Origin of the sequence: Pseudonocardia charpentierae (genome assembly GCF_031845345.1) — a bacterium.
GTDB classification, from domain to species: Bacteria; Actinomycetota; Actinomycetes; order Mycobacteriales; family Pseudonocardiaceae; genus Pseudonocardia; species Pseudonocardia charpentierae.
The window spans coordinates 398,586-455,064 of sequence record NZ_JAVREJ010000003.1 but is presented as its reverse complement, the minus strand read 5'-3'; the positions used below and the strand labels follow the sequence as shown (position 1 = coordinate 455,064).

56 protein-coding genes (2 of these 56 only partly in view) are annotated in these 56,479 nt (G+C 74.9%); 31 read left to right on the top strand and 25 right to left on the bottom strand.

From position 1 onward, the window contains the following. Both RM445_RS07570 and RM445_RS07565 read right to left on the bottom strand, forming a co-directional pair. A protein-coding gene (locus tag RM445_RS07570; RefSeq protein WP_311555406.1) for a methylmalonyl-CoA mutase family protein crosses the window boundary here: on the bottom strand, positions 1-1,650 show its 5' portion. It extends 294 nt beyond the left edge of the window; the window shows 1,650 of its 1,944 coding nt (coding positions 1-1,650); the start codon lies at positions 1,648-1,650; its stop codon lies beyond the left edge, outside the window. Between the two features lie 226 nt (positions 1,651-1,876). Next, positions 1,877-2,392, bottom strand: coding sequence for a Rieske (2Fe-2S) protein (locus tag RM445_RS07565; RefSeq protein WP_311555404.1), 516 nt, complete (start codon positions 2,390-2,392; stop codon positions 1,877-1,879). Between the two features lie 148 nt (positions 2,393-2,540). Here RM445_RS07565 and RM445_RS07560 point away from each other — a divergent pair, with 148 nt between their 5' ends. The 4 genes from RM445_RS07560 to cydC are packed head-to-tail and all read left to right on the top strand — an operon-like array spanning position 2,541 to position 7,464. Beyond that, positions 2,541-3,104, top strand: a complete 564-nt coding sequence (locus RM445_RS07560; protein ID WP_311555403.1) for a sigma-70 family RNA polymerase sigma factor — start codon at positions 2,541-2,543, stop codon at positions 3,102-3,104. Next, on the top strand, positions 3,101-3,835 hold the full coding sequence (locus RM445_RS07555; RefSeq protein ID WP_311555401.1) for an anti-sigma factor: 735 nt from the start codon (positions 3,101-3,103) through the stop codon (positions 3,833-3,835). The genes RM445_RS07560 and RM445_RS07555 overlap by 4 nt, the downstream gene beginning before the upstream one ends. Positions 3,836-3,889: 54 nt before the next feature. Beyond that, the gene (gene cydD / locus RM445_RS07550; protein WP_311555400.1) at positions 3,890-5,599 is read left to right on the top strand and encodes a thiol reductant ABC exporter subunit CydD; all 1,710 of its coding nucleotides are present in this window, start codon (positions 3,890-3,892) and stop codon (positions 5,597-5,599) included. Continuing rightward, a complete protein-coding gene (gene cydC / locus RM445_RS07545) occupies positions 5,596-7,464 on the top strand; it encodes a thiol reductant ABC exporter subunit CydC (RefSeq protein ID WP_311555399.1) in 1,869 nt (622 codons plus the stop codon). The genes cydD and cydC overlap by 4 nt, the downstream gene beginning before the upstream one ends. Here cydC and RM445_RS07540 read toward each other — a convergent pair whose 3' ends face one another. Next, entirely contained in the window at positions 7,465-8,121 is a 657-nt protein-coding gene (locus RM445_RS07540; RefSeq protein ID WP_311555397.1) for a UdgX family uracil-DNA binding protein, read from the bottom strand. It abuts the gene before it with no gap. A gap of 9 nt (positions 8,122-8,130) precedes the next feature. Further along, positions 8,131-8,946 (bottom strand): MBL fold metallo-hydrolase, encoded by an 816-nt coding sequence (locus RM445_RS07535; protein ID WP_311555395.1) that lies wholly within the window; start codon positions 8,944-8,946, stop codon positions 8,131-8,133. A 162-nt stretch (positions 8,947-9,108) separates the two neighbouring features. On the opposite strand from RM445_RS07535, the gene RM445_RS07530 reads away from it, so the two are divergent. Further along, positions 9,109-10,059: a glycosyltransferase family 9 protein gene (locus RM445_RS07530; protein ID WP_311555394.1), complete on the top strand. Its 951-nt coding sequence runs from the start codon at positions 9,109-9,111 to the stop codon at positions 10,057-10,059. On the opposite strand, the gene RM445_RS07525 is transcribed toward RM445_RS07530, so the two are convergent. The 8 genes from RM445_RS07525 to RM445_RS07490 form a co-directional block, all read right to left on the bottom strand. Then, positions 10,060-11,469, bottom strand: a complete 1,410-nt coding sequence (locus RM445_RS07525) for a PfkB family carbohydrate kinase (RefSeq protein ID WP_311555393.1) — start codon at positions 11,467-11,469, stop codon at positions 10,060-10,062. It abuts the gene before it with no gap. Next, positions 11,466-12,383 (bottom strand): glycosyltransferase family 2 protein, encoded by a 918-nt coding sequence (locus RM445_RS07520; RefSeq protein WP_311555391.1) that lies wholly within the window; start codon positions 12,381-12,383, stop codon positions 11,466-11,468. Before RM445_RS07520 ends, RM445_RS07525 begins: the two co-directional genes overlap by 4 nt. Beyond that, positions 12,383-13,933 (bottom strand): D-glycero-beta-D-manno-heptose 1-phosphate adenylyltransferase, encoded by a 1,551-nt coding sequence (rfaE2, locus tag RM445_RS07515; protein WP_311555390.1) that lies wholly within the window; start codon positions 13,931-13,933, stop codon positions 12,383-12,385. Before rfaE2 ends, RM445_RS07520 begins: the two co-directional genes overlap by 1 nt. Continuing rightward, positions 13,900-15,321 (bottom strand): glycosyltransferase family 9 protein, encoded by a 1,422-nt coding sequence (locus tag RM445_RS07510; RefSeq protein ID WP_311555389.1) that lies wholly within the window; start codon positions 15,319-15,321, stop codon positions 13,900-13,902. The genes rfaE2 and RM445_RS07510 overlap by 34 nt, the downstream gene beginning before the upstream one ends. Further along, positions 15,312-16,049 (bottom strand): SDR family oxidoreductase, encoded by a 738-nt coding sequence (locus tag RM445_RS07505; RefSeq protein ID WP_311555437.1) that lies wholly within the window; start codon positions 16,047-16,049, stop codon positions 15,312-15,314. The genes RM445_RS07510 and RM445_RS07505 overlap by 10 nt, the downstream gene beginning before the upstream one ends. A 47-nt stretch (positions 16,050-16,096) precedes the next feature. Beyond that, the gene (locus RM445_RS07500) at positions 16,097-17,212 is read right to left on the bottom strand and encodes a glycosyltransferase family 9 protein (protein WP_311555387.1); all 1,116 of its coding nucleotides are present in this window, start codon (positions 17,210-17,212) and stop codon (positions 16,097-16,099) included. A 7-nt stretch (positions 17,213-17,219) separates the two neighbouring features. Then, positions 17,220-17,756 carry a D-glycero-alpha-D-manno-heptose-1,7-bisphosphate 7-phosphatase gene (locus tag RM445_RS07495; RefSeq protein WP_311555385.1) on the bottom strand — a complete coding sequence of 179 codons (537 nt, stop codon included), beginning with the start codon at positions 17,754-17,756 and terminating at the stop codon, positions 17,220-17,222. Positions 17,757-17,913: 157 nt separating this feature from the next. After that, entirely contained in the window at positions 17,914-19,080 is a 1,167-nt protein-coding gene (locus RM445_RS07490) for a uroporphyrinogen decarboxylase/cobalamine-independent methonine synthase family protein (RefSeq protein WP_311555383.1), read from the bottom strand. Positions 19,081-19,180: 100 nt separating this feature from the next. Here RM445_RS07490 and RM445_RS07485 point away from each other — a divergent pair, with 100 nt between their 5' ends. The 4 genes from RM445_RS07485 (at position 19,181) to surE (ending at position 21,200) form a co-directional block, all read left to right on the top strand. Next, positions 19,181-19,369 (top strand): hypothetical protein, encoded by a 189-nt coding sequence (locus RM445_RS07485; protein ID WP_311555382.1) that lies wholly within the window; start codon positions 19,181-19,183, stop codon positions 19,367-19,369. 158 nt (positions 19,370-19,527) lie between these two features. Beyond that, positions 19,528-19,764: a hypothetical protein gene (locus tag RM445_RS07480; protein ID WP_311555380.1), complete on the top strand. Its 237-nt coding sequence runs from the start codon at positions 19,528-19,530 to the stop codon at positions 19,762-19,764. A gap of 23 nt (positions 19,765-19,787) precedes the next feature. Then, on the top strand, positions 19,788-20,357 hold the full coding sequence (locus RM445_RS07475; RefSeq protein ID WP_311555379.1) for a PfkB family carbohydrate kinase: 570 nt from the start codon (positions 19,788-19,790) through the stop codon (positions 20,355-20,357). A 66-nt stretch (positions 20,358-20,423) separates the two neighbouring features. Beyond that, a complete protein-coding gene (gene surE / locus RM445_RS07470; protein ID WP_311555378.1) occupies positions 20,424-21,200 on the top strand; it encodes a 5'/3'-nucleotidase SurE in 777 nt (258 codons plus the stop codon). Positions 21,201-21,286: 86 nt separating this feature from the next. On the opposite strand, the gene RM445_RS07465 is transcribed toward surE, so the two are convergent. The 3 genes from RM445_RS07465 to RM445_RS07455 all read right to left on the bottom strand — a co-directional run bounded on the left by RM445_RS07465 (position 21,287) and on the right by RM445_RS07455 (position 24,291). Next, positions 21,287-21,895 (bottom strand): D-sedoheptulose-7-phosphate isomerase, encoded by a 609-nt coding sequence (locus tag RM445_RS07465; RefSeq protein ID WP_397469253.1) that lies wholly within the window; start codon positions 21,893-21,895, stop codon positions 21,287-21,289. Between the two features lie 74 nt (positions 21,896-21,969). After that, positions 21,970-23,265: a glycosyltransferase gene (locus RM445_RS07460; protein ID WP_311555377.1), complete on the bottom strand. Its 1,296-nt coding sequence runs from the start codon at positions 23,263-23,265 to the stop codon at positions 21,970-21,972. A 12-nt stretch (positions 23,266-23,277) separates the two neighbouring features. Beyond that, on the bottom strand, positions 23,278-24,291 hold the full coding sequence (locus RM445_RS07455) for a glycosyltransferase (protein WP_311555376.1): 1,014 nt from the start codon (positions 24,289-24,291) through the stop codon (positions 23,278-23,280). Positions 24,292-24,481: 190 nt separating this feature from the next. Here RM445_RS07455 and RM445_RS07450 point away from each other — a divergent pair, with 190 nt between their 5' ends. The 4 genes from RM445_RS07450 to RM445_RS07435 all read left to right on the top strand — a co-directional run bounded on the left by RM445_RS07450 (position 24,482) and on the right by RM445_RS07435 (position 28,617). Next, the gene (locus tag RM445_RS07450; RefSeq protein ID WP_311555375.1) at positions 24,482-24,832 is read left to right on the top strand and encodes a DUF3140 domain-containing protein; all 351 of its coding nucleotides are present in this window, start codon (positions 24,482-24,484) and stop codon (positions 24,830-24,832) included. 41 nt (positions 24,833-24,873) lie between these two features. Next, positions 24,874-26,526, top strand: coding sequence for a RecQ family ATP-dependent DNA helicase (locus RM445_RS07445; protein ID WP_311555374.1), 1,653 nt, complete (start codon positions 24,874-24,876; stop codon positions 26,524-26,526). 5 nt (positions 26,527-26,531) lie between these two features. Further along, positions 26,532-27,254, top strand: coding sequence for an SDR family NAD(P)-dependent oxidoreductase (locus tag RM445_RS07440; RefSeq protein ID WP_311555373.1), 723 nt, complete (start codon positions 26,532-26,534; stop codon positions 27,252-27,254). A 148-nt stretch (positions 27,255-27,402) separates the two neighbouring features. After that, the gene (locus tag RM445_RS07435; RefSeq protein WP_311555372.1) at positions 27,403-28,617 is read left to right on the top strand and encodes a YihY/virulence factor BrkB family protein; all 1,215 of its coding nucleotides are present in this window, start codon (positions 27,403-27,405) and stop codon (positions 28,615-28,617) included. A gap of 15 nt (positions 28,618-28,632) precedes the next feature. Here RM445_RS07435 and RM445_RS07430 read toward each other — a convergent pair whose 3' ends face one another. Further along, positions 28,633-29,538 carry a YihY/virulence factor BrkB family protein gene (locus tag RM445_RS07430; RefSeq protein ID WP_311555371.1) on the bottom strand — a complete coding sequence of 302 codons (906 nt, stop codon included), beginning with the start codon at positions 29,536-29,538 and terminating at the stop codon, positions 28,633-28,635. Positions 29,539-29,654: 116 nt separating this feature from the next. Here RM445_RS07430 and RM445_RS07425 point away from each other — a divergent pair, with 116 nt between their 5' ends. Then, positions 29,655-30,380, top strand: coding sequence for a CDP-alcohol phosphatidyltransferase family protein (locus tag RM445_RS07425; protein ID WP_311555370.1), 726 nt, complete (start codon positions 29,655-29,657; stop codon positions 30,378-30,380). An 8-nt stretch (positions 30,381-30,388) separates the two neighbouring features. Here RM445_RS07425 and RM445_RS07420 read toward each other — a convergent pair whose 3' ends face one another. Further along, positions 30,389-31,879: a phytoene desaturase family protein gene (locus RM445_RS07420; RefSeq protein WP_311555369.1), complete on the bottom strand. Its 1,491-nt coding sequence runs from the start codon at positions 31,877-31,879 to the stop codon at positions 30,389-30,391. A gap of 1 nt (position 31,880) precedes the next feature. Next, positions 31,881-33,008, bottom strand: a complete 1,128-nt coding sequence (locus RM445_RS07415) for a glycosyltransferase (protein ID WP_311555367.1) — start codon at positions 33,006-33,008, stop codon at positions 31,881-31,883. 158 nt (positions 33,009-33,166) lie between these two features. On the opposite strand from RM445_RS07415, the gene RM445_RS07410 reads away from it, so the two are divergent. Further along, positions 33,167-34,027 carry a carotenoid biosynthesis protein gene (locus tag RM445_RS07410; protein WP_311555365.1) on the top strand — a complete coding sequence of 287 codons (861 nt, stop codon included), beginning with the start codon at positions 33,167-33,169 and terminating at the stop codon, positions 34,025-34,027. Here the strand turns inward: RM445_RS07410 and RM445_RS07405 are convergent. Both RM445_RS07405 and RM445_RS07400 read right to left on the bottom strand, forming a co-directional pair. After that, a complete protein-coding gene (locus RM445_RS07405) occupies positions 34,015-34,392 on the bottom strand; it encodes a hypothetical protein (RefSeq protein ID WP_311555364.1) in 378 nt (125 codons plus the stop codon). The genes RM445_RS07410 and RM445_RS07405 overlap by 13 nt on opposite strands. Before the next feature lie 34 nt (positions 34,393-34,426). Beyond that, positions 34,427-34,600 (bottom strand): hypothetical protein, encoded by a 174-nt coding sequence (locus RM445_RS07400; protein WP_311555363.1) that lies wholly within the window; start codon positions 34,598-34,600, stop codon positions 34,427-34,429. 176 nt (positions 34,601-34,776) lie between these two features. Here RM445_RS07400 and RM445_RS07395 point away from each other — a divergent pair, with 176 nt between their 5' ends. From RM445_RS07395 to RM445_RS07385, 3 genes are read left to right on the top strand one after another with little or no spacing between them, the layout of a single operon-like run. Beyond that, positions 34,777-35,586, top strand: coding sequence for a hypothetical protein (locus tag RM445_RS07395; protein WP_311555362.1), 810 nt, complete (start codon positions 34,777-34,779; stop codon positions 35,584-35,586). Then, the gene (locus RM445_RS07390; protein WP_311555361.1) at positions 35,583-36,167 is read left to right on the top strand and encodes a phage holin family protein; all 585 of its coding nucleotides are present in this window, start codon (positions 35,583-35,585) and stop codon (positions 36,165-36,167) included. The genes RM445_RS07395 and RM445_RS07390 overlap by 4 nt, the downstream gene beginning before the upstream one ends. Then, positions 36,164-36,883, top strand: a complete 720-nt coding sequence (locus tag RM445_RS07385) for a DUF3618 domain-containing protein (RefSeq protein ID WP_311555359.1) — start codon at positions 36,164-36,166, stop codon at positions 36,881-36,883. The genes RM445_RS07390 and RM445_RS07385 overlap by 4 nt, the downstream gene beginning before the upstream one ends. Before the next feature lie 52 nt (positions 36,884-36,935). Here the strand turns inward: RM445_RS07385 and RM445_RS07380 are convergent, their stop codons facing one another. Next, positions 36,936-38,081, bottom strand: a complete 1,146-nt coding sequence (locus RM445_RS07380) for a baeRF2 domain-containing protein (RefSeq protein ID WP_311555358.1) — start codon at positions 38,079-38,081, stop codon at positions 36,936-36,938. Positions 38,082-38,244: 163 nt separating this feature from the next. On the opposite strand from RM445_RS07380, the gene RM445_RS07375 reads away from it, so the two are divergent. From RM445_RS07375 to RM445_RS07350, 6 genes are all read left to right on the top strand, one after another. Continuing rightward, entirely contained in the window at positions 38,245-38,616 is a 372-nt protein-coding gene (locus RM445_RS07375; protein ID WP_311555356.1) for a VOC family protein, read from the top strand. Positions 38,617-38,769: 153 nt separating this feature from the next. Further along, a complete protein-coding gene (locus RM445_RS07370) occupies positions 38,770-39,447 on the top strand; it encodes a response regulator transcription factor (RefSeq protein WP_311555354.1) in 678 nt (225 codons plus the stop codon). After that, positions 39,440-40,894, top strand: coding sequence for a sensor histidine kinase (locus RM445_RS07365; RefSeq protein WP_311555353.1), 1,455 nt, complete (start codon positions 39,440-39,442; stop codon positions 40,892-40,894). The genes RM445_RS07370 and RM445_RS07365 overlap by 8 nt, the downstream gene beginning before the upstream one ends. A gap of 51 nt (positions 40,895-40,945) precedes the next feature. Next, positions 40,946-41,446, top strand: a complete 501-nt coding sequence (locus RM445_RS07360; RefSeq protein ID WP_311555351.1) for a hypothetical protein — start codon at positions 40,946-40,948, stop codon at positions 41,444-41,446. Then, positions 41,443-41,988, top strand: a complete 546-nt coding sequence (lepB, locus tag RM445_RS07355; RefSeq protein ID WP_311555350.1) for a signal peptidase I — start codon at positions 41,443-41,445, stop codon at positions 41,986-41,988. The genes RM445_RS07360 and lepB overlap by 4 nt, the downstream gene beginning before the upstream one ends. Positions 41,989-42,077: 89 nt before the next feature. Then, entirely contained in the window at positions 42,078-42,251 is a 174-nt protein-coding gene (locus RM445_RS07350; protein ID WP_311555348.1) for a CsbD family protein, read from the top strand. Between the two features lie 63 nt (positions 42,252-42,314). On the opposite strand, the gene RM445_RS07345 is transcribed toward RM445_RS07350, so the two are convergent. Then, complete coding sequence (locus RM445_RS07345) at positions 42,315-43,469, bottom strand: glycosyltransferase (protein ID WP_311555346.1); 1,155 nt, start codon at positions 43,467-43,469, stop codon at positions 42,315-42,317. Between the two features lie 49 nt (positions 43,470-43,518). On the opposite strand from RM445_RS07345, the gene RM445_RS07340 reads away from it, so the two are divergent. Next, positions 43,519-44,502, top strand: coding sequence for a Gfo/Idh/MocA family protein (locus RM445_RS07340; RefSeq protein ID WP_311555345.1), 984 nt, complete (start codon positions 43,519-43,521; stop codon positions 44,500-44,502). Further along, a complete protein-coding gene (locus tag RM445_RS07335) occupies positions 44,499-45,593 on the top strand; it encodes a zinc-binding dehydrogenase (RefSeq protein ID WP_311555344.1) in 1,095 nt (364 codons plus the stop codon). Before RM445_RS07340 ends, RM445_RS07335 begins: the two co-directional genes overlap by 4 nt. Here RM445_RS07335 and RM445_RS07330 read toward each other — a convergent pair. After that, the gene (locus tag RM445_RS07330; RefSeq protein WP_311555342.1) at positions 45,562-46,842 is read right to left on the bottom strand and encodes an FAD-dependent monooxygenase; all 1,281 of its coding nucleotides are present in this window, start codon (positions 46,840-46,842) and stop codon (positions 45,562-45,564) included. The genes RM445_RS07335 and RM445_RS07330 overlap by 32 nt on opposite strands. A 69-nt stretch (positions 46,843-46,911) precedes the next feature. On the opposite strand from RM445_RS07330, the gene RM445_RS07325 reads away from it, so the two are divergent. Both RM445_RS07325 and RM445_RS07320 read left to right on the top strand, forming a co-directional pair. Then, positions 46,912-47,472 (top strand): DUF3558 domain-containing protein, encoded by a 561-nt coding sequence (locus RM445_RS07325; protein WP_311555340.1) that lies wholly within the window; start codon positions 46,912-46,914, stop codon positions 47,470-47,472. Between the two features lie 93 nt (positions 47,473-47,565). After that, positions 47,566-47,898, top strand: coding sequence for a hypothetical protein (locus tag RM445_RS07320; protein ID WP_311555339.1), 333 nt, complete (start codon positions 47,566-47,568; stop codon positions 47,896-47,898). A gap of 307 nt (positions 47,899-48,205) precedes the next feature. Here the strand turns inward: RM445_RS07320 and RM445_RS07315 are convergent, their stop codons facing one another. Together RM445_RS07315 and RM445_RS07310 are read right to left on the bottom strand one after the other, a co-directional pair. Continuing rightward, positions 48,206-48,760: a response regulator gene (locus RM445_RS07315; protein ID WP_311555338.1), complete on the bottom strand. Its 555-nt coding sequence runs from the start codon at positions 48,758-48,760 to the stop codon at positions 48,206-48,208. Further along, positions 48,757-52,959 carry a HAMP domain-containing protein gene (locus RM445_RS07310; protein WP_311555336.1) on the bottom strand — a complete coding sequence of 1,401 codons (4,203 nt, stop codon included), beginning with the start codon at positions 52,957-52,959 and terminating at the stop codon, positions 48,757-48,759. Before RM445_RS07310 ends, RM445_RS07315 begins: the two co-directional genes overlap by 4 nt. Positions 52,960-53,065: 106 nt before the next feature. Here RM445_RS07310 and RM445_RS07305 point away from each other — a divergent pair, with 106 nt between their 5' ends. From RM445_RS07305 to RM445_RS07295, 3 genes are all read left to right on the top strand, one after another. After that, positions 53,066-55,120, top strand: a complete 2,055-nt coding sequence (locus RM445_RS07305) for a SpoIIE family protein phosphatase (RefSeq protein WP_311555334.1) — start codon at positions 53,066-53,068, stop codon at positions 55,118-55,120. Continuing rightward, positions 55,117-56,181 (top strand): AbrB family transcriptional regulator, encoded by a 1,065-nt coding sequence (locus RM445_RS07300; RefSeq protein WP_311555333.1) that lies wholly within the window; start codon positions 55,117-55,119, stop codon positions 56,179-56,181. Before RM445_RS07305 ends, RM445_RS07300 begins: the two co-directional genes overlap by 4 nt. A 202-nt stretch (positions 56,182-56,383) precedes the next feature. Then, positions 56,384-56,479, top strand: partial view of a DUF2252 domain-containing protein gene (locus tag RM445_RS07295; protein WP_311555332.1) — the beginning only. It continues 1,326 nt past the right edge of the window; only the first 96 of its 1,422 coding nucleotides appear in the window; its start codon is at positions 56,384-56,386; the stop codon falls past the right edge of the window.

The following is a 56,479-nucleotide window of genomic DNA, read 5'->3' as shown; positions in this document are numbered from 1 at the left end:
GTGCAGCAGGTTGCGGGCGAACCCGGCGCGGGCGGCGTACGCGGCGAGCGGACCGAGGGTGGCGAGGAAGGCCGTCGGGCGCGTCCCCGTGGCGGCCAGGACGGCGTCGGAGCGGTCGCGGAGAGCCTCGAACGCCGCGGCCGGCCGGTGGACGGGCAGGCCGCCGGCCCGCACGCCCAGCCCCGCGAGCAGGTCCGTGCCGCTGCGCAGGACGGGCTTCTCGTGCAGGTCGGGGAACTCGCTCACGCCGGTCAGCGGCGTCCGGCGGGTCGCGACGTCGGCCTCGCCCGCCGCACGGACGGCCGCGACCCGCTCCGCCACGAGCCCGGAGTCGAGCGCGGCCACGGCTCCGCCCGCCGCCTCGAGCTCCTGGAAGAAGGCCCATGCGCCGCGGGCGAGCCCGTCGGTCAGCGTCTCGGCGTACCAGGAACCGCCCGCAGGGTCGATCACCCGCGCCAGGTGCGCCTCCATGATCAGCAGCGACTGGGTGTTGCGGGCGATCCGGCGGGAGAACGGCGTCGACGCCCCCAGCGCGGCGTCGAACGGCGCCACCGTCACCGCGTCCGCACCCCCGACCCCGGCGGCGAACCCGGCGACCGTGCCGCGCAGGAGGTTCACGTACGGATCCCGGCGCGTGTACATCGTCGGGGAGGCGACGGCGTGCACGGTCGGCGCCGTGCCGGGCGCCGCACCGCTCGCCTCCAGCACTCGTGACCAGAGGCGGCGTGCTGCGCGGATCTTCGCGATGGTCGGGAACTGGTCGGCGGTGGCGGCGACCCGCAGCTCCACGAGGCGGGCCGCGGCGTCGACGTCGAGACCGGCGCCGGTGAGCGCACGGAGGTAGGCGACACCGGCGGCGAGCAGGTAGCCGAGCTCCTGGCCGGCCGAGCCGCCCGCGACGTGCACCGGCAGCCCGTCCGCGACGACGGCGTGCACGTGCGGGAACTCCCGGGACGCCCGGAGCGCGAGCGGGACGACGGACCCGACGTCCGGCCCCGATCCGGTCCGCGCCCGGACCCCGACGGGGTCGAGACCCAGCGTCCCGCGCAGGAGGCTCGGATCGACGCGCGCGGCCCCGAGCTCCAGGTACGCCTCGGCGGCGGCCGCCGCGTCGTCGGGCCCGGAGCCGGACGCGTCGAGCACGACCGGGGCGAGGTCGAGGAGCACGCCGTCGAGGACGGCCGGCAGGTCGGCCACCGCGGTGCCGGCTGTGCCTCCTGGGCCGACCGCGAGCCAGATGGACGCGGCGCCGTTCGCGAGGTCGGTCAGGATCGCCTCGCGGGCCGCCGTCGGATTCGGGTCGGCGTGCCACTGGCGGACGTCCCAGCCGTCGGGCACCGCGCCGCCCGGCCGGTCGCCCCGGACGAAGGGGCGCAGGCCGGGCACCCCGACGTCCGGGAGATCGACGACGTCGGCGGCCGTGTAGAGCGGCTGCACCGTGATGCCGTCGGGCGTGGACCAGGTCAGCGCCTCGACGCCCGCGCCGGGCGCCGCCGCCTCGTCGAGCCGCCGGGCCCGGCGCAGCACCTGGTCGACCGCCGCCACCCACGCGTCCCGGTCGGGGGCCGGCCCGTCGACGAGCGACAGTTCCTCCGGCTCGTCGGGTGCGTTGCGGTCGAGTGCCGTGCTGTCGACCTGCGTGGTGTTCATGCGCCTCCACCCTGCCGCCCGGCCGGCCTGCCGGAACCGGACCCGCCGGTGGTCGGCGGCCACGGCTTGCGGAGGCGCGGTGGGCGGAGTCTATGCAGGGGGCAGGGGCGTCGCTGCCGGTCGAGATGCGTGCCACACCCGACCGAGCGACCGCTCACACCGAGGAAGCCGGGCCGGTACAGAGGCCGTGACCTGGGTGTGAGCCCGGCTTCCTGTGTGCCGCGCGTCAGGCGAGGACGATCGAGTCGCCCTCCACGCTCACCGACTTCTCCGGCAGCGGCGACTTCGCGGGGCCTGCGGTCACCGCGCCGTCCGCGATCGCGAACTTGCTGCCGTGACACGGGCAGACGATCACGCCGTCGGCCACCGATTTGACCTTGCAGCCCTGGTGGGTGCACGTCGCGGAGAAGGCCTTGAAGTCGCCCGCGGTGGGCTGGGTGACCACGACGTCCTTGTCGGCGAACACGGTGCCGCCGCCGACCGGAATGCTGGAGGTCGTGGCCAGCGCGTCCGCGCCGGCGGAGGCGCCGGCCGACGAGGCGGCCGTGGGCTCGGCGGGGGCCGGGGCGACCGTCGCGGGCGGCGCGGGTGCCGTCGCGGTCGACCCGCCGCCACAGGCGGTCAGCAGCCCGACGGCGGCGACCCCGCCGACGCCGGTGACGACCGCGCGCCTGCTCAGGCCGGGCGCGACCGGCTGCGGGTCGGGTTCGGTCGCGGACGGGTGGTGGGACGTCTGCGTCATGGAGTTCCTCGCGTGGTGGGAGCGATTCACCGTGGGACACGGCTCACTCGCCGGCATGGTTCACCGGCGAGCTTGGGTGAATCTTGTGGTCCGCTACTGTGCGCACGCACCTCGGGGTTACGTGGGGGGGTCCACGGATGGGGTTTGCATGGCGAGAACCGGACGCACCGAACGGAAGCGCGACGGCGACGAAGCGCTGATCCAGGCGGTGTACCGCGAGCACGGCCGGGCGATGCTGGCGTACGCGACGCGCCTCCTGGGCGACCGCGCAGCAGCGGAGGACGTCGTCCAGGAGGCCCTGATCCGGGCCTGGCGGCACCCGGAGGTGTTGACGAACGGCAAGGGGTCGATCCGCGGCTGGCTGCTCACGGTGATCCGCAACCTGGTCACCGACCGCCACCGGGCCCGCGCGGCCCGGCCGGCCGAGGTGGCGGAGACCGACGCCAATCCGGCCGTCGAACGCGACCACGCCGACCGCGTCGTCGCCTCCGTCACGGTGCTCGAGGCGCTGGAAGGCCTGTCTGAAGATCATCGCGGCGTGCTCGACCAGCTGTACTTCCAGGGGCGCAGCCTGGGCGAGACGGCGTCGGTGCTCGGCATCCCCACCGGCACGGTGAAGTCGCGGACGTACTACGCGCTGAAGGCGTTGCGCCGGTCGTTGAACCGGGACGGGGTGCTGAACGTGGTGAATGAGGGAGGTGCGACGGCATGAACGGCCCGACGTTTCCTCCTGAGGGCAATCCGCTCGACCCTCGCTCCCCGAATCACGGACAGCACGACCCCGGAGAGCTCGGCGCACTCGCGCTCGGGCTCCTCGACCCGGCGCGTACCCGCGCGGTCGAGGAGTACCTGGCGACGTGCCCGGCCTGCCGGCGCGACCTGGAGGACCTGACCGCCGTGACCCATCTGCTCGGCGACGTGCCGCCGGAGGCCCTGCTCGAGGGGCCGCCGGACAGTGACATGGTGCTGGCCCGCACCCTGCGGCAGATCCGGGCCGAGGCCGCCGCCGAGCGCAGGCGCCGGCTCGTCCCCCGCCTCGCCGCGTCCGTGGCCGCCGTCGCGGTCCTGCTCGGCGGCGGGATCGCCGTGGGCCGGGCCACGGCACCGGACCCGGTGGTCGTCGCGACCGCCGCGCCCGCCACCGGGGTGACGATGCGCGGCGACGGCGTGCCCGGCGTGACCCTGGCGGCCGTCGTCTCCCCCGCCGCCGGCTGGGTGCGGGTGTCGGCGAACGTCAAGGGCATCCCGGCGGGCCAGCGGTGCCGGGTGGTCATCCTGACCCGCGAGGGCCGCCGCGAGGTGGCCGCGAGCTGGCTCACCTCGGCCCGGGGCGAGAGCGACGGCACGCAGGTCGACGGGGCCGCGATCGTCGCGCCGGACGACGTCGCGGGCATGGCCGTGGAGAACGAGGCGGGCGAGGAGTTCGTCGTCCTGCGAACCTGACACGGTGGCGCAGCCCGGATTCCTCCGCGCGGGATTTCTACGTACGGTAGAAGCGTGAAGCCGCTCGACCCTCGCCTGGTCCGCACGACGCGGGCCGTGCGGGTGCACCTCGCCGTCACCGTCGCCTGCGGGACGGTGCTGACCGGGCTGATCCTGCTGCAGGCCGCGCTGGTCGCGCACGCGATCGCGAACGCGCCCCTGCTCGACGGCGGGGGCACCTGGGCCGACGTCGGCGGCGTCGTGGCGCTGGTCGGTGTGGTCGCGCTCGCCCGCGCCGCGCTGGCCTACGGCGCGGAGACCGCGGCACTGCGCAGCGCCGCCGCCGTCAAGTCGCAGCTGCGCCGCCGGCTGGTCGCCCACGTCACCGGGGCAGGGGCCGATCCGGCGACGCTGAACCCCGGCGAGCTGGCCACGTTGACCACGCGCGGCCTCGACGCCCTCGACGACTACGTCGCGCGGTACCTGCCGCAGCTGGTGCTGTCCGTGCTCGTGCCGGTCGCCGTGCTGGTCGTCGTCCTCGACGCCGACTGGCTCACGGCGCTGATCATCGCGCTGACCCTGCCGCTGATCCCGGTCTTCATGGCGCTGGTCGGCTGGCAGGCGCAGGACTACACCCGCAAGCAGTGGCACCTGCTGAACCGGCTCGGCGGCCACTTCCTCGACGCCGTCGAGGGCCTGCCGACGCTGGCGATCTTCCGGCGCGCCAAGGCCGAGGTCGCGCTGATCCGGCGGACGTCCGAGGCGCACCGCGAGGCGACCGTCCGCTCGCTCCGGATCGCCTTCCTCTCCGCGCTGGTGCTCGAGCTCATCGCCACGCTGTCGGTGGCGCTGGTCGCCGTCCAGATCGGGGTCCGGCTGCTCTACGGGCAGCTCGACCTGGAGACCGCACTGCTCGTGCTGATCCTCGCGCCGGAGGCGTACCTGCCGCTGCGCGAGGTCGGGGCCCGGTTCCACGCGAGCATGGAGGGGGTCGCGGCCGCCGAGCAGGTCTTCACCGTGCTGGAGCGGCCCGGGCGCGTCCCGCAGGACCGGCCGGATCCCGCCGCCGTTCCCGAGGGGCCGATCGAGCTGCGGTTCGACGACGTGCGCCTCACCCACCCCGAGCGGACCGTCGCGGCACTGGACGGCGTCGACCTGGTGGTGCCCGCGGGCCGGACACTGCTCCTCACCGGCACCAGCGGCGCCGGCAAGACCACGCTGCTGTCGGTGCTGCTGCGGTTCGCCGACGCCGACGCCGGGCGGATCACGGTGAACGGGACGGACCTGCGCGACCTGCCGGTCGAGCAGTGGCGCCGTCGGATCGCGTGGCTGCCGCAGCGGCCGTACCTGTTCGACGCCAGCGTGGCCGACAACGTCCGCCTCGGTGTGCCGGACGCCGACGACGAGGCGGTCGCCCGGGCGGTCGCGCTCGCGGAGGCCACGGACGTCGTCGCCGCCCTGCCCGAGGGGTACGCCACCCTGCTCGGCGAGCGCGGCACCCGGCTGTCGGCGGGCCAGCGTCAGCGCATCGCCCTGGCGCGCGCATTCCTGCGGCGGATGGACGGCGCCTCGCTGGTGCTGCTCGACGAGCCCACCGCGCACCTGGACCCGGACAACGCGGCGGCCGTCCGCGCGGGCGTCGCCCGGCTGCTGGAGGGGGCGACGGGGATCGTCGTGGCCCACGACGCCGGGTGGGCGGATCTCGCGGACGAGGTGGTCCGCCTGGAGGCGGGGCGGCCGGTCGCGTCGCCGGTGCCGCCGGTGCCGACGGGGGCGGCCCGGTGAGCGCCGCCGCGGCCGTACAGGGCCCGGACGAGCGGCCCGGTCGTCCGACAGGTTCCGACGAGCGGGCCGGTCGTCCGGGAAAGAACCGGCGGGATCCGCTGCTGCGGATGCTCGGGCTCGGGCGCCCCCGCGCCGGCCGCTTCGCCCTCGGCGTGCTCGCCGGTGCGACCGCCACCGCGTCGGGCGTCGGCCTGCTGTCCGTGTCGGCGTGGCTGATCGCCATGGCCGCGACGCAGCCGCCGCTCACCCTGCTCAGTGTCGCGATCGTCGCCACCCGCGCACTCGGCATCCTGCGCGGCGTCGCCCGCTACCTGGAGCGGCTCGTCACCCACGACGCGGCGCTGCGCACGCTGTCCGACGCCCGCGCCCGCGTGTACGCCCGCCTCGCCCGCACCGAACCGGTGCGGCGGTTCCGGTCGGGCGACCTCGTCACCCGGCTCGTCAGCGACACCGACGCCACCCAGGACCTCCTGGTGCGCGGCCTCGCCCCGCCCGCGGCGGCGGTGGTGACCGGGGTGGGCGTGGTCGCGCTGAGCACCGCACTGCTCGCGCCGGGGGGCGCGCTGCTCGCCGCGGGGTTGCTGCTGGCCGGCGTCGGCGTCCCGTTCGCGGCCGCGCTCGCGGGCCGCGGGCCGGGCCGGCGGGCAACGGCAGCGCGCGCCGAGCTCTCGACCGCGATGGTCGACACCGTGCACGGCGCCCCGGACCTCCTCGCCTACGGAGCGGTCGACCGGGCCGTGGCCCGGGTCGCCGCCACGGACGCCGAGCTCACCCGCGTCGCCCGACGCGACGCCGCGCTGCTCGGGACGGCTGCAGGGGCCTCGGCGCTGATCGCCGGACTGACGCTGTGGGGCACGCTGCTGCTCGGTGTCGCCGCCGTTCACGACGGCGCGCTCGGCGGCATCCCGCTGGCGGTGCTGGTGCTCACGGCGCTGGCGGCGTTCGAGATCGTCGCGCCGCTGCCGGCGGCCGCGGCCCGGCTCGGGGCGGTGCGGGCCGCGGGCGAGCGGCTGTTCGGGGTGCTGGACGTGCCGCCGGCGGTCCGGGCCCGCCGCGACGAGCCCGGCCCCGATGTAGCGAAAGCGGCGTTGGCTGCACTGAACGCACCGAAAGCCGCTTTCGCTACATCCGGCAGCGCCGCGGGCGGCGTGCGGATCCGCGACCTGCGGGTCCGGTACGGCCCGGACGAGCCGTGGGCGCTCGACGGCCTCGACCTCGACCTCGCCCCCGGGCGGCGCGTCGCCGTCGTCGGGCCCAGCGGGGCGGGCAAGAGCACGCTGGCCGAGGTGCTGTTCCGGTTCCGCGACCCGGACGGCGGAACCGTCCATCTCGACGGGGTCGACGTGGCCACCCGCGACCCCGACGACACCCGCCGCGTCCTGTCCGGGATGCCGCAGGACCCGCACGTCTTCGCCACGAGCCTGCGCGGCAACCTCCTGCTGGCCCGGCCGGCGGCCACCGACGACGAGCTGCGCGACGTGCTGCGCCGCGTCCGCCTCGCCGAAGACGTCGCGGCGCTGCCCGAGGGGCTCGACACCGAGGTCGGCCCCCAGGGCGCCCGGCTCAGCGGGGGGATGCGCGGCCGGCTCGCGCTGGCCCGCGCCCTGCTCGCCGATCCCGAGGTGCTCGTGCTCGACGAGCCGACCACGCACCTCGACCCCGACACCCGCGACGCCGTGCTCGACGACATCCTCGCCGCCACGCGTGGGCGGACCGTTCTGCTGGTCACCCACGACCTGTCGCACCTCGACCGCTTCGACGAGGTGGCAGTGGTGGTCGGCGGCCGGGTCGTCCAACGCGGGACGCACACCGAGCTGCTGGCGACGGACGGCTGGTACCGCAGGGCGCACGCGCGGACGCCGTAATCAGTGCTGGGCGGCCACGACCTTCAGGTCGGCCACCAGCGCGTCGAAGCCGGCGTCGCGCTCCGCCGGGTCCAGGCGCAGGATCGCTGAGGGATGGATCGTCGGCACCAGGGCGAACCCCTCCCACTCCAGCACCGTGCCGCGGCTCTCGGTGATCCTGAACTTCGGGCCGAGCAGCGCCTTGGCCGCCGTCGCACCCAGGGTCGCGACGACCGTCGGCCGGACCACCCGCAGCTCCGCGTCCAGCCACGGGCGGCACGCCCGCACGTGCCCGACCGCAGGCGTCTTGTGGATGCGCCTGCTGCCGCGCCGTTCGAACCGGAAGTGCTTGACCGCGTTGGTCACATACGTCTCGTCGCGGGTGATCCCGGCCTGCTCCAGCGCCCGGTCGAGCAGCTTGCCCGCGGGGCCGACGAACGGCTCGCCGGCGAGGTCCTCGCGGTCACCGGGCTGCTCCCCCACGAACATCAGCCAGGCCGACGACGGCCCGGCGCCGAACACCGTCTGGGTGGCCGGCTCCCAGAGCTCGCAGCCCGTGCAGTCGTGCGCGGCGGCGCGCAACGCCTCGAGGTCGTCCAGCTGCGGCGCGGCGGTCGCCGGGTCGACCGGATCGCCGACCGGCTCGGGTGCGGTGCGGGTGTCGCGACCGGTGGTCATGCCGGGCGGCTACCCAGGGTGCGATGTCGGAAACAGGTCGACGGTCTGACCGCGGCCGACGGTCTTGAGCAGCGCCGCATGGCCACGCCGCCCCATCTCCGCGACGAAGTTGGAGAGCGGGCTCGCGAAGACGCCGTAGTCGTCGTGGTGGACCGGGACGACGGTGCCCGGCCGGACGCGCTCGACCAGGTCCGTGCCCTGCCGGTCGTCCATCGTGACGAGCACGCCGAGAACCTTCGTGCCGCCGAGGTGGGCCACCATGACGTCGACGTCCGGAAACCGTTCGGTGACCTCGCTCAACCGCGGCACGTTGAGCGTGTCGCCGGTGACGTAGACGCGCAGGTCGCGGCGCCATCCGTCGCCCGACCGGGTCTCCAGATCCAGCACGGTGCCGATGACCGGCGGCAGCAGCCGGTGCACGACCGCCGGTCCGTGCTGCCCGGGTACGGCCGTGATCGTCAGGCGCTCGTCCTCCCGGACGGATTGCCACTCGGCCCAGTGGTCGAGCCCGGTGGCCCCGCCGAATCCCCACTTCCTCAGGGTCTCCGCCGCCTTCGCGGTGGTGACCACCGGCGGCTGCCGGGGCAGCTCGCGGCGCGCGACGCGGTCGAAGTGGTCGCCGTGGAGGTGCGACAGCACCAGTGCGTCGTAGGCCGGGAGCTCGGCGGGCGTCAGCGCAGGATCCGTGCGGCGCTTCGACGTGAGCCCGTAGCCCAGGTGCACGCGCTGGCCACGGCGGATGAAGTTCGGGTCGGTGAGGAGGGTGAACCCGCCGAGCCGCAGCACGGTGGTCGCGGTGCCGACGAAGGTGAGGCTGGCGGTCACCAGAGGTGCATACCCTCGGTCGCAGACCCCATGCCGGCTCGCGGCGAGTGATCGCCGGATCGTCGACGGAAGGGGACGCCAGGGTCGCGGATGTCGCCCGTCCGGCGATCACGAGCGGACAGGCTGCGGGTGCGGGGCGTGCGGCACGGGTACGGGTGCCCCGTGACCGACGACGATCCGCGGCCCGCCGTGCTCGCCCTGCGGGCGCTGAACATCGGTGACCTGCTCGTCGCCGTCCCGGCCCTACGCACGCTGCGCCGCGCCTACCCCGGTCACCGCCTCGTCCTCGCGACGACGGCCGCGCTGGCCCCGCTCGTCGACCGCATCGAGGTCGTCGACCAGCTGCTGCCGACCCCCGACCCGACCGCGGTGCCCTGGACCGGCCCCGCGCCGGACGTCGTCGTCAACCTGCACGGCACCGGCCCGCAGAGCCACCGCGCGCTCGAGGCTCTGGATCCGCGGCGCCGGATCGGGTTCCGCTGTCCCGAGGCCGGACCAGGCTGGGAGGGCCCCGACTGGGACGCGGTCGCCGGCGCGCACCCGCACGAAAGGGCCCGCTGGTGCGCACTGCTGCAGGCGGTCGACATCCCGGCGGACCCGGCCGACCTGCGCCTTCCCCTGCCGTCGGAGCGCACGGGGAGAGTCCTCGTCCACCCCGGCGCGGCCTTCGGCGCGAAGCGCTGGCCGGTGGACCGGTTCGCTGCCGTCGCGGCGGCGCTGGACGGTCCCGACTCCCCCGTCCTGGTCACCGGCTCCCCCGGCGAGCGCAGCCTCGCCGAGGCCGTCGCCCAGGAGGCCGGGCTCCCGGCGGACCGGGTTCTCGCCGGCCGGACCGACCTCGGCGAGCTGTGCGACCTCGTCGCCGGCGCCGGACTGGTAGTGAGCGGCGACACGGGTATCGCGCACCTGGCGTCGGCCTACGGCACGCCGTCGGTGGTGCTGTTCGGTCCGGTCGACCCGGCCCAGTGGGGGCCGCCCGCCGACGGGCCGCACGTCGCGCTCGCCCACCCGACCACCCGGCGCGGGGAACGCTTCGCCGACGAGCCCGACCCGGCGCTGCTGGCGATCGGCGTCGAGGAGGTCCTGGCCGCGGCGGACGCGGTCCGGCGGTGATCACCCCCGCGGCAGCACCGCCGGGACCGGCGTGCCCGCGGTCGCCCGGTACGGCACCGCGACCACCTCTCCGCCCCACGAGCGCACCAGCGGGGTCTCGGGGAGGTCCGCCGGGTCGTGGTCGCCGCCCTTGACCCACAGGTCGGGACGCAGCGCGTCGAGGACCGCACGCGGGTCGTCGGCGTCGAACGGGACCACCCCGTCGACGCCGTCCAGCGCGGCCAGCGCGGCGACCCGCTCCGCGAGCGGCGCCGCGGCGGCCCCGCCGCGCCGCCGGACGGATGCATCGGAGTTCACCAGCACGAGCAGGCAGTCGCCCAGGGCGCGGGCGGCGGTGAGGCTGTCGGTCTGGCCGCGGCGCAGGGGGTCGAACACCCCGCCGGTCGCGACCACCGTCCCGCCCGCGGACCGGACCCGCGCGACCAGGGCCCGGGCGCCGTCGAGGTCGGTGACCGGAACGGTCCGGCCGGAAACGGCGTCCGGCTGGCACCAGGCGTCGCCCACCCGGCGCACCGCGGCTCCCCCGCCCCGGGCCACGAACCCCGCGGCGCCGGCGACCGCGTCGGCCACGGCCTCGTCGACGGTCGCGCCGGCCGCGAGCCGGGCGGCGACCCCGCCGGCGAAGTGGTCGCCCGCGCCGCACGGGTCGGTCTCGGCAACGGCAGGTGCCGGGGCGGCCGCGCAGGCACCGTGCCGGTGCCGCACCACGGCACCGCGGCCGCCGAGGGTGACCGCGACCGACCGGACGTCCCACCGCGCGACGAGATCCGCGCCGAGGGCCAGCGCCGCCCCCACACCCGAGCCAGCGGCGTCGGTACCGGCGGCGCCGCGGGCCTCGGCGAGGTTGGGGGTGACGACCGCGACGCCCGGCACCGGCTTGGCTCCGCGCGGATGCGGGTCCCAGACCACCGGCACGCGGCGGGCCACGGCCCGGGCGAGCGCGGCGCGCACCGCGAGATCCGCCGCGACCCCGCGCCCGTAGTCGGACACCAGGACGGCGCCGGCATCGGCGAGGGCGGCGTCCAGGGCGTCAGCGATCGCCACGCCGAAGTCGCCGGCCGGGCGGCCCGCGCCGCGGTCGGTCCGCAGCAGGGAGCGCCCGCCCGTCCGCCAGCGGCACTTGACGACCGTGCCCCCGGTCGCGGGCCCGGTGACCAGCGTCAGCGCGCCGTCGAGCAACCCCCGCAGCCGGTCTCCCGCATCGTCGGACTCCAGCGCGGTGAACAGGCGCACCGGGACGCCGCGCCCGGCCACCAGTGCGGCGGCGAGCCCGGCCCCGCCCGGGCGGGCGTGTTCCTCGGTGACGGCGAGCACCGGAGCGGGGGCGTCGGGGGTCAGCCGGTCCACGGTGCCCTCGACGTCGACGTCCAGCAGCGCGTCGCCGATCACGACGACGTGGCGGGCGGTCACGCCGGTGCCCCGACCGGGGTGCCGGCGGGCTCAGCATGGTGGCTTTGCTGCGGTCGGAGTGCAGCAAAGCCACCATGCTGCAATCCCGGCGCCCCGGCCTCGGGCGCCTCGTCGACCAGCAGGTTGCTCGCGTTGTGCTCGCGGTCCGGCACCGTCGTCGCCGACTCCAGGTGGTACGCCCCCGACGGGAGGATCCCCGCCCCGCCGAACCGCGCCATCACCCGGCGCTCGGCCACCACGTCCTCGCCGCAGTGCTCCGGCGGCAGGTCGCGCCAGAAGTCGAAGCCGCCGACGGCGTCGAGCTTCGCCCGGTCGTAGAGCACGCAGCCGGCCACCCATGCGATCTTGTAGGGCACCCACCGCTCCCACGGCCGCACGTGGTCCTCGGCCAGGTGCAGCGGGTTGGCGGCGTTGTGCAGCATCCAGCGGTCCCAGGCCGGGGTGTCGGGCGCGATCCGCTCGGGCTCGGGGCGTCCCTCCCAGCGCTCGAACGGGGCGAGCTGGGCCGGGCGCCGGTCGTCGAGGTACGACACCCCCTGCATCGCCGCCCCGACGAGCCCGCAGCCGAGCGCGGCGATCGCCTCGTGCAGGCGCGCGATCGTGCCGGGCTCGAGCCAGATGTCGTCGTCGAGGAAGAGCGCGTAGCGGGCCGTCGACTGGCTCAGCAGGGCCGCTCGGTGTTCGGCGACGCCGTGCCGCGGCGTGTGCACCACCGTCCGGACGCGGTGTCCCGCCGCGCGCAGGACCCGCAGCATCGTCTGCGCCGGAGCTGTGTCGAAGGACGGCGCCCCGTCGGACTGGTCGCTGATCACCAGGTCGAACGGGTGCTCCTGCGCGGCGAGCCCGGCGAGCGTCGTCGCCAGCTCGACCGGGCGATTGCGGGTCGGGACGAGGACCTCGACCTCGGCGGGCATCACCGGGCGCCCTCCGTGGCCGGCGTGGCCCGGATCCGGCTGACGATCGCCGTGGTCGAGTGGTCCGACAGGTAGTCCAGCACGCGCACCTGCCCGCCCAGCCGCTCGACGATCGGCGTCTCCGGCAGCATCTCCGGGGTGTAGTCGCCGCCCTTGGCGTAGACCTCCGGGCGCACCATCTCGATCAGGGAGGCGGGGGTGTCGTCGCTGAAGGCCGTGACGAGGTCGACGCACTCGATGGCGCCGACGACCCCGGCCCGGTCCGGCAGCGGGTTCACCGGCCGCTCGGGGCCCTTGAGGCGGGAGACGCTGTCGTCGCTGTTGAGCGCCACCACCAGCAGGTCGCCCAACGCCCGCGCCTGCCGCAGGTAGGTGACGTGGCCGCGATGCAGCACGTCGAAGCAGCCGTTGGTGAACACGAGGCGGTGGCCCCGGCGGCGGTGCTCCTCGACGACGGCGAGCAGGTCGCGGTGGCTCAGGAGCCCGCCGCGGTCCGCGGCCGCGAGCTGCGCGGTCAGGGCGCCGGTGGTGCAGACGGCCGTCTCCTCGTGCCCGACCACGACGTCCGCGGCGGCCTGCGCCACCGCGAGCGCGGCCTCCGGGGTCAGGTCGGCGCACAGCGCGAGGGTGTACGCGGCGGTGAAGGTGTCCCCGGCACCGCACGCGCGCGACTGCGCCGTCGGGTGTGCCGCGGTGCGGAGCACCGGCTCGGCCGGGTCGGCCGGCAGCCGGACCACCCCGTCGACGTCGAGCGTCAGCAGCACGTCGGCACCGCCGCAGGCCGCGACCATCGCGCCGCGCTGTGCGGCGGCCCAGGCCGGGCGGCCGTGCAGCGGTTCGGCGATGCCGAGCATGGCCGCCGCCTCCCCGGCGTTCGGGGTGACGACGTCGGGACGCGCCTCGCACCAACCCAGCGGGTCGCGCCCGTCGACGACCAGGAGCGGGATCTCGTCGCGCAGCGCCACCAGCCGCTCGCGGACCTCGGCCGTCAACACCCCGAGGCCGTAGTCCGCGACCAGCACGGCGTCCGGGCGCGTCGGCCCGGCGAGCACCTCGCTGAGCGCGTCGGCCAGCGCGGAACGGGTGGAGCGGCGGGGCGGCGCCTCGGGGGCGACGTCGTAGCGCGCCACCTGCTGCCCCGCGGCGACCAGCCGGCGCTTCACCGGGGTGGTGCGGCCCAGCTCGATGACGCACGTGTCCGTGCCGACCCCGGCGTCGGCGAGGAGCGCGCGCAGCGTGCGGGACTCCCCGTCGTCGCCGAAGACGGCCAGCAGGTCGACCGTCGCGCCGAGGGCGGCGAGGTTCGCCGCCGTGTTCGCGGCGCCGCCGCACGTGCTGTGGCTGTGGACCAGCTCGACGACGGGGACCGGACCGTCGCGGCCGAGCCGCCGGACCGGCCCGGACAGCCAGCCGTCGAGCAGCGCGTCGCCGACCACGAGGACGCGCGGTGCGCGGTCCGCGATGCGGCTCGCCAACCCGGCCGGGACGGGAGGGACGACGGGCGGGGTCGGGGTGCTCACGCGATCCACGGGGTCGGGATGTGCAGCCATCGGTCCTCCTCGGGGATGCCGGACACCGGGATGTCCGACGGGGGGTCGTCGGGCGCGGGGACGCCGGACGGGGAGAGTGCGGGGCCGGCTGTCCCGGGCGCCGCCAGCCGGAGCGCCGCGTCGGCCAGCCGCTGCGGGGCGACGTCGAGGCACTCCAGGTGGAACGGGCAGCTCAGTTGCCGGCAGGGCGAGCACGGGACGGGCACCTGCAGGAGCGCGCACGGCACCGCGCGCGGGGCGACGTCGCCGAGCCGCTCGGTCCCGGCGTAGGTGACGACGACCGGGGTGCCGGTCGCCTCGGCGAGGTGCAGGCCGCCCGAGTTGTTGGTGAGCGCGACCGCCGCCCGGGCGATCAGCGCGGTGAACACCGGGAGGCCGACGGCGGGCAGTGCCCGGACGTCCGGCGACCCGGCGCTGCGCACGACCTCGTCGACGAGGCCGGCCTCGGCCGCGGTGCCGGCCACCAGGACCGGCAGACCCGAGGCCGCGATCGCGGCGGCCGCCGCACCGAACCGCGTGGCCGGGTACCGCCGCGACGGGCACGACGCACCCGGCACGAGGAGGGCGAACCGCCGCGTGGGGCGGGCGGGGGCGCTGCCCGGCGTCGACCGGTGCAGGCGCGTCGTGGCGGTGGTGGCACCGGCCATCGCGCGCATGCGCACCGTGTCGCCGGCGGTCCGGTGGTCCGCAGGGCGGCCGGCCAGGGCGTCGGCGAGCAGGTCGTCGGCGTCGGCGTACGCGGACGCCGGGATCCGCAGGGACGGGGTCCGCCCCTGCAGCGGGACGCCGATGGCCTCGATCAGGTGCAGCGACCGGTCGACGTGGTGTGTGGCGTCCGGCGGCGGGGTCACCCAGTGCGTGGCGACGGCACCGGCGAACTCCCGCGAGTGCACGACGCGCGTCCCGATCCCGGCGAGCAGCCCGAGGTGCGCGACCGGCCACGGCGACTGGGAGAACGAGGTGAACACCAGCATCACGTCGTAGCGGCCCGCGGTGATCCGGTCGAGGACCTCGCGCTCGGCCCGCACGGCGGCCTCGGCGCCGGCTGCGTCGGCCGGCGCCGTGAGCTGCTGCCAGTTCGGCGACACCGTCAGCACGCCGTCCAGCTCGGGGATCATTGCGGCGACTGCCGTGCCGGCGGGCGACGCCAGCAGCTCGATCCGTGCGTGCGGAGCGGCCGCCCGCAGGGCACGCAGGGCCGGGGTGAGCAGGACGACGTCGCCGATGTTGTCCGGGCGGACGACGAGGATGCGCCGGGCGGCGGCCAGGTCCACCCGGCCGCCGCGGTCCGCACCGGGATGCCGGAACGCGCTCATGATCCGGTGCGGGGCGGCCGCCCCGCACGGAGTGCGGGGCGGACGCGTCGTGGCCGGATCGGTCACGGCCACGACGGCTCGGTGGACTGGCAGACCACCATCTCCCGCACCTCGCAACCGTTGGCCCGGGTCAGCGCGAACAGCACGGCGTCGGCGACGTCCGCGGGGTCGTTGAGCTGCGCGTCGGGACCCGGCTTGTACTGGTCGGGCCGGCCGTCGAAGAAGGCCGTGGCCATCCCGCCCGGGACGAGCAGGGTCACGCCCACCTGGCCGGCGAGCTCGGTGGCCAGCGCCCGCGTCATCCCGACGACCCCGAACTTCGACGCGCAGTACGCGGTGGCGTCGGGCAGGGCCTTCAGCCCCAGCGTCGACGCGATGGTGACGATCTTGCCCTTGCTCTCCTTGAGCGCGGGCAGCGCGGCCCGGATGACCGCGGCGGTGCCGAACAGGTTGACCGCGACGACGCGCTCCCACTCGGCGGCCGGCACGTCACCCAGGGCGCCGCAGCGGTCGGTGCCCGCAGCGGTCACCACCGCGTCCACGCCGCCCGCCTGGTCGATCAGGGCGCGGATGGCGTCTTCGGCGGCCGCGGTGTCGGACAGGTCGGCGACGGTGGCGAGCGCGCCCTCGGGGCCGTCTTCGACCGCGACGCGGTCGACGAGGAGCGCGCGGCCACCCGCGGCGGTCACCGCGGCGGCGACGGCCCGGCCGAGGCCGGACGCGGCACCGGTGACGAGCACGGTGCCGACGCCCGGGGTCGCGCGGGCGACCTGAGCCGCGGCGGGGTCGACGGGGCCGATGCCGTCGGGGTTGGTGATCTCTGAACCGGCCGTCTCGGAGGTGAGGGTCACGGGTGTCCTTCCGTCGGGGTGAGCGAGACCGGGCGCGCCGCGCGGGGCCGGCCACGGGCCGGGGGTGCGGCGCGCAGCCGTCGCACGGCGTCGAGCACGTCGTCGGGCTCGACCTGGGTGAGGCAGGGGTGTCCGGGCACCGGACAGTCGCGGGCGCGGGTGTCGCGGCACGGGGCGTCCTGGTCGCCGAGCAGCACCTGCCGGACGCGGTAGGGCCGCCAGCGCACGGCCCGGACGACCGGGGCGAACAGCGACACCACCGGCGTGCCGACCGCGGCGGCCAGGTGCGCCGCGCCCGTGTTGCCGACGACGACGGCGTCCGCGCCGGCCAGCACCGCGGAGAGCCCGGGAAGCCCGGTGCGCCCCCCGAGGTCGAGCCCGCCCGGTGCCCCGGCGGCGACCCCCGCGGTGAGCGCGCGCTCGTCGGGACCGCCGGTGACGACGACGTCGAGGCCGTCGCGGGCGATCAGCCCGGCCACGCGGCGATAGTGCTCCGCGGGCCAGCGCCGCGCGGTGACGGCGGCGCCGGGGTGCAGCACGACGTAGGGACGGCCGTCCAGCGGGGCGAGCAGGTCACCGAGCGGCGGCGGAGGCAGCACCGCGAGGCCGCCGGGGTCGCCTGCGGGCAGCCGGTGGCCCGCCGCGGCGGCGATGGCCAGGGCCCGCTCAGGCTCGGGCAGGTCTTCGGGCAGGTCGTCGCCGGGCCCGTCGCCCGGGCGGAGCCGCACGTCCAGGAGGGTGCCCGGGTAGTCGATCGACGCGCCGGTGATCCGCCCGACCCCGGCCAGACGCAGCAGCAGTGCGGTAGGCAGGGGCGACTGGTGGAACGACGTGAGGATCACGGCCTCGTCGAACGCCCGGGCCGCGAGGGTGTCGACGAACCGGTCGAGCGCGGCACGGTCGATCGGCGGAGCGGGGTTCACGACCCACGGGCTCGCCCACACCAGCACGTCGGCGACCCCCGGCAGCAGCCGCCCGGCAGCGGCCCCGGCAGGCCCGCACAGCAGCGTCACCTCGGTGTCGCGTCCCGCGGCGACGGCCCGCACGGCCGGACCGGCGAGCAGCACGTCGCCGGCCCCGTCGAGCCGGGTGACGAGCACGCGGTGGGTCACAGCGGTGTCACCGGGCCTCCGCGTCGAGCAGGTGACGGACGGCCGAGAGCAGGTCGGGGCACACCACCGGCGCCGCGTCGACCTCCTCCGGCAACGTCACGGGCGTGGGCACCAGCACCGACCGGGCGCCCGCCGCACGGGCCGCGCTGACGTCCGCGCCGATGTCGCCGACCACGGCGACGTCCTCGGGTGCCACCCCGAGTGCGTCGGCCGCGGCGAGCACCATGCCCGGTTGCGGCTTGCGGCAGGCGCAGCCGTCGTCCGGGCCGTGCGGGCAGACCTGCCAGACGTCGAACGGACCCAGCAGGTCGTCGACCCGCCGGTTGACCGCGTCGACCTGTTCCCGGTCGAGCAGCCCGCGGGCGATGCCCGACTGGTTGGAGACGACGCCGACCGGGATCCCCGCCGCGCGCAGGAGGGCGAGGGCGGCGGGAGCCGTGGACACCGGGGTGACCAGTGCCGGGTCGGCGCAGTACGGCACGTCCACGACCAGCGTGCCGTCGCGGTCGAACAGCACGGCGCGCGGTGGACGGGAAGGGGACACGCCTGGATGTGTCCGGGGTGCAGGGAGGGCAAACGCGCTTCACCCAACTGCTACTCACCGTCACCAGAACTACATCGAGTAACAATCTGCAGGTGACAGGGGTCACAACTGCTCGGCCGGGCGACCACTTCGGACTGCCGCCCGGCCGATCACCGGGTTAGAGGCCGAGCTTCTCCGCGGCCAGCCGCGTGCCCTCCACCCGGTTGCGGATCTTCTGGAACGCCACCTCGCGGGCGTAGTCGGGCGAGCCGTGGTTCGGCTTCTCGTCGATCGAGAACGGCGAGAAGCCGCAGTCGTCGGTCGACCCGAGTTGCTCCTTCGGGATGTGGTTCGCCGCCCGGATCAGCGACTCCGCGACCTCCTGCGGGCTCTCCACCCGCGGGTTCTGCGGGTTGATCACGCCGATGTAGGCCGTCTGCGGGATGCCGTCGGCGTCGTCGCGCAGGTTCTGGCCGATGACGGCGAGCACGGGGTCCTTCTCCCGCTCGCTGGCCATCTGGATGAGGAAGTAGCCGGCATTGATCGTGAACATCTGCGGCAGCAGGTTGGCGTAGGGCACGTCCGCGGAGTGCACCGAGTCGCGGTCGCCGCCCGGGCACGTGTGGACGCCGATCGAGCGGCGCTCGTCCGCGGTGAAGCGGGCCATCACGCGGTTGATCAGCTCGATGAAGTGCGGCAGCAACCCCGCGCCCGTCCACGGGTTCCGCGGGTCCTCCCGGGTCGCGAGGCGACCCTCGGTGAAGTCGACCGACACGCGCGCGGCACCCGCGGCGAAGGCCTGCCGGATGTCCTTCTCGCACTCGTCGATCAGCGCGGCCTCGAAGTCGTCGCGCGAGTAGCCCTCCACCGGGTCGCGCAGCGGGTAGAGCAGCGCCAGCATCGACGGGGAGATCACGGCCTGCTTCATCGGCCGGTGCGCATAGGGCAGCGACTTCGTCAGCGAGTCGGCCGCGTAGTTGATGTAGGTGAACGGGCCGCGCTCCAGCTTTGGAAGCTGGCGGCCGTGGCCGTCGGCGAAGATCGCGAAGAACTGCCCGCCCGGGCCGAGCGTCGGCGCCAGCCCGGTGCCCGCGAGGGTGTCCGTGATCGGGTACGTCGCGAAGCTGGACCAGCGCTGCTCGCCGTCGGAGATGATCGGCGAACCGGTCGCCTCGTACTTCTCGATCGAGTCGCGGATCGCCGCCTCCTGCTGCTCCGCGAGCTCATCCTTGCCGATCTCACCGGCGTCGTAGCGGGCGTAGGCCTCCTGCAGCACCGCGGGACGCGGCAGCGACCCCACGGGTTCGGTCGGGATTCCGGTGCTGGTCCGCGGGTCGTAGGTCACGACTCCAGAAACGTACGCAGGGATGGTGAGGGCGTCAATGACGCTGCGTCGCCGCCCTCTCGCACAACGTGATCAACACCTGGAACGGGTACCCCGTGACATGGCAGACACGGAGAGCCCGGACCTCGGTGCGGCGGAGGAGTCGGACCTGCAGCGGGCCGAGTCGGACCTGCACCCCGCCGATCCGCCCGACGCCCTGCGCACCGCCGAGTACGGCCGCGAGTCGGCGGCGGCGCGGGCGGACACCTCGGACGACACCCCGACGCCGAGGGAGACACCGGCCGACTGAGGGCGACCCCAGACGGGTACAAACCGGACCTGCCGGACGCACCCGACACCGTCGTCATCTTCGCCCCGCTGCCCATCCTGACCGTCACCATCGAGGACCGCGCCGGCGAGCCGGACATCCACGTCCACGCCGGCGGGCAGGGCGTGTGGCAGTCGCGCATGGTCTCCTCGCTCGGCGTTCCCGTGGTGCTGTGCGCGGCACTGGGCGGGGAGACCGGCGATGTGCTCGGGCACCTGCTGCCCGCCGACGGCGTCACGGTGCGGTCGATGCGGGTCGGGTCGCGCAACGGGGCCTACGTCCACGACCGCCGCGACGGGGAGCGCGAGCAGGTCGCCGACGCGGCCGGGAGCCGCTGGATCGGCACGAGCGCGACTCGCTCTACGAGCTCACCCTGACTGAGGGGCTCACCCACGGCCGGGTGCTGCTGTCGGGGCCGCAGGACGACCGGGTCCTGCCGGCCGACCTGTACCGCAGGCTCGCGGGCGACCTGGGCGCCAACGGCTGCCGCGTCGCGGCCGACCTCGCGGGCGACCGGCTCGTCGCCGTGCTCGAGGGCAACCCCGACCTGATCATGGTGAGCCACGAGGAGCTGCTCGCCGACAAGCGGGCGGCGTCGGAGGACGCCACCGACCTCGTCACGGCGATGCACACCCTGCGCGACGACGGCGCGGGCACGGTGATCGTCTCCCGCTCCGGTGCCGCGCCCGCCCTCGCCCTGCTCGACGAGCCGTCGTCGGGCGAGCGCGGCGGCGACGTCGTCGAGATCGTCATGCCCGCGCTGGAGCCGGCCGACCCGCGGGGTGCGGGCGACTCCATGACCGGCGGGGTCGTCGCCGCCCTCGCGGGCGGGCGGCCGATCCGTGAGGCGCTGCAGGTGGGGGCGGCGTGCGGTGCGCTCAACGTCGTCCGCCACGGGTTGGGCACCGGCGGTGCCCGTGCGGTGGAGACCCTCGCCGAGCGCGTCGAGATCCGGTCCTGGACGGGCTGAGGTGACGCGCCGCGAACGCGGGGTACCTCCCGCGAGCAACCGCTCCTGACCGGAAGGACACGACGCGTGCCACGCGCCCTGGTGACCAACGACGACGGCATCGACTCCCCCGGCCTGCACGCCCTGGCCGCGGCGGCGGTGCAGGCGGGACTCGAGGTGGTCGTCGCCGCCCCCGCCGAGCAGTCCAGCGGCGCGAGCGCCGCGCTGACGGCGGTGCGCCGCGAGGGCCGCACCGTCCTGACCCGCCGGGAGATCCCCGGGCTGGACGGCGTCGAGGCGTGGGCGGTGGACGCCCAACCGGGCCACATCGTGGTCGCCGCACTGAACGGTTGGCTCGATCCGGTTCCGGAGATCGTGCTGTCGGGCATCAACCACGGCGCCAACGTCGGGCGGGCCGTGCTGCACTCGGGCACGGTCGGCGCCGCGCTGACCGCCGGGATCAGCGACAGCCGCGGGCTGGCCGTCTCGCTCGACGTCGCGCTGCACCCGACCGGCGAGCGGTACTGGGAGAGCGCGACGCGCGTGCTGCCCCCGGTGCTGGACCTGCTGCTCGACTCGCCCGTGGGCACCGTGCTCTCGCTCAACGTCCCCGACCGCCCGGCAGGCGATCTCGGCCCCATCCGGCACGCGCGCCTGGCCCGCGGGGGATCGGTGCAGGCCCGGGTCGACGAGATCCGCGACGGCGACCTGCACCTCGGCGAGATCGACGTGTCCGACGAGCCGGAGGAGGGCACCGACACGGCCCTGCTGCTCGCCGGCCACCCGACGTTGACGGCGCTGCGGTCGGTGGCGGAGACGGACGACGAGCTCGTCGAGAAGTGGCTGGCCGATCGCGACGACTGAGCGCCGCGGCGTCCACGGGAGTGCAGCAAAGCCACTTTGCCGCGGTCGGACTGCAGGAAAGTGGCTTTGCTGCACTCACCGGACCGTCAGGAGACGACCCGCGGTCGGTCCACCGGCATCCGCTCGCCCGGGTCCGGCGGGGCGTCCGCCACCACCCGCTCCACCGCCCGGCACAGCATGTGCAGCACGGCGAGGTGCATCTCCTGCACGGTGGCGGTGTCGCCCGGCAGGCACACCGCGTCCGTGCAGGCCTCCGCCAGCGGGTTGGGCCCGGGGCCCGTGACCGCCCAGCTCGTCATGCCCATCTCCGTCGCGGCGACGGCGGCCTCGACCAGGTTCTCGCTGCGCCCGCTCGTGGAGAACGTGATCAGGATGTCGCCGGGCCGCCCGTGGGCGCGGACCTGCCGCGCGTAGACCTGCGCGAACCCGTAGTCGTTGCCGATGGCGCTCAGGCTCGACGTGTCGGCGTGCAGCGCGATCGCCGACAGCGGGCGCCGGTCGCCGTCGAACCGGCCGACCAGCTCCGCGGTGAGGTGCTGCGCCTCCGCGGCGCTGCCCCCGTTGCCCGCCGCGAGCAGCCGGTTGCCGGCCACCAGCCGGCGGCCGAGATCCTCGCCCCACCGGGCGAAGGTCGGCGACGCGGCGCGCAGCGCCGGGAGCGCCCGGTCGAGCCGGTCGACGTGCGCCGAGAGCACCTCGGTGATCTCGTCGACCCGTCCGGCCGGGTGCGGTCCGCCGGACCTGCGCCGGCCCGGGCGTGCCACGGGGGTCACCGGGCCACCCCGACCACTGCGGAGTCGTCGTCCAGGAAGTCGTCGCGGTCGTCCGACGCCTCGTCCAGCTTGCCCGGCACCGGCAGGCCCGCCCGTTCGGCGACGACCTCCTCGTACACCGCGAGCGTGCAGTCGGCGACGCGGTCCCAGCCGTAGCGGGCCAGCACCCGGTCGCGGCCGGCGATGCCGTACGCCAGCGCGCGGGTGGGCGTGGCGAGCATTGTCCGCAGCGCCGCGGCCAGCGCGTCGGGCCGGCGTGGCGGCACGAGCAGGCCGGTGACCTGGTCGACGACGGTGTCCTGGATGCCGCCGACCGCGCTGGCTACCACGGGGCGCCCACAGGCCATGGCCTCGAGCGGCACGATCCCGAACGGCTCGTACCAGGGGACGCACACCACGGCGTCGGCGGAGCGCAGCAGGGCCGGGACGTCCTGTCGGCCGACGGCCCCGAGGAGCCGGACCCGGTCGGCGACCCCGGCCGCGGCCGCGGCCTGCCGCAGCCGCCGCGCGTCCGGGTCGGCCTCGAGCGCCGCACTGTGCTCGGTGGCGCCGGCGGGACCGCCCGCGACGAGCAGCTCGACGCCCGGCAACCGGCGCAGGGCCGTGATCACCTCGTCGACGCCCTTGCGGCGCACGAGGCGGCCCAGCACGACCAGCCGCGGCGTCTCGGTGCGCGGCGCGACCGGACCCTCGGGCGAGAACGCCGCCGTGTCCACCCCGCAGGGCACCACGGTCGCGCGCCGCCGGGGTGCACCGAGCCGGGCGAGTTCGAAGACCTCGTCGGTGCAGGTCGCGATGACGCGGTCGACGCGGGTGGCCACGGCGCGCTCCGCCGCGACCCGTCCGGGCGGGCTCGTGTCGTCGGTGCCCTGGTGGCGGCGCTTGACGCTGCCCAGGGCGTGGAAGGTCTGCACCACCGGGACGTCCAGCGGGGCGGCGGCGGACACCGCGACCATGCCGGACATCCAGAAGTGGGCGTGCACGACGTCCGGACGGTGCGTGCGCCAGTCCGCACCGAGCACGTCGGCGAACGCGGGCAGGTACGGCACGAGCTCGTCCTTCGGGACCGGCGAGCGCGGACCGGCGGTCACGGTGCGCACGGTCATGCCCGGACGCACCGTGACGGTGTCCGGGGTGTGTTCGTCCGCACGGCGGGTCCAGACCGTCACGTCGTGCCCGGCGGCGGCGAGCGCCGTGCCCAGCTCGAGGACGTGGACGTTCTGCCCGCCGGCGTCGACCCCGCCGACTGCCGCCAGCGGGCTCGCGTGTTCGGACACCATGGCGATCCGCACAGGCGTCACCTCCTACTCGCGTGGTCCGGCCGCGACGGGCTGACGCGCGCCGCGGCGGTGATGCTTCTCGAGGGCCCGGTCCAGGACGGCGTCCCAACCGATGAGGAACCGGTCGAGGCCGTACCGGCCCAGGACGTACACGCGGCCGGCCTCCCCCAGCGCCCGCGCCCGCTCCGGCTCGGCGACCAGCGCGCGCAGCTCGCGCACGAGCCGGTCGACGTCCGTGGAGCAGAGGCCGGTGCCCGGCGGCACGGCCTCGTGTGCCTCGGTGGTCGCCAGTGCGACCACCGGCATGCCCAGGTGCATGGCCTCGAGGAGGGACAACCCGAGCGAGGTCCACCGCAGCGGGTGCAGGTACACCCGCCTGCGGGCCATCTCGTCGTGCATGCGGTCCTGCGGCAGGTCACCGACGGTGCGGACGTCCGGGCAGTGCAGGTGCGCGCCGAGCCCGTCGGTGCCCATCCCGAACACGTCGAGCGGCACGGCGGCGCCGAAGCGCGGCAGCAGGTCCGTGCCGGTCACCCGGCCCCGCCGGACCGGTTCGTTCACGCACACCGCGGCGGCCGCGAGCTCGCCGGTGTAGCGCAGCCCGGGATCGACGATGCCGTGTTCGACGACGGTCGTGGGCGTGGAGCCCGTGTCCCACATCAGGTCGTTGAAGTGCGTGACGTGCACGAACAGCAGGTCGTCACGGTCGGCCACCGGGTGCCGGCTGCTCGCGGCCGGTCCGCCCCGCGGAGCGTTGTGCTCGAGGAACACCGCGGGCAGGTCGCGCCCGGGTCGCCGGCCCAGCCAGCGTTCGGCGAGCTCGATCTCCTCGGGCCGCTGCAGGACGACCACGTCGACGTCGACGTCGGCCAGTTCCTCGGGCGACACCTCGACCGCGGATGCCGGCCAGTCCCAGGCCGCAGGACGACCGCCGCCCCACGGGCCGCGCTCGGGCAGCGTGGGGAGCAGGTAACGGTGAGAGCCCTGGACGAATGCCGTGGTCCAGGAGCCGTGGACGTGCCAGACGAGGACGTTCACGAGGGGGCGGCACCGGTGTGGGGAGCTCTGGGCATGGCGAAGTAGTCGCCACGGCATGGTTCAGCCAAACCACACTGCGACGACTGCTACTCTCCGTTGCTTTTTCCCCGCCGGTCGTGTACTCCTCGTCACCGCTCGCCGACTCGGTGACGCAGCGGGTACCCCCATCAGGTCCGGGTATACGCCGAGAATGGCGACAGGAAAGCTCGACGACGACGCGAAGCGCGACGTGCGGACGGAGTTCGGCGAGGCCGTGAACATGACCGCGAACCAGCTGGAGAAGTGGCTCGACACCGACGAGTCGCGCTCCGTCGGCGACACCGGGGGCTCCGGCTCGGAGTCCACCGGGCACGAGATGGGCCGGCACATCGTCGAGCTGCGCGACAAGAAGGCCGGCGACCTCGACGACTACGACTACGCGCGGATGCGCAAGGTCGTCGGCTACGTCCACCGCCACCTGGCCCAGCGGCCGACGGGCGACGTCACCGAGACGAAGTGGCGGTACTCGTTGATGAACTGGGGCCACGATCCGCTGAAGTGAGCCGGGATTGGTGCGCCACGGGTCGGGGTAGCTCGCGCCCCGTGACGAGACGATCGCGCGCCGAGCTCTGCCGCATCGCAGAGGAGACCTTCGGCTGGACGCAGCTGCGTCCCGAACAGCTCGAGGCGATGGAGCCCGTGACGGACGGCCGCGACGTGCTGGCCGTGCTGCCCACCGGAGCGGGCAAGTCCGCGATCTACCAGGTCCCCGCCCTGCTCCTGGACGGCCCGACGGTGGTCGTCTCCCCGCTGATCGCCCTGCAGCGCGACCAGCGCGAGGGGCTCGCCGGCACCGATGCGCCCGACGCCGTCGTGATCAACTCGGCCCAGCGCGCCGCGCAGACCCGCCGCGCGTGGGACAAGCTGCGCGACGGCACGGCCGAGTACGTGTTCCTCTCCCCCGAGCAGCTGGCCAACGACGAGATCGTCGACACGCTCCGCGCCGCCGGTGTCTCGCTGTTCGTGGTCGACGAGGCGCACTGCGTCTCCGAGTGGGGGCACGACTTCCGGCCGGAGTACCTGCGGCTGGGCACCGTAATCGAGCGGCTGGGGCACCCGCCGGTGGTGACGCTGACGGCGACGGCCGCTCCCCCGACCCGCGACGACATCGTGGCCCGGCTCGGCCTGCGCGAGCCCGCCCAGGTGGTGGCCTCCTTCGACCGCCCGAACCTGCACCTGACCGCGCACCTGTTCCACGACGACGACATGCGCCGGGCCGAGGTGGTCGAGCGGGCCGTGGAGCTGTCGCCGAGCGGAACCGGCCTGGTCTACTGCGCGACACGCAAGGACACCGTCGCCTACGCCGACGCGCTGCGCGCCCGGGACATCCGCGCCGCGGCCTACCACGCGGGGATGAAGGGCGCCGACCGCGACGCCGTCCACGCCCGGTTCCTCGACGGTGACCTGGACGTGGTCGTCGCGACGTCCGCCTTCGGGATGGGCATCGACAAACCGGACGTCCGCTTCGTGCTGCACGCCGCCTCCCCGGCCTCACTGGACTCCTACTACCAGGAGATCGGCCGGGCCGGCCGTGACGGCGAGCCGGCCGAGGTGGCACTGCTGCACCACGCGTCGGACCTGAACCTGCAGCGGTTCCTGACCTCCCGGCGGCCGAAGCCCGACGCGCTGCGGGCCGTCCTGGGCGCGTTGTCGCCCGGCGAGCCGCTCACCCCGAAGGAGCTCCGTTCCGGGGCGGGGCTGGGCCCGGCACGGGTGACCTCGGCCCTGAACCTCCTGGAGCAGGCCGGGGCGGTGCGGACGGACGCGAAAGGACGGGTGCACCGCGGCGAGCTCCCGGCCGGCGACGCGGTCGAGCGCGCGGGCGAGATCGCCGAGCGACAGCGCCAGGTGGTGCGGTCGCGGATCGAGATGATGCGCGGCTACGCCGAGACCACCGACTGCCGCCGTCGCCTGCTCCTGGGCTACTTCGGCGAGCAGGTGGCCGACCCGTGCGGGCACTGCGACAGCTGTGAGGCCGGCACCGCCCGTGCCCCCGATCCCGCGGACGACGGCGCCGCCGCGCAGGACGGCCTCGACTCGCGGACCACGGTGCGCCATCCCGAGTGGGGCGAGGGCGTGGTCATGTCGACCGAGCCCGACCGCGTCACAGTGCTGTTCGCCGAGTACGGCTACAAGACCCTCTCGCTCGACGCCGTCCGGCAGAACGACCTCCTCGAGCCCGTCGGGCAGGGCTAGCGCCCGTGGCCGGCTACCGGCGCGGGCTGCGCCTGTGGGGCAGCGTCGTCGTCGTGGCGGGGGCCTCGGGGACGGTGGGCCGGGCCACGGTCCGGGCGCTGGCGGCGCACGGTGCGCGTCCGGTGCTGGTGGACGCGCACGCCGAGAACGTCGGCCAGGCCCTGACCGTGCCGGCGGACCTCACCGACCCGGACGCCGTGCAGGGCGCCGCCCGGGAGGTCGTCGACCGCTGCGGCCGGATCGACGGCTGGGTCCAGTGCCCCGGTCCGCCGACGTCGGGCGCGCTCCTCGACCTGCCGCTCGACGAGGTGCGACGCGTCGTCGACCGCGACCTGCTGGGGGCGGTGCACGGTGCCCGCGCCGCACTCCCCCACATGATCTCCGCGGGGAACGGCGTGCTGGTGGTCGTCGCCTCGGTGCACGGCCAGGTCGCGCGGCCGTTCGGGGCTCCGGGGAGCATGGCGTCCGCGGCGGTCCGGGTGATGGCCGGTGCGCTGCGCGAGGAGTTGCGGCTCGACGGGGTGCGCGGCGTGGCGGTGACGGCGGTGCTGGCGCCCGCCTCGGCCACGTCGCGCGACGTCGCCATCGCCCGCACCGTGCTGCGCCAGCTCCGGCATCCCCGGCTGGAGAAGGTCGCGGGCGGCCCGGTGACCAAGGCGGTCGTGCACGGGCATGCGCTCGTACCAGGGCTGACCGAGTGGCTCGTGGCACGCCGTACCGGCGGTTGAGACAGGGCCGCAATGGCTACCCGCGGGGCAGACCGTCACGTGCTCATGTCGTCCCGACCGCCGGAGGACTCCTGTGTCCCGCCCCCCGACGTCCTCACCGTCGTCCGCCTCCTCTTCAGGCCCCGGTGAGCAGCCGGCCCACTCCGGCGTGCCCGGCTCCAAGGCCCTCGCGTGGGCGGTGGTCGGCCTGGCTGCGCTCCGCAAGCGCAAGGACCAGTCGGCGGTGCACAAGGCCAGCGTCGACCCGTTCCGGCCCCGGCCGCCACGGGCACACGGTCCCGGCACCAATGGGCAGGTGGCGACGTCCGAACCGGGCGTGCACGCCGCTCCGGCCTCGAACTCCGCCGGGTCGGACTCGGCGTCGGACACCCCGGCCTCGAACGGCGCCCCCTCCGACGCCGTGCAGCGACCCGGGGAGCAGGCCGAGCTGCCCACCCAGATCCCGGCGAAGGGCTGGTGGCAGGTCACCCGCCGGGCGTTCAAGGAGTCGTCGGCGGACAACGTCGGCATCCTCGCGGGCGGCATCGCCTACGCGGCCTTCCTCGCGATCTTCCCGGCCCTGATCGCCGGGATCAGCCTGTTCGGGCTGGTGGCCGACCCCGCGACGATCGGCCAGCAGGCCGAGGGCGTGCTGGCAGCGCTACCCGAGACGGCCCAACCCCTGCTCCGCGACCAGATCGTCTCGCTGACACAGACGAGCGGCGGCGCGCTGAGCTTCAGCCTGGCCATCTCGATCCTGCTCGCGCTGTGGAGCGCGTCGAGCGGCACGAGCAGCCTGATGACGGCCATCAACATCGCCTACGACGAGCAGGAGAGCCGCAACTTCCTCAAGCTCCGGGGCACCGCGCTCCTGCTCACCCTCGGCGCGATCGTTTTCGTACTGCTCACGCTGGCGCTGGTCGCCGTCGTCCCGGCGGTGCTGAACGCGCTGCAGCTCGGCACGTTCATCAATCTCATCGTGCAGATCGTGCGCTGGGTCCTGCTGATCGTCCTGATCATCGCGGCGCTCGCCGTGGTCTACCGCATGGCTCCCGACCGCGACGCCCCGCAGTTCAAGTGGACCAGCGTCGGCGCCCTCGTGGCCGGCGTGCTCTGGGTACTGGCGAGCCTCGGCTTCAGCCTCTACGTCAACAACTTCGGCAGCTACAACAAGACCTACGGCGCGCTCGCCGGCGTCGTCGTCCTGCTGCTGTGGCTGTACCTGACCAGCTACATCATCCTGCTCGGCGCCGAGATCAACGCCGAGTCGGAGAAGCAGACGAAGCAGGACACCACGACGGGGCCGCCGCTGCCGATGGGTGAGCGCCGGGCTGAGGCCGCGGACACGGTGGCCGACCCGCCGGAGCCGGCGAAGAAGAAGTAATCGAAGAAGGCACGGTCACGGTCCCGGCCCCCAGTGCGCGTCGAGGGTCAGAGTGAGCCGGTAGCCGACCAGCACGAGCACGTGGATGAGGTACAGCCACAGGGCGAGTGCGGCGACGGCACCGAACACGGGCAGGCCCCCGAACGGGAGCGACCAGTCGACCGGGATCGCGAGGAACAGCAGGAACCCCTGCAGGAAACCGGCGATCACGGAGCCGGCCGCGAAGCTCCCGAGCACCAGCGCGCGGGTGCCGACCCGGCCGGCACCGACCAGCCGGTAGAGCAGCAGCAGCGCGATCCACAGCAGCACGAAGGTGACGTGGAAGGCGATCACCACGCCGAGCACCAGCTTGCTGCCTCCGGCGATGTAGAGCGGCGAGACGACCGGCCCGGCGGCGAGCAGCGCGAGCACGAGCACCGGGGCGACCGCGACGATCGGCAGCAGCGCCAGGCGACCGCTCCAGCCGGTGAACTTGTTCGGGCTCGCCGGGGAGAGCTGCAGGAACGCCCGGCGCAGGCCCTCGCCGTACAGGCTCGCGGGGAAGAGCACGATCGCGGTCTGCAGCGGGGACATCTGCAGCGCGGTCGCCGTGAGCGTCCGCAGCGCCACCGGTGTGCCGTGGCCCTGTGGGATCCCGGCGACGGCCGCGGCGACGCCCTCGGTCAGCACGTCGGCCCCGACGAGCGCCGCCGCCAGGCGGAGCGACACGAGGACGATCGGGACGACCCCGATGATGCCGAAGAACGTCGCTCCGGCGGCCCACAGCGCGAGGTCGCTGTCCGGGTAGGAGCGGCCGATGCCCCGGACGAGCTCGCGGCCGACCCGCCGGGCACCGGCAGCGCGCGTCGCCGGCCCCGGGGCGGCGTCCTGCTCAAGCGGCCCGTCCGCCTCGCGCCGGTCTCCCGCACCGGTCGCCGTCACCGGGGGCCTGTCAGCTCGTCCACGCCTCCACAATGCCCCGAGGCGCCGACCGACAACCCGCGGGCCGGTCGGAGTGCGGTGACACACGTCCCGCCTGCGCGTGTCACGCTGGGACCGTGACCGGCCACCTGCCGACCGACGGGCCCCAGACCGGCGAGACACGGACCGGCGAGACACGGACCGGCGAGACACGGACCGGCGAGCAGGGCTGGGCCGCGCTGCACGGCGGCATCCGGCCGTCGGCCGTCGTCCGGATCTGGCTGGGCGGGGTGCAACGGCTCGCCGCCACGGGTCCGGTCGCCCGCATCTCCCCCGATGCGCTGTCCGTGGCCGGGGTCGTTGTCGCCGGAGCCGCCGTGCTCGTCGCCGTCGCAGGTGGACGGTGGCCGCTGCTCGCGGCGGTGCTCGTGGTCCTGGTGGGGGTGCTCGACGGGCTCGACGGGGCCGTCGCGCTGCACACCGGCCGGGCCCGCCCGCTCGGTGCCGTGGTGGACGCGATGGCGGACCGGGTCGGCGACCTGCTCCTGCTCGCGACGCTCGCCGTGCTGGGTGCGCCGCCGGTGTGGTGCGTCGCGGCGGGAGCGCTGACGTTCCTGCACGAGTACCTGCGGGCCCGCGCCGGCGCCGCCGGGATGCCCGGGGTCGGTGCGGTGACCGTGGCCGAGCGCCCGACCCGCCTGGTGCTGGTGGCGGTGGCCTGCCTGGGCGCCGGCACCCTGCCCGCGGGCACTCCGCTGACGGGCTGGGGCTGGGCGACGGTGTGCGTGATCGGCTGGGTGGTCGTCGGCGCGGTCGGGTTCGTCCACCTGGCGATCGGCGTGGCGCGGACGACCCCGGGCTAGCCCGGCACTCAGGCCGGGCCCACGAGGTCGGCGACGATCTTCGCCGACAAGGCGACGATCGGCAGCCCGCCGCCGGGGTGGGCGGAGCCCCCGACGAGGAACAGCCCGGGCACCGGCGACCGGTTCGCCGGACGCAGCAGCGCCGCCCAGGACCCGTGCGACGCGGTGCCGTAGATCGCCCCACCGGGCGCCGCGGCGTCGCGCTCGAGATCGGCCGGGGTGCGGACCTCCCGCCAGCGGATCCGGCCGCGCACGTCCTCGCCGCGGCGCGCCAGCACCTCCAGCACGCGGTCGGCGTAGCGGTCCCGCAGTCCCGGCGCATCCCAGTCGACGCCGCCGTCCGGGTCGTGCACAGGGGCGTTGACGAGCACGAACCACGCCTCACCGCCGGGCGGCGCCATCGCCGGATCGGCGGGGGCGTGCACGTAGACCGTCGGGTCGGCCACGGGTGCGGGCCGCCGGAACAGCGCGTCGAACTCGGCGTCGTAGTCGGCCGGGAACCAGACGCGGTGGGCCGGCCGGGCGACCCCAGTTCCAGTCCCGGGCCCGCCGTCGAGGGCGAGCAGGAGGACGAAGCCCGCCACGGACGCCGGTGCGCGCCGCAGCAGGGTCCGCGTGGCCGCGGCCCGAAGTGTCGGGCGGCGCAGCAACTGCTCGTAGACGATCCGGGCGTCGGCGTCGCAGACGACGACGTCCGCGGGCACCCGACGGCCGTCGGCGAGACGGACGCCCGACACCCGCCGTCCGGCCGTCGTGACCTCGGCGACCGGCGAGTCCAGATGCACCTCGACGCCGAGGTCGTGGCAGCGCCCGAGCAGGGCGTCGCCCAACCGGCGCAGGCCCCCGCGGACCCACCACGACCCGAAGCGCTGCTCGACGTACGGCGTCACCGACAGCACCGACGGGGCACGGCGCGGGTCCGACCCGGAGTAGGTGGCGTAGCGGTCGAGCCACATGCGCAGCCGCGGGTCGGGCAGGAGCTGCTCGCCGAGGCGGCGCAGGGTCAGCCACGGCGCGACCATCCGCAGGTCGCGCAGCCGGGCGCTGAACCGCGCGAGGTCGCGGGCGCGCAGGGGGCGGTGCAGCACCGGCTCGCCGACGAGGTCCCAGAGCCGGGCGGACCGGTCGTGGAACGCCTGCCAGGCCGCACCCGAGCCGGGGCCGAGCGCGCCGTCGAGCGCCGCCGGCACGGCCGCCGGATCGAACGGCAGGTCGAGGCGGGTGCCGTCGGCGAACCGGTACCCGCACACGGGGTCGACCGGTTCGAGCTCCAGCTCGGCAGGCCCGCCGGTCGCCGCGAACAGATCCGTGAACACCTGCGGCATCGTGAGCAGCGACGGACCGGTGTCGAAGGTGAACCCGTCGCGCCGGTACTCCCCCAGCTTGCCGCCGTGGGTGGCGGCGCGTTCGTGCAGCACCACCCCGTGGCCCTGTGCCGCGAGCCGGGCGGCCGCGGCCAGTCCTCCGACGCCCGCGCCGACGACGACGATCCGCGCCACGTCAGCGCCCCGGGGCAGGGCCGCCGGCGAGCCGCCGCCCCTTCCAGGTCAGCTCACCCCGCCGGTGCCCGCGCCACGACGCCCCCAGCAACCCCAGTAGCGCGGCGACCGACACGGGGTGAGCCAGCGCGTCGGGCCAGGCGCGCCCGCCGCTGTGCCCGGCGGCCAGCACCCGGCTCGCCACAGCGGCGCCGTACCCGACGAGCCCGGCCCGGGATCCGCACAGGGCCGCGAGGGGCGGCACCACGTAGGCGAGCGCCAGCGCCGCCGCGACCGCCGCGGACGCCGGCGCCGGTCCGAACGCCGCCCAGAGCGACTTCCGGTACCCGGCGCTCAGATCCGTCCAGCCCTCGTACATCCGGCAGGCCGCGAGGTCGGCGCCGTCGGCCACACCGACCCGCCCGCCGGCCCGCTTGACCGCGCGGGCCACCGCGAGGTCGTCGAGCACGTCACGGGCGACCCCCGCGAACCCCCCGGCCCGCGACAGCGCGGCGGCGTCCGCGACGAGGAACTGCCCGTTCGCAGCGCACAGCGCGGGGCTCGTCGACCGCTCGGCCCTTCTCAGCGGCAGCGACACCATCCACGACCACTGCAGCAGCGGCTGCACCAGCCGGGCCGCGGCACCGTCGGCGAGCTGGCGCGGCCACGGCGACAGAAGGTCGAGCCCGGCGCCCCGCAGGACCGCGACCGCCGCGGCGACGGCGTGCGGGGCCAGCACCACGTCGGCGTCGACGAAGACCAGCACCCTCCCCCGCGCGGCGTCCGCGAGCTGCGCGCCGGCGTGCGGCTTGCCCGGCAGCCCCGGTGGCGGCGGGGTGCCGGGCAGCACCCGGAGCCGCGGGTCGCCGTCGGCGACGGCGCGGACGACGTCCGCGGTGCCGTCGGTCGAGCCGTCGTCGAGCACGAGCAGCTCGAGGTCGGGGACGCCGCGCTGGGCCAGCAGCGCTGCGAGCGCGGGAGCCACCCGGTGGGCCTCGTCACGCACCGGCAGGGCGAGGGTCACCGGCTCGGCGACGGGCGGGGGGTCGGCGGGTGGACGGCGCAGCCCGCGGAGGTTGGCCACCTGGTGCAGCGTGCCCAGGACGGCCAGCGCCGAACCCGCGAGGACGAGCGCACGGGCCGGTGGCACCACGGGTACGGTGGCGGGCCGACGAGCGGGACGACGGCGGGCCCGGCAGGATCGAGACATCACGGCGAGCCTAGATCGGTCCCGCGCCTCGGCCCGGTCGAGCCCGCCCGACCGGCTCCCCACCGGCTCGTGCCGACCCCGTCCACCGGAGGACCCCGATGTCCCGTCCCACCGCAGGCGCGGAGCGCCTCGTGGTGCACGGCGGCTTCCCGGCCGTCGCGCCGCGGCTCGGCCGAGCCGTGCCGTGGGTGCTGGTCGGCGCGACGGTGCTCGTGCAGATCGTCTACCCGCTGATGCCCGACGCGCTCCGCACCGAGATCACGGTGGCCTCGGTGCTCGTGTTCTGCGCGGCGGCGCTGGCCGACGCCGGGCGGGTGCACGGGCTGCGCGGCGCGGCAGTGCTGCTCGCGGTGGCGGGCGGGGGCGGCCTGCTGGTCGAGGCCGTCGGCGTGCACACCGGGCTGCCGTTCGGCGCCTACGCCTACACGGGCGATCTCGGCGCGGAGGTGCTCGGCGTGCCCGCGGTGGTGCCGCTGGCCTGGACGATGATGGCCTGGCCCGCGCTGGTCGTCGGCCGGACGCTGGCGCGCCGGGTGCCGGTCGCGCTGGTCGGCGGCGCCGCGCTGGCGGCGTGGGACCTGTTCCTCGACCCGCAGATGGTCGACGCGGGGCACTGGACGTGGGCGCACCCCGACCCGGGGCTGCCGCTGGTGCCCGGGGTTCCGCTGACGAACTACGGCGGCTGGCTGCTGGTGTCCGTCGTCATGATCGGGGCGCTGGACCGGCTGCTGCCCCGGCACACGGCGCCGTCGGGCCCCGCGGCCGCGCTGTACCTGTGGACCTACGGCTCGTCCGTGCTGGCACACGTGGTGTTCTTCGACCGCCCGGGCTCCGCGCTGATCGGCGGGCTCGTGATGGGGACGCTGGCCGTGCCCTTCGCCTGGGTGTTGTGGACGACCGCGCCGAGGACGGCGCGGACGGCGCGGACGGCGCGGACGCGCCGGGATCAGTCGGCGTAGCGCGCTTTCACGGCTCCGTCGGAGGCCTCGACGAGCACGCCCGTGCCGACGCCGTAGGCCACGACGGCGTCGAGCCTGCCGGAGCCCCAGTCCGCCGCGCCGACCCGGGCACCGAGCTCGGCGCGGCTCAGCGACCCTCCGTCCAGCGCCTGCAGCACGGCGCCGAGGTGGGCCTCGCGCTGCGGGTCGTCTTCGCGCGGAGGGGCCGTGTAGTGCCGACGGCCCGGGGTGGGGGCCGGCGCACCCTCGATCGTGCCCGTACCGCCCCGGCCCGGAGCGGACTCCGGCGCAGGCGCCGGGACCGCAGCCGACCGGCCGCCGCCCCACAGGCGGCGCCACCACCGCAGCAGTGCTCCGTCGCTCATCGTCGCGCTCCGACTCGACGACGGCTCGACCCGGTCAGGAGTCGCCTTCCGCGGCGGGCTTGTCCGCGTACTCGTCCGACGCGTCGGGGTGCGTCGCGGCGTCCGGTCGCGGCCCCGACGGCGCGGTCATCGTCGGCTCCGCGTCCTGGTCTCCCTGCGCGTAGGCGGGGTCGGTGTCGGGTGAGGTGACGGGATCGGTGTCGGCCATGCCGGAGGCGTACCCACTCGCCAGCGTTCCGGCACAACCGGTACCGCCACCCGGAAATGTGACAACTCCGCCACTGTCGGCCACGAAGAGCGATCCAAAGAGGATTGCGGCTTCTGACAGGGGGTAGTGCCTCTTTGTTAGATCCCTTTGCCCCCGAGACCAGGAGTCACCACGCGATGAGCCAGCAGATCGGCGGATACCCGCCGGCCAGCACGGCCGGCTCCCCCGCCGGCCAACCCACCACCCAGGTGGCCCGTGACGAGGCCACGGACGTCGGTCGCACCGCGGCGGACGCCGGACGGCAGGTCGCCGGCACGGCGGCCGAGCAGGCCGCGAACGTGGCGCAGGAGGTGAAGACGCAGGCGCGCGACCTCCTCGGCGAGGCCCGTGGCCAGGCCCAGGGCCAGGCCCGGGCCGGTCAGCAGAAGGCGGCCGACGGCATCCGGTCGCTGAGCCAGGAACTGCGGGAGATGGCCGACGGCGGGCAGCAGTCCGGAATGGTGTCGGAGGTCGCGCGGCAGGCCGCGGACCGGGCCGACAACCTGGCGGAGTGGCTCGGTCGGCGAGAGCCCGCCGACCTCGTCGACGAGATCCGGTCGTTCGCCCGCCGCCGACCCGGCGCGTTCCTGCTGGGCGCGGCCGTGGCCGGCGTGGTCGTCGGACGGCTCACCCGTGGAGCCGTCGACTCCGCCCGGGCCGAGTCGGGGCCTGCACCGCAGCATCTGGCTGGATCGCCCACCTACCGGGTACCGGCGACCCCGCCGTCGCCGTACCCGACCGGGCTCGACACCCCGACGCCGCCGCAGGGTCACGCCGTTCCGCCCCACCTGCCCCCGTCGCCCGCAGCCCCGCTGCCTCCGGCGCCCCCGCACGTTCCCCCGATCGACCCGCTCGACCGGCCTGCCGGGGAGCGCCTCGGCACGGCGGACCCGCTCGTCGACCCGCTCGACGACCCGTACCGCTCCGGACGTGGGGACTTCCGGTGACCGTTCCGCAGCATCCGCACCGCGCGGGAGCAGCTGATCCGTACCCGCCGCCGGGCCAGTACCCGCCGAACCCGTACCCGGGCGGTGCCGTGCCGGGTCCCGTCGGCGGACCGGGTGGCTCGCACGCCGCGGTGCCGCCCGCGTCCGGGTCACCGGCCCACACGCCGCACCCCGCCGGCTCCTACGACGACGTCGGCGGTGTGCCGGTCGGCGAGCTCGTCGGCAACGTCACCCGCGACCTGTCGACGCTCATGCGCCAGGAGCTCGCTCTGGCCCAGGCCGAGCTCAAGGCCGAGGCGAGCAAGACGGGCAAGGCCGCCGGTGCGCTCGGCGCCGCCGGCTTCGCCGGCTACATGGCCGTGCTGTTCCTGTCGATCTGCCTGTGGTGGGCGCTCGGCCACCTGATCGGCAACAGCTGGTCCGCGCTGGTCGTGGCGGTGATCTGGGGCATCGTCGGCGCGGTTCTCTACTCGACCGGACGCAAGAAGCTCCGCGAGGTCAACCCCACTCCCGAGCGCACCGTCGACACCCTGAAGAACGTTCCCGACGCCCTCAAGGGCGAGGCAGGAGGACACCGGTGACCACCTCGAGTGATCCCGAGCAGATCCGCCGGGAGATCGAGCGGACCCAGGCCGCGCTGAGCCAGGACGTCGACGCCCTGGCCGAGAAGGTCACCCCGGGCAAGATCGTCGAGCGCCGGGTGGACCGCGCGCGCGACGCCGCGACACGGTTGAAGGAGAAGGTCATGGGCAGCGATCCGTACGGCCGCCACGGATCCGGTGAGTCCGTGGGTGGCAGCGTCTTGTCGGCCGCGTCGACCGCGACGGACCGGGTGTCCGGCACGGCCTCGTCGGCCGCCTCGTCGGTCCAGGGCGCGGCGTCGAGTGCCGCAGGGACGGTACAGGACGCCGCGTCGACGGCCGCTGGCGCTGTGCAGGAGGCCCCGGCCGCGATCCGGCGGCAGACGCGGGGCAACCCGCTGGCCGCCGGGATCATCGCGTTCGGCGCCGGCTGGCTCGTGTCGTCGCTGCTGCCGGCCAGCCGCCGTGAGCAGGAGCTCGCCGACCAGGCGAAGCAGGTGGCGCAGGAGAAGGTCCAGCCGGTGGCCCAGCAGGTGGCGGCCGAGGTGAAGGAGAACCTCCGCGAGCCGGCGCAGCAGGCCGTCGAATCGGTGAAGTCGACGGCGCAGGACGCCAAGGACACCGTGACCGACGAGGGCCGCTCGGCGGCCCAGGACGTCCAGGGCCGCGCCCAGGACGCCGCGGGCAACGTCCGGAGCAGCACGAACGGCAGCTGATCCGGTAGGCGGACGGCCCGGCTCCGGAGGGGGAGCCGGGCCGTCCGTCGTCTCACGGACCCTGGTGGGTCACGAGCGGGTAGCGCAGCAGCGCCGCCACCCCGTCTTCGACCGGCTTCCCGACCAGCCCGGTGCGCCCGCCACCGAGCGGCTCGAACGCGGCACCGGATGCGGCCGCGGCGGCGAGCAACGCCACGTCGACGGGCACCTGCCCGACGGGCTCACTGCCCAGGCCACGGAGCCGCTCGGCGTCGGTCGCCACCTGGCTCGCGACCTCGCCCACCCACAGCTCGCCGTCGCGGTCGACCCCGCCGTCGAGGAACAGCGTGTCGACCTGCTGGGCGCGCAGCGCCTCCAGCACGGGCTCCAGCCCGCCGACGGCCAGGCCGTCCGGGCGGCCCAGCGCCTGGTCGAGCCGGTCGAGCACGGCCTGGCGCTCGGCGTCGACGACGTTGCGCGCCGCCGCCTCCACGGCACCCGCCAGCGCGTCGTCGTCTGCGCCGGACCGGCCGCCGCTGTGCTCGACGTCGACCGCGATCGACGCCGAGCGCTCAGCCAGCGCACCGCGCAGCAGCGTCCGCGACTGCCCGTCGCCCGCGAGCACCAGCAGGCGCGCACCGGTGCGCCGGACCTCGGTGTCGACCCGCTCGGCGAGCGCGGCGACGTTCGCCCGCCAGGTGTTCTCGACGGTGTGCTGCATCTTCAGGTGCTTCCACCCGCCGCCGCGCGTCTTGTGCAGGGGGTACCGGTCACCGCGGATCTCGTCGACCTGCTGCGCCCCGGCTCCGTCCTCACCGGCCAGCAGGATCTCCCCGCCGCTCTTGTCGACGCGGACGACGACCGCGGTCGTCGGCTCGGGTACGTCGAGGAGCAGCGGCAGCACGTCGGGCGCCGGGCCCCAGGTTGCGGACGGTCGAGCCGGCGGCTCGGCCAGGATGCGGTCGAGCAGCACGCGGCCGTCCGCGGCGACGAGGGCGCGTCCCGCTCGTCCCACCGCCGGATCGGCGTCGGCGACGGCGCGGTCGAGCGCCGCGAGCGTCGGCTCGTCGGCACCCTGCGCGGCCAGCTCGGTACGGTGCCCCGCCCAGCGCAGCTCCAGCTCACGGTCGGCGGACTCGCTGTCGTGCGAGGCGTCGAGGTAGACGGTGGCGTAGGGCCCGGGGGTCTCGGTCAACTCGGAGAGGAAGTGCAGGTCCACCCCGTTCGCGTACCCTCCGCGGCACTCGTGAATCCCGCAGGTGCCGGTTCGGTGCACCCGCGGGACCTCCGCCCCGATCAGCTGCTCCGACCTGAGCTGCCGGCGAGGCGGTGAGTCGGGTCACTGCGCTGTTCTGTCGGTGCCCGTCGCTACCGTCCGCACCATGACCACTTCCACCGGGGTCGCCCGCCTGCAGGTCGTCGCGCTCGACTGCCCCGATCCCACCGCACTCGCCGCCTTCTACGCGGCCGTTCTCGGCACGTCCGTCGAGGAGACCGACACCGACTGGGTGCAGCTCGCGCCCGCGGGCGGCACGCCGCTCGCCTTCCAGCGCGTCGCGGACCACCGGCCCCCGCGCTGGCCAGGGGCCGAGCACCCGCAGCAGATCCACCTCGACCTCGAGGTCGACGACCTCGACGCCGGGGAGGCCTCCGTGGTCGCACTCGGCGCCCGCAAGCACGAGGTGCAGCCGGGCGAGGCCTTCCGGGTCTTCCTGGACCCCGCGGGGCACCCCTTCTGCCTCGTGCTGCCCTGAGCGGTCCCCCACGCGGCGGTACGGCACCACACGCACAGTGCGTCACCCGGCAAGGTGTCATCCGTCCGGGTGACTCCTCCTGTCCCTGAGCTGTAACGCGACGAATCTTCAGAGCGAGATCGGCGACGACGACCAATCGGGAGACGGTGGAGCATGACTACGACAGTGGGCGAGACGATCGCTGCGCCGTTGCGGGTGCTCGTCGTCGACGACCACCAGACGTTCGCGGACCTGCTGTCGCTGGCGCTGTCGTCCGAGCCGGACCTGCAGTGCATCGGTACGGCCAGCAGCGCCGCCGAAGCGGTCGCGATGGCGCTGGACCTGAAGCCGGACCTCGTCGTGATGGACATCGAGATGCCCCGTCAGGACGGGCTGGCCGCCACCCGGCGGCTACGCGAGGTCCTGCCGGAGCTGGTCATCATCGTCGTCACCGCGCACCGCGACCCGCAGTGGGTGCTGCGCGCGACCCAGGCCGGGGCGTCGGCGTTCGTCCCGAAGAACGGCTCGCTGCCCGAGATGCTCGACGTGCTGCGGCGGGCCCGCAACGGCGGCATGCTCGTGGCCGCGTCGGCGTTCGGCTCCACCAGCGCGGCACCCGATCGGACGGTCTCCGCGCCGCGGGTGGAGCTCACCCAGCGCGAGCGCGACGTGCTGCACTGCCTGAACCGCGGGATGGCACCCAAGGCCATCGCCCGCGTCCTCGGGATCAGCCTGCACACCTGCCGGGGGTACGTGAAGTCGCTGCTGTCGAAGCTCGGCGTGAGCTCACAGCTGGAGGCCGTGGTGACGGCGCAGCGGCTCGGGCTCATCGACCGGGCCGACGGTGGCTGACCGACACCAGGTGCGGACCAATCCGCGGATCCGCCGCTCGCTCATCACCTACCTCGGCGCTGCGGCGCTCGTCCTCGTCGTGGTCTCGGTCGGCGCCGTGCTCGTCGGCCGGCAGGTCGCCCAGGACGAGGCGCTGCGTGACGCCGAGCGGCTCGCACAGCGCACCGCGAACCTCGTGGTCGCACCGCTGCTCTCCGACGTGCTCACCGGTGACGCCTCGCGCCGGCCCGAGCTGGACCGTGCCGTCGCGAACCGCGTCCGCGACGGCTCCATCGCCGAGCTCAACGTCTGGGACCGCACCGGCACGGTGATCTACGCCGACGACGTCACCGAGATCGGCGAGCGCATCCCGATCCCGGACGAGGCGGCGGCCGCGATCGACCAGGGCAGCGTCACGTCGAACGTCACCGACAAGCCGGAGACCGGCCCCATCCCGGGCAGCACCAAGCTCGTCGAGGTGTACGCCCCGCTGCGACTGCCCGGTCAGCAGCCGCTCGCGTTCGAGATCTACCTCGACTACGACCGGGTCGAGACCACGGCGAACAACCTGGTCCTGCGCATCGTGCCCCTGGCCGTCGGCGCGCTCCTGCTGCTGCAGCTCATCCAGACTCCCATCACGGTCTCGCTCGCCCGCCGGGTCGCCGGGCACGAGGCCGAGCGCGCCGCCCTGCTGGAGCGGGCGCTGTCGGCCTCCGAGCGGGAGCGCAGGCAGATCGCGGCCGACCTGCACGACGGCGTGGTCCAGGAACTCGCCGGTGCCGGCTACGCGCTCGCCGCGGTGACGCGGCGGGTCGAGGGCCCGCCTGCGGCCGGTCTGGACCACGTCGGCCGCGTGGTGCGGGGCGCGGTCGAGTCGCTGCGCCGCCTGATGGTCGACATCTACCCGCCGGACCTGAGCGGCGCCGGCCTTCCCGGGGCGATCGACGACCTGGCCGAGCCGCTGCGGCAGGCCGGGGTCACGGTGCACGTGCGGGCCGAGCAGTTGCCCGGCGCGTCGTCGGAGGTCGCGGCCGTCTTCTACCGCGTCGCGCGCGAGAGCCTGGCGAACGTCGCCAAGCACGCCCAGGCGTCGACGGTCGAGGTCGACCTCGGGCCGGATCACGCGGCCTCGACGCCGACGGTCGTGCTGCGGGTGGCCGACGACGGGATCGGCATCCGCCCGGAACAGCTCGACAAGCGCGCCGAGGGCCACCTGGGGTTGCGCCTGCTCATCGACCGGATCGAGGACCAGGGCGGCGAGCTGCGGATCGAGGCCCGGCCCGACGGCGGCACGGCGGCGGTCGCCCGCATGCCGGTCGACTGGGTGTCCGACCCGGCCCCACCCGTGGTGCCGCAGCCCCGGGCGGCGGACGACGTCGCCGACGGCATCGGGTCGACACCCCCCAACTCGGGGGGCACCCCACCCTCACCTGCGGCTGCCCCGCACAGCACCGCGCGCACAGACTGACTCCCGCGGGGCCGGTCGGCACCGCCCCGCCACGAGCACAGGAGTCGCGCGATGACCACCGACGTCAGTCCGACCCCGGTGGCCGACACGACCTCTCTCACGCTCACCTCGCCGGCGCTGCTCGCCGCCGTCGGGCTGTACGCCGCCGCCGCCGGTCATGTGATCGCGGCGCTCGTGCACCTGAGCCACGGCTGGAGCATCACCGCGTTCTTCCTCGTGGCCGCCGCCGCGCAGGTCGCCGTGGCCGGTCGCGTCGGTCGGGGAACCGCCGGCGCCGGGATTGTCACGGCGGTCCTGCTGGGCACGCTCGGGCTCGTGCTGCTGTACGTCGCGAGCCGGACGATGAACCTGCCCTTCGGCGGCGTGCACACCGTGCACAACGACCGGCCCCAGGATCCCGACCTGCTCGGCACCGCCGTCGTGCTCGCGGAGCTGGTCACCCTGGCCACCGCGCCCGCCCTGCTGCCGGACCGGCTGCGCCGGTCGTCGACGACGGTCATGTTGCTGGTCGGGGCCGGGATGTGGGCGGCGTGGGCCACGGGCCTGGTGTGAGCGCGGAATCCGCAAGCACAGGGTCGGCGGGCACAGGGGCGCGCGCCCGCTGGGCCGGCCGGCTGCTGCGCGGCGCGGGATGCCTGCTGGTGGCGGTGGCCGTGCTCCTGGTCTCCGGGCTGCTGCCGATCCAGGCCATCCGCATCCCGTCGGACAGCATGACCCCCACCGTCTCGCCGGGCGACCACCTGCTGCTCGACAAGCGCGACGCCGGACACCCCGCGGTCGGTGACGTCGTCGTCGTGCGCGACTCGTCCGGCGACGGCCTGCTCGTCAAGCGCGTGGTCGCCGTCGGCGGCGACTCCATCGGGTTCGAGGACGGCATCCTCGTCCGCAACGGACGGCCCGTGACCGAGCCGTACACCGGCGACTTCCTCGACGGCGTCTACTACGGCCCGGACGTCGTGCCGCCGGGGCAGCTGTACCTGCTGGGCGACAACCGGTTCGACTCGATCGACTCCCGCCACTTCGGTCCGGTGCCGTCGGCCTCGGTCGTCGGCCGCGTCGTCGGGCGGCTGTTCCCGGCACCGGGCCGGCTGTGACCACGCCCTTCCGGAACGCATAACGGACACGCCGTGTAGGCGCCGCGCACCGCGGGTAGCCCCGGGGCAGCCGAGCGAAGGAGAGCACCATGGCTGCCGACGACAAGATCGATGCCAAGTCCGACCAGCTCAAGGGCAAGGTCAAGGAGGGCGTGGGCCGGGCGACCGACGACCGCGACCTCGAGGCCGAGGGCCACGGCGACCAGGCCAAGGGCAACCTCAAGCAGGCCGGCGAGAAGATCAAGGACGTTTTCAAGAGCTGACGCCGGATCTCCGCCGACGGGGCCCCGACCACACGGTCGGGGCCCCGTCCGTCATTCCCGTCCCTACACGCGCGCCGTTCGCCCGCTGCGGACGAGCACCTCCTGGTAGAGGTCCAGATAGCGCTCCGCCATCGCGCCCGGCGTGAACCGGTCCGCGGCGACACGGGTGCAGTCGGCGGGGTCCAGCCGGCCGGCGTCGGCGACGGCGGCGTCCAGCGCGGCCTCGTCACCGGGGTCGACCAGCAGCCCCGTGCGCCCGTCGTCGATCAGCTCCGGAAGGCACCCGCGGCGGAAGCCGACGACCGGCGTGCCGAGCGCGAGGGACTCGACGACCGCGGTGCCGCCCGGTTCCTCCCAGTCGATGGGCGTGAGCGATACCCGCGCCGTGGCGACCAGGTCGTCGCGCTCCGCGCCCTGCACCGTGCCGATCCAGCGCACCAGCCGCCCGTCGACGAGCGGCTCCACCTCCTCGCGCCAGTACCGGACGTCCGGGTTGTCCTCGTCGGCGCTTCCCGTGCGCAGGGAGTCGGCGTCGTGGTGCGGCCCGACCGGGCCGGCCAGGACCAGCGGGATCCCGGTGCGGTGCGCGAGCCGGGCCGCGACGGCCTGCCCCTTGACCCGGGTGATCCGGCCCATCACCACCAGGTGGTCGCCCTTCAGGACGGCGGCCCGCCGGTCGGCATCGACGGCCAGCGGGGTCGCCAGGTGGACGTGCCCGACGCTGAGCGCCTGCAGCGCCGCCGGGGCGGTGGCCAGCTGCGCGGCCGAGACGCCGTTGACCCACAGCGAGTCGCCGCCGTCGACGTTCCCGTACAGCTCGGGGTGCTTGCGCAGGTCCCAGTGCAGGGTGTGCAGCACAGGCGGGGCCGCCGGGCCGAGCGCGGCGAGCACGGTCAGGCCGAACGCCTCCTGGTGGTCGTGCACCAGGACGACGTCGTCGCGGCGGTGCAGCTCGCGCACCACGCGGTGCAGGTGGGCCGCCGCGATCCCGCAGACGCGGTTGTAGGGCCGCTGCAGGTCCGCGAACCGGCCATCGGGGAACACGTCGATCTGCTCGTCGACGGGCAGTGTGCTCGAGCCGACCGTGGCCAGCACCACCCGTACGCCGCGCTTGCGCAGCTCCGGTACCAGCGCGGCCAGGACGTTCTCGATCCCGCCATACCCGGGGGGCGGCACGGAGAGCCACGGCCCGGCGTTCACGAGGACGGTCATCGTCATGCCCGAGCCTGCCCGTTTCCTGGCCCAATAATCAAGGTACTGACCGCGCATGGTTCCGAAAGATCCGATTCTGCGCCTCGGCTTCGTCGGGACGGGGGGCGTCGCCACGCGGCACGCCACGATCCTGTCGGGCTTCGACGACGTCGCCCTGGTGGCCGCGACGGACGTCGACCCCACCCGGGCCGCGGCCTTCTCCGAGCAGTTCGGGGCGGAGGCGGTGGACGACGTCGCCGCCCTGCTCGCCCGCGAGCTGGACGCCGTCTACGTGTGCGTGCCGCCGTTCGCCCACCGCCCCGCCGAGAGCTCGGCCGAGGCGCAGGTGGCCGCCGCAGGTCTGCCGCTCTTCGTGGAGAAGCCGCTGGCGCCGGACCTGGCCACCGCCGAGGCGATCGGCGACCGGGTCGGCGGGGTGCTGACCCGGGTCGGCCACCACTGGCGCTGCGCCGAGCCCGTGGCGCAGGCCCGCGCCCTGCTCGCGGACCGGACGGTGCGGCTCGTGTCCGCGACGTGGTGGGACAAGGTGCCGCCGGTGTCGTGGTGGGCGCACCGGGACCTGTCGGGCGGTCCGGTGGTCGAGCAGGCGATCCACGTCCTCGACCTCGCCCGGGTGCTCGTCGGCGAGGTGACCGAGGTGTCGGCACGCGCCCACGGCACGGTGCCCGGAGGCGACGTCGACGCCGTCACCACCGCGCTGCTGTCGTTCGCGAACGGCGCGGTCGGCACGCTCAGCGCCGCGTCGGTGCTCGGGGCGAAGCACCGCGCGGGGCTGGAGATCGTCGCGGACGGGCTCGTGGTCGGCGTCGGGGAGGACTGGATCGAGGTGCGCGACGGCGCCGCCGAGCCCGTGCGCTCGGAGTTCGACCGGTGGACGGCGTGCGAGGCCGCGGACCGGGCGTTCGTCGACGGCGTGGCGGGCCGGCCGGTCGACCCCGTGACGTCTCCCCCGGACTACGCCGAGGCCCTGCGCAGCCACCGGCTGGCCACGGCGGTCGCGCGCTCCGCCGCGTCGGGTGCACCGGAGAAGCTCTCGTGAGCGGCCCCGATCTCGCGCTGGTGGTCGAGGAACCAGGCCGCGCCGCCGTGCGCCCCGTGCCGGCCACGGACGGGCCCGTCGCCGTACGCACCCGCTACACCGGGCTGTCCGCCGGCACCGAGCTCAGCTTCCTCACCGGCACGAACCCGGCGCTGACGTCGTCGTTCGACCCGGAACTCGGCCTGTTCCGCAGCGACCGGCCCGGTGCGGGCTATCCGGTGGAGCGGCTGGGGTACATGGAGGTCGCCGCGGTCACCGAGGCACCGGACGATCTCGGCTTCGCCGTCGGCGACACGGTCGCGATGACCTACGGGCACCGCACCGGCTACCGCGCCGACCCGCTGCGCGACCGGATCGTGCCGGTGCCGCCCGACCTCGACCCGCTGCTCGGGATCTACGTGGCCCACATGGGCCCGATCTGCGCGAACGGCCTGCTGCACGCCGCCGTCGAGGAGATCGGCCGCGACGTGCGCGCGCTCGGTGACGGCGTCCGCGGGCGCCGCGTCGCGGTGGTCGGCGGCGGCGTCGTCGGGCTGCTGACCGGGCTGTTCGCGCGGCACCACGGTGCCGAGGAGGTGGTGCTGCTCGACCCGACCCCGCTGCGGCGCGCGGCCGCCGAGGGCCTGGGGCTGGTTGCGCTCGACCCGGACCGCGGCGACGTCGCCGTCGCGCTCAAGTCCCGCTGGCGCCGCGGCGCCGGCGACCGGGGCGCGGACGTCGTGTTCCAGTGCCGCGGCCGCACCGCCGCGCTGGCCCTGGCGCTGCGCCTGCTCCGCCCCCAGGGCACGGTGATCGACCTGGCGTTCTACTCCGACGACGGAGCCGCGCTGCAGCTCGGCGCGGAGTTCCACCACAACGGGCTCGGCGTGCGCACCGCACAGATCGGCCGGGTGCCCCGCGGCACCGCGCACGCCTGGGACCGCGAGCGGCTCTCGGCCGAGACCGTCGCGATGCTGCGCGCCCACGGCGCCGCGGTGCGGGAGCACGTCGTCACCGACGTCGTCCCGCTGGCGGAGGGTCCGGCGCTGCTCGCCGACCTCGCGGCCCGCCGCCGTCACGTCATCCAGGCGGTGCTGAGCTGCGAGGAGTGACGCCGGTGGCGGGGTGCAGGATCCGGTCGTCGACGGGCGGGGCGGCGAGGGCGCGGACGCCCCGGGCGGCGACCAGCCGGGCGACCGCGGGAAGGACACTGAGCAGGCGCAGGACGAGCGGGGACCGCGGGTCGCCGCTCCGCAGCCGCTTGGCCGCGGAGCGTTCGGTCCGCTTCTGGCGCAGCTGATCGCGGTCCACCTGCGGGCGCCGGGCGGCCTCGACCACCGCCGTCGCCGCGTCGACGGCGGCGGGGTCGACGGGGTCGGCCGACAGGGCCCCGACGAGGCGGTTCGCCGCCTCCACCGCGTCGAGCACGGCGTAGTTGACCCCGTTGCCCCCCACCGGCGAGATCACGTGGGCGGCGTCGCCGATCAGCAGCAGCCCGGGCTCGCTCCACCGATCTGTGCGGGTGATTCGCACGGGGAGCAGCGAGAGCTGGTTGACCTCGGTCAGCCCGTCGAGCCGGTCGCAGAGCCAGGGCAGCCGACGGCGGAACGCCGACGTCACCGGGCCGATCCCGGCGGTGCGCAGCGCCGGGAAGTCACCGGCCGGGATCGTGTAGCCGAGCTGCCAGCTCGCGGCCTGGCCGAGCACCGCAAGCGTGGTGCCGGGGTCGGCGATCAGCCCGAGGCCCGAGAGCGGCGGGTCGCCGTCGCGGCGCGGCACCTCGAACCAGCAGATGTCCAGGTGCGCGCCCAGCTCGGTCGCCGTGATCGACGACAGGGTGCGGACCTTCGAGTTGCGCCCGTCCGCCCCGACGACCAGATCAGCCCGCAACCGGCACCGCTCGCCCTCGCGGACGTACTCGACACCCGTCACCCGGCCGCTGTCGTCGCGCAGCAGCGTGGACACACGTGCGCCCATCTCGACGCGAAAGCCGGCGAACCGGGCGGCCTCCTGCACCATGAACGGCAGGAACCGACCCTGCGGCACCAGCGCGTAGTACGGGTACTTCGCGCTCGTCCGCCGGTAGTCCGCGAGCCGGTACGACCGGGTCGGGGTGCTCCACATGAACGCGTCGGCGGTGCCGTGCGGAACCGACGCGAGCAGCGGATCGGACAACCCGAGGGTGTCGAGCAACTCCAACACCGGCGGGGCGAGCGTGTCGCCGCGGAACTGCCGGTCGAAGTCCGGCCGCGACTCCAGCAGCGTCACGGCCACTCCACCCCGCGCCAGGAGGTAGGCGAGCATCAACCCGCCCGGACCACCCCCGACGACGACGCAGCGCGTGGCGGAATCGGTGGTCACGGCTCCAACGTAGGCCTGACGTGGCGACGGCGCGCCGATCAGCAGCAACGGTGCGTTAGCGTCGCGCCCGTGCGTGTCGCGCTGCTCGTCGTGGCCGCCCTGCTCACGGCAGGGTGCACGACGGCGGTGGAGGGGCCGCCCCCGTCGCCGACGGGCGTGGTGCTGCCCCCACGCCCGCGGGAGGTGCGGCTGGAGGGCGTGGATCCGTGCTCGCTGCTGACGGCGGAGCAGCGGGGGGCGCTGGGGATCACGAGCGAGCCGCGGCCGGGGACGATTTCGTCATCGGCCCTCTATGGAGGTGACGTCTCGATCTGCACGATGCGCGGCTTCACCGGAAAGGCCACCACACTCGGGATCGGACTGGTGACGACATCGGGCATCGCCCTGTGGAATGCAGATCGACTCGACGCCGATGTGACTCCGACGAGCGTTCAGGGATTCCCCGCAGTTCTCGCCGTACCGCGACGGTTCACCGAGTACTGCAGTGTCGACGTCGATGTGGCGCAAGGTCAGCTCGTGGACGTGCAGTTCCGCGACGGCGGGAACAGGCCGCAGATCCCGCAGTCCGACCTGTGTATTCGAGCCCGCCACGCCGCCGAAGCCGTCGTGGCATCGCTTGCCGCGCAGTAACCGTTCGCCATCGCAAACGGCTCGACAATGACGACCTGCCGGCTTCGTCACCGCAGATAGTCTGCCTCCACACGAGATGTGAGGAGTGGTCGTGTGAGTGAACGAGGGCGGGCACTTCTCCGGCTTGAACCCGACATGATCCCGATGCTGCGGGCCGAGTTCGACTCGGCTCTGTCGCACCTCGCCCAAGCTCTCGTCGACCTCGGCAGTCGGGGATACCTGCAGGCTGCCTGGCTCGGCGACGAGACCAGCGCCGCGGTGGCAGAGCACTACACGCGACGCGCAATGGAACACCCCGACTCGTCCTACCGAGCGCTACTCGAGTACGAGGCGGAATTGACCCGCGCCCGCGACACCCTGCAGCGCATGGAGGACCAGTACCGCAGCACCGACCGCGTCGCCGCCGACCGACACCGCCGCATCTGATCGGCACCGCATCGGCGCCGTCGCAGACCGGTGTGTGATCGCCGTTTCGGCGCCCTCCCTGCGATCGATCGCCGATTCCGCGCGTCCACTGCTGTGGGATCGACAGCCACGACGCCCGGGCGGCGATCACCACCGCATCGGCACCGAGCGGAACGTCAGTCGGGTCGACGGCCGACTGGTGTCCCGCTCACGCCGGGCCCAGCCCACCCCGCGCGCCCTCCCGGGCCCCGCACCACTCCTAACCCGCGCCGACCACGAACACCGCGCGAAGTGAACCGGACCGCCGGGCCGGCACCGGCGACGGCGCTCAGTCCAGCCCCGCCCGTGCCGAACCCAACCGCGTACGGATCCGGTCCAGCATCGCCGCCGGGTCCTCCATCGGCGTGCCGTTGGTGCCCAACATGTCCAGCACGTCGTCCACCGCCGCGCCCAGCGTCTCGTGCTCCGCCGCACGCGCGGCGAGCTGGGACTGCACCGCCCACAGGTCGACGAACACCGACACCTTCGACCGCAGCACCCACGGGTCGAACGGTTTGCTGATGTAGTCGACCGCGCCGGCCTGGTAGCCGCGGAAGGCCAGGTGGGGGTCGTAGTCGACCGCGGTGAGGAACAGGATCGGCACGTGCCGGGTGCGCTCGCGGCGCTTGATGTGCTCGGCCGTCTCGAAGCCGTCCATGCCCGGCATGTGGGCGTCGAGGAGGATCACGGCGTAGTCGTCGACCAGCAGCTTCTTGAGAGCGTCCTCGCCGCCGCCGACGGTCACGACCTCGAAGGCCAGCCCCTCGAGGATCGCCTGCAGCGCGACGAGGTTCTCGCGCCGGTCGTCGACGGCCAGCACCTTGGGCCGGCTCGCGGTCGTCATCGCCCCTCCTCTTCGTCTGCGGCGCCGGCACGGCCGTCGGCCTGCGCCACCCACGACGCGATCGTGTCGAGCAGTTCGTCCAGGTCGACCGGCTTGGTGACGTAGTCGCTCGCCCCCGCCGCGAGGCTGCTCTCGCGGTCGCCCGGCATCGCCTTCGCGGTGAGGAACACGACCGGCAGGTCCGCCCCCTCCGGCAGAGCGCGGATCCGGCGAGTGGTCTCGTTGCCGTCGAGGTCGGGCATCATCGCGTCCATCAGCACGATGTCGATCTCGGGGTGCCGGCGCAGCAGCGCGATCCCCTCTGTGCCGTTGTCCGCGTAGAGCACGCGCAGCCCGTGCAGCTCCAGGGCGCTGGTCAGCGCGAACACGTTGCGCACGTCGTCGTCGACGATCAGCACCGTGGTGCCGTGCAGCGCCGGGACCGGGCGCAGGCCGTGGCGGGCGTCCGGCGCGGCGAGCACCGGGGTGATGCGCTCGGCCGGTACCGGATCCGCCAGGCGGCGCGACGTGGTGCGCACCGGTGACGTGCCCGCAGCTGGGGTGTCGGGCAGGTAGAGGGTGAACTCGGATCCCGCGCCCGGCCGCGACGACACCGTGATCGCCCCGCCGAGCAGCCGGGCCAGCTCGCGGCTGATCGAGAGCCCGAGGCCGGTGCCGCCGTACTTGCGGCTGGTGGTGCCGTCGGCCTGCTGGAACGCCTCGAAGATCATCGCGAGCTTGTCGGGGGCGATGCCGATCCCGGTGTCGCGGACGGTGAAGGCGACCATGGGGCGGTCGTCGTTCGGTCGGCCGTGCACGCCCCGCGGCGCCGGCCCCATCGTCAGCTCGACGCTGCCGTGCGCGGTGAACTTCATGGCGTTCGAGAGCAGGTTGCGCAGGATCTGCTGGAGCCGCCGCCCGTCGGTGACGATCTCCGCAGGCAACCCCGGCACGACCTCGACCCGGAGCTCGAGGCCCTTGTGCTCGGCCTGCGGCCGGAACGCCCGCTCGACGAAGCCGCGCACCTCCGGCAGGTCGACCGGCGCGAGCTCGACGTCCACCCGCCCCGCCTCGATCTTGGAAAGGTCGAGGATGTCGTCGATCAGGCGCAGCAGGTCCGAGCCCGCATTGTGGATGGTGCTGGCGAACTCGATCTGCCGCGCGGTCAGGTTGGCGTCCGGGTTGTCGGCCAGCAAGCGCGACAGCAGCAGCAGCGAATTGAGTGGGGTGCGCAGCTCGTGGCTCATGTTGGCCAGGAACTCCGACTTGTACTGGCTGGCCGCGGCCAGCTGCTGCGCCTTCTCCTCGACGCCGCGCCGAGCCGCGTCGATCTCCATGTTCTTGATCTCGATGTTGCGGTTCTGCTCGGAGAGCTGTGCGGCCTTCTCCTCCAGCTCCGCGTTCGTGTGCTGCAGCTCGGCGGAGCGGGTCTGCAGCTCCCCCGCCAGGTCCTGCGACTGCGCGAGCAACTCCTCGGTGCGCCGGTTGGCCTGGATCGTGCGGATGGCGACGCCGATGGTGACGACGAGACGCTCGAGGAAGGTCAGGTGCAGCTCGTTGAACCGCGTCACGGCCCCGAACTCGATGACGCCGAGCGTGCGGCCCTCGAACGGGACCGGGAGCACGACGACCGTGCGCGGCGCACTGGAGCCGACACCGGAGCGGATGGGCAGGTAGTCCGGCGGCACGTCGTCCACGAGCACCCGCCGCCCGCCGACGGCGACCTGCCCGACGAGCCCGTCGCCGAGCCGGAACGACTGCGGCGTGCTGCCCTCGCCGTCAGAAGGCACGACGGCGTACCCCGCCACCATCACCAGCCGCTGCGCACGGCCGCCCTCCGGTGCCGTCGGGTCGCCCTCCGGCGGGTCGGCCAGGAAGAAGGCGCCGACCTGCGCCTCCACCAGCGGCGCCACCTCGTCCATGATCATCGAGCAGACCTCGCCGAGGTCGCGCTGGCCCTGCAGCAGGCCGCCGATGCGAGCCAGGTTCGAGTCGAGCCAGCCCTGCTGGGCGTTCGCCGCCGTCGTCGTGCGCAGCGCGGCGATCATCTGGTTGATCGTGTCCTTGAGGTCGGCGATCTCGCCGCGGGCCGCCACGGTGATCTGCGGCGACAGGTCGCCGCTGGCCACCGCCGTTGACACCGCCGAGATCGCCCGGAGCTGCGTGGTCAGTGTGGAGGCGAGCTGGTTCACGTTCTCGGTCAGGTCGCGCCACGTGCCCGCGACCCCGCGGACCTCCGCCTGCCCGCCGAGCGTGCCCTCCGTGCCCACCTCACGCGCCACGCGCGTGACCTCGTCGGCGAACGACCGCAGCTGGTCGACCATCGTGTTGACGGTGTTCTTGAGCTCGAGGATCTCGCCCCGCGCATCGACCGTGATCTTCTGCGAGAGGTCACCTCGTGCCACGGCCGTGGTGACCTGCGCGATGTTGCGCACCTGGTCGGTCAGGTTCCCGGCTAGCTGGTTCACGTTCTCGGTCAGGTCCCGCCACGTCCCCGCGACGCCCCGCACCTCCGCCTGACCGCCGAGGTTGCCCTCCGTGCCCACCTCGCGGGCCACGCGGGTGACCTCGTCGGCGAACGATCCCAGCTGGTCGACCATCGTGTTGACGGTGTTCTTGAGCTCGAGGATCTCCCCGCGCGCATCCACCGTGATCTTCTGCGAGAGGTCACCCCGCGCCACCGCCGTGGTCACCTGGGCGATGTTGCGCACCTGGTCGGTCAGGTTCCCCGCCAGCTGGTTCACGTTCTCGGTCAGGTCCCGCCACGTCCCCGCGACACCCCGCACCTCCGCCTGACCACCGAGGTTGCCCTCCGTGCCCACCTCCCGCGCCACGCGCGTGACCTCGTCGGCAAAGCTCGAGAGCTGGTCGACCATGGTGTTGACGGTGTTCTTGAGCTCGAGGATCTCCCCGCGCGCGTCCACGGTGATCTTCTGCGAGAGGTCACCCCGCGCGACCGCCGTGGTCACCTGCGCGATGTTGCGCACCTGACCGGTCAGGTTGCTGGCCATCGAGTTGACGTTGTCGGTCAGGTCGCGCCAGGTGCCCGCGACCCCGCGGACCTGGGCCTGGCCGCCGAGGTTGCCCTCGGTGCCCACCTCGCGGGCCACGCGGGTGACCTCGTCGGCGAAGCTCGAGAGCTGGTCGACCATCGTGTTGACGGTGTCCTTCAGCTCGAGGATCTCGCCGCGGGCGTCGACGGTGATCTTCTGGCTGAGGTCGCCGGTGGCGACGGCGGTGGCGACCTGGGCGATGCCGCGCACCTGCGCCGTCAGGTTCGCGGCCATGAGGTTGACCGCGTCGGTGAGGTCCTTCCAGGTCCCGGCGACGTTCGGGACCGCGGCCTGCCCGCCGAGGCGCCCGTCCGTGCCGACCTCCCGCGCGACGCGGGTGACCTCGTCGGCGAAGCGACGCAGCGTGTCGGTTAGCGCGTTGATCGTCTCCGCCAGCTCGGCGACCTCGCCGCGGGCACTCACGGTAATCTTGCGGGACAGGTCGCCCTGCGCGATCGCGGTGGCCGCCGACGAGATCGACCGCACCTGGTCGGTCAGGTTGCTCGCCATGGTGTTGACCGAGTCGGTGAGGTCGCGCCAGGTGCCGGAGACCCCGCGGACGGCGGCCTGGCCGCCCAGCCGCCCGTCGATGCCGACCTCGCGGGCCACGCGCGTGACCTCGTCGGCGAACGACGATAGCTGGTCGACCATGGTGTTGACCGTGCGCCCGATCCGGAGGAACTCCCCGCGCAGCGGGCGGCCCGCGATCTCGAGCGCCATGTGCTGGGAGAGGTCGCCGTGGGCGACGGCGTCGATCACCCGGGCGGTCTCGGCGGCCGACTGCCCGAGGTCGTCGATCAGCGCGTTCACCGCGTGGACGCCCTCGGCCCACGCACCGTCGTAGGTCTCCTCGTTCAGCCGCTCCAGCATGCGGCCCTCGCGGCCGACCACACGGCCGATCCGCAGCAGGTCGCGGTTGCGCCGCTCCAGCACGCCGACCAGGGCGTCGAACTCCTCGACGACGTCGCGGCCCAGCTCGCGCGGCGGGCGGGCGTCGAAGCGGCCGAGCCGCACGGCCCGCAGCGCCTGGGCGAGCTCGGCGAGCACAGTGTCGTCCACCGAGTCGTCCACCGAGTCGTCCACCGAGTCGTCGACCGGGTCCACGACCGGCGGATCGGGCGCAGGAAGCGCAGGAATCGGCTGCGCGCCGTTGCGCGTCGTCGTCATGACCCACTCCTCCGCGCCGGACACCACACCGGAACCGCAGACTAGGCCATGCTGTGTACGGGCAACCGGCGCGTGCTTCCAGGGCGTGACGGTGCAGACTGCATGGGTGCCCGTGCCCGAGGAGCGCCGTATCCGGCTGGCGCCCGACGCGCGATCCCCCGGTGTGGCGCGGCGCATGATCGTGGCCGCGCTGAGCGAGGCGGGGCACGACGCCGTCGCGGACACCGTCATCCTTCTCGCGAGCGAGCTGTGCGAGAACTCCGTGCTGCACGCGGGTACCGAGTTCGACGTCACGCTGCGCATCGATGCCGCCGAGCTCGTCGTGACGGTGAGCGACCGGGGCGCGGGACCACTCGAGCAGCACCTGTCGCAGCCGCGGCGCCGTTACGGCCGGGCGGCCGCGCACGGCCGCGGGCTGCAACTGCTGTCGAAGCTCGCCACGGCGTGGGGCACGCGCCACGAGCAGGACGGCACGCACAGCACCTGGTTCTCGGTCGCGATCGGCGAACCGGCGTTCGCACCCGCGCTGCCGGCTCCGGCGGCGGAGCCGGAGGCGGTGCCGGTGCTCCCGTCGGAGCGCGTGCGCAGGCTGCTGCACCTGCCCCCCGAGCTCGCCGGACGGCTCGACGCCGGTGAGCTGGTCGCCGAGCTCGTCCGCAGGCTGTGGGAGGTGCTCGACGCCGAGGCCGTGGTCGTCGAGGTCGACGAGAGCGACGGTTCCGGGCCACGGATCGTCGCCCGGTCGGGCCCGCTGCCGGAGGTCGGGCCCTCGGCGGCCGCCGCGACGATCGTCGCGCTGCCCACCACCGCACCGCTGCGCGGGAGTCTCCTCGTGCGCCACCACGACGGCGCGGTGCCGCCGCCGGACTCCGCGGACCTCGCCGAGCTGGTCGCCAACCGGGTCGCGATGGCCGTCGAGTCGGCCTGGCTGCGCGACGTGGACCAGCGGCGCCGGGCCTGGCTGGCCTATCTCGCCGACACCAGCGAGCTGCTCGGGCAGTCGCTCGACGTCGAGCTGACCGTCGCCGTCGTGCCGCAGGTCGTGGTCCCCCGGCTGGGGGCCTGGTGCGCGGTGCACCTGCTCGACGACGCGGGCCGGCTCCGGCTCGCCGCGCTCACCCACGCCGACGAGGAGCGGCTCCCGGAGCTGCGCGCGGCTCTGGAGGGCCTCAACCGGTCCACGGAGCTCCGCGCGGGCCTGGCCGAACTGCTCTCCGGCACGCTCGGCCCGGTCCGGTTCACCGTGCCGACCGACGGCGTCGCCGTGCCGCTCACCTCGCACGGCACGACGACGGGCACGTTGTCCGTCGGCCGGCCCGTCGACCGCCCGCACGGTCCCGAGGACGTGGCGCTGATCGCCGACGTCGCCCGCCGGGCCGCCCTGGCGGTGCACAACGCGCAGGTGACCGCCGCGCACGTGCGCGTGTCCCAGGCCTTGCAGCGGGCGCTGCTGCCGCGCGCCCTCCCGGTGGTCGAGGGCCTCGACCTGGCGGCGCAGTACCTCCCCGCGAGCACCGGCAGCGACGTCGGGGGCGACTTCTACGACGTCTACCCGCTCGGGGCGGCGCGGTGGCTGGTCGCGATCGGCGACGTGTGCGGCACCGGGGCCGGCGCCGCGGCGCGGACCGGGTTGATGCGCGACGTCCTGCGGGTGCTGGTGCGCGAGGGCCGTCCGCTGGTCCGGGCCATCGAACTGCTCAACGACGTGATGCTCGAGTCGGGCGACCCGCTGCAGTTCGCGACCCTCGCCGCCGCGCTCGTGTCGATGCGCGAGCCGGCCGGGGGCGGCCGCGAGCTGGAGGTGCAGCTCGTGCTGGCCGGGCACCTGCAGCCGCTGGTGGTACGCCCCGACGGCCGGGTCGACCTGGTGGGCGAGCACGGCACCGCGGTCGGCCTGGTCGAGCAGCTCGACCTGACCTGCACCACGCACGTGCTCGGCCCCGGCGACACGCTGCTGCTCTACACCGACGGCGTCACGGAGCGCCGGCGCGGCGACGAGCAGTTCGGCGTGGAGCGCCTCCGGCGGGCCGGGGGTGCGGCCGCGGGGCGGCCCGCAGCCCGGTTGCTGACGGTGGTGCGCTCCGCTCTCGGCCGGTTCACCGCCTCCCCGCACGACGACGACATCGCGCTCCTGGCCCTGCGCGCCGAACCCTCGGCGTGACGGCCGCGCCGGCGCAGCCGGTCGGCCAATGGGTGCTGCTCCTGGTGCTGACCGCGGCCGGGACGGCCGGGCTCGACGCCCTCGCCGTGCCCTCCCCCGCCCTGTTCGCCGGGCTGATCGCGGCGGCTGCGCTGGCGCTGCTCGGCCGGGCACCGGCCCGGGTCTCCCGGCGGCTCAGCCTGTCCGCGCAGGCCGTGGTCGGGGTGGTCATCGGGGTGCTGGCGCAGGCGGAGACGCTGATCGCCGTCGCCCACGACTGGCTGCCGGTGCTGCTCGTCGGCTGCGGCACGCTCGCGGTCAGCATGGCGGCCGGGCTCCTGCTCGGCCGCCGGCCGGGCGTCTCCCCGCTGACCGGCATGCTCGCGCTCACCGCGGGTGGCGCGTCCGGTCTCGTGGCCGTGACGCGCGAGCTGGGCGGAGACGAGCGGATCGTCGCCGTCATCCAGTACCTGCGGGTCGTGCTGGTGACGGTGTCGATGCCGGTGGTGGCCGCGACGATCTACGGGGCCTCAGGCGATGCCGCCGCCCCACCACCGGGCGTCGTCCAGCCGTGGTACCTCGGGCTCCTGCTCACGGTGGTGTGCGCGGCCGTTGGCGTCCCGCTCGCCCGCGTGCTGCGTGTCCCGGCGGGCGGGCTGCTCGGGCCGATGACCGTGGCGCTGGTGCTCACGCTCACCGGGATCGCCCACGGCGCGGTCCCTCCCGGGGCGCTGGTCGAGCTGGCCTACGCCGTGATCGGCTGGCAGGCCGGCGTGCGGTTCACCCGGGAGAGCCTGCGCGTGGTGGGCGGGCTGCTGCCGACGGCCGTCGCACTGATCGCCGCCGTCGTGGCGCTGTGCGCCGCACTCGGCGCGCTGCTCGCGACGCTCACCGGCGCGACGCCGCTCGAGGGCTACCTGGCCACGACGCCCGGCGGCATCTACGCCGTGCTCGCGACGGCGATCTCCTCCGGCGTGGACGTGGCCTTCGTCGTGGCCGTCCAGGTCCTCCGGGTGATCGTCATGCTGCTCGTGGCGCCGGCGATCGCCCGATGGGTGGCGAGTCGGCAGCGCGGCACCTGAGGGCCCGCGACACCTGCGCTCCCGGCCGGTCTCTGCGATATTGCCTGCTGTGGAACTGGACGGGGCGGACCCCGGCAGCATGGAATCCGGAAGAGTGGAATCCGGCAGCATGGAATCCGGAAGAGTGGAATCCGGCAGGGTGGAATCCGGAAGAGTGGAATCCGGCAGAGTGGAATCCGGCAGAGTGGAATCCGATGGGGACATGAGCGGTCCCCCCGCGCACCTGATCCTCGAGGCCACCGACGCCGGGGCCTTCGCCTCCCTGCGTCGGTCCTCCACCCCGCGGGCCGAGCGGTAC

What these genes read in the sequence shown, in the direction of transcription:
- RM445_RS07565 (WP_311555404.1), bottom strand. Translation starts at nt 2,392, where the DNA reads ATGACGCAGACGTCCCACCACCCGTCCGCGACCGAACCCGACCCGCAG.
- RM445_RS07560 (WP_311555403.1), top strand. Translation starts at nt 2,541, where the DNA reads ATGGCGAGAACCGGACGCACCGAACGGAAGCGCGACGGCGACGAAGCG.
- RM445_RS07555 (WP_311555401.1), top strand. Translation starts at nt 3,101, where the DNA reads ATGAACGGCCCGACGTTTCCTCCTGAGGGCAATCCGCTCGACCCTCGC.
- RM445_RS07540 (WP_311555397.1), bottom strand. Translation starts at nt 8,121, where the DNA reads ATGACCACCGGTCGCGACACCCGCACCGCACCCGAGCCGGTCGGCGAT.
- RM445_RS07520 (WP_311555391.1), bottom strand. Translation starts at nt 12,383, where the DNA reads ATGCCCGCCGAGGTCGAGGTCCTCGTCCCGACCCGCAATCGCCCGGTC.
- rfaE2 (WP_311555390.1), bottom strand. Translation starts at nt 13,933, where the DNA reads ATGGCTGCACATCCCGACCCCGTGGATCGCGTGAGCACCCCGACCCCG.
- RM445_RS07485 (WP_311555382.1), top strand. Translation starts at nt 19,181, where the DNA reads ATGGCAGACACGGAGAGCCCGGACCTCGGTGCGGCGGAGGAGTCGGAC.
- RM445_RS07480 (WP_311555380.1), top strand. Translation starts at nt 19,528, where the DNA reads ATGGTCTCCTCGCTCGGCGTTCCCGTGGTGCTGTGCGCGGCACTGGGC.
- RM445_RS07450 (WP_311555375.1), top strand. Translation starts at nt 24,482, where the DNA reads ATGGCGACAGGAAAGCTCGACGACGACGCGAAGCGCGACGTGCGGACG.
- RM445_RS07410 (WP_311555365.1), top strand. Translation starts at nt 33,167, where the DNA reads ATGTCCCGTCCCACCGCAGGCGCGGAGCGCCTCGTGGTGCACGGCGGC.
- RM445_RS07405 (WP_311555364.1), bottom strand. Translation starts at nt 34,392, where the DNA reads ATGAGCGACGGAGCACTGCTGCGGTGGTGGCGCCGCCTGTGGGGCGGC.
- RM445_RS07400 (WP_311555363.1), bottom strand. Translation starts at nt 34,600, where the DNA reads ATGGCCGACACCGATCCCGTCACCTCACCCGACACCGACCCCGCCTAC.
- RM445_RS07395 (WP_311555362.1), top strand. Translation starts at nt 34,777, where the DNA reads ATGAGCCAGCAGATCGGCGGATACCCGCCGGCCAGCACGGCCGGCTCC.
- RM445_RS07375 (WP_311555356.1), top strand. Translation starts at nt 38,245, where the DNA reads ATGACCACTTCCACCGGGGTCGCCCGCCTGCAGGTCGTCGCGCTCGAC.
- RM445_RS07370 (WP_311555354.1), top strand. Translation starts at nt 38,770, where the DNA reads ATGACTACGACAGTGGGCGAGACGATCGCTGCGCCGTTGCGGGTGCTC.
- RM445_RS07360 (WP_311555351.1), top strand. Translation starts at nt 40,946, where the DNA reads ATGACCACCGACGTCAGTCCGACCCCGGTGGCCGACACGACCTCTCTC.
- RM445_RS07350 (WP_311555348.1), top strand. Translation starts at nt 42,078, where the DNA reads ATGGCTGCCGACGACAAGATCGATGCCAAGTCCGACCAGCTCAAGGGC.
- RM445_RS07345 (WP_311555346.1), bottom strand. Translation starts at nt 43,469, where the DNA reads ATGACGATGACCGTCCTCGTGAACGCCGGGCCGTGGCTCTCCGTGCCG.
- RM445_RS07340 (WP_311555345.1), top strand. Translation starts at nt 43,519, where the DNA reads ATGGTTCCGAAAGATCCGATTCTGCGCCTCGGCTTCGTCGGGACGGGG.
- RM445_RS07315 (WP_311555338.1), bottom strand. Translation starts at nt 48,760, where the DNA reads ATGACGACCGCGAGCCGGCCCAAGGTGCTGGCCGTCGACGACCGGCGC.
- RM445_RS07310 (WP_311555336.1), bottom strand. Translation starts at nt 52,959, where the DNA reads ATGACGACGACGCGCAACGGCGCGCAGCCGATTCCTGCGCTTCCTGCG.